64 protein-coding genes, 1 riboswitch and 2 other annotated features (2 of these 67 running past the window's edge) are annotated in these 56163 nt (G+C 30.7%); of the genes, 48 read left to right on the top strand and 16 right to left on the bottom strand.

Annotated features, from left to right (window positions below; translation table 11 throughout):
* Both HMPREF1253_RS07175 and HMPREF1253_RS07170 read right to left on the bottom strand, forming a co-directional pair.
* Positions 1-480 carry the 5' end (the start) of a sugar kinase gene (locus HMPREF1253_RS07175; protein ID WP_023056030.1) on the bottom strand. The gene continues 546 nt to the left of window position 1, outside the view, so the window shows 480 of its 1026 coding nt (coding positions 1-480); the start codon lies at positions 478-480; the stop codon falls past the left edge of the window.
* Positions 473-1102: a bifunctional 2-keto-4-hydroxyglutarate aldolase/2-keto-3-deoxy-6-phosphogluconate aldolase gene (locus HMPREF1253_RS07170; protein WP_023056034.1), complete on the bottom strand. Its 630-nt coding sequence runs from the start codon at positions 1100-1102 to the stop codon at positions 473-475. Before HMPREF1253_RS07170 ends, HMPREF1253_RS07175 begins: the two co-directional genes overlap by 8 nt.
* Before the next feature lie 162 nt (positions 1103-1264).
* On the opposite strand from HMPREF1253_RS07170, the gene HMPREF1253_RS07165 reads away from it, so the two are divergent.
* The 12 genes from HMPREF1253_RS07165 (at position 1265) to rlmH (ending at position 10504) form a co-directional block, all read left to right on the top strand.
* Positions 1265-2023 (top strand): IclR family transcriptional regulator, encoded by a 759-nt coding sequence (locus HMPREF1253_RS07165; RefSeq protein ID WP_023056114.1) that lies wholly within the window; start codon positions 1265-1267, stop codon positions 2021-2023.
* Between the two features lie 61 nt (positions 2024-2084).
* Positions 2085-2303, top strand: a binding site (T-box leader).
* Positions 2304-2348: 45 nt separating this feature from the next.
* A complete protein-coding gene (locus HMPREF1253_RS10515) occupies positions 2349-3191 on the top strand; it encodes a transporter substrate-binding domain-containing protein (protein ID WP_023056000.1) in 843 nt (280 codons plus the stop codon).
* A gap of 3 nt (positions 3192-3194) precedes the next feature.
* Entirely contained in the window at positions 3195-3920 is a 726-nt protein-coding gene (locus tag HMPREF1253_RS10510; protein ID WP_023056083.1) for an amino acid ABC transporter permease, read from the top strand.
* A 1-nt stretch (position 3921) separates the two neighbouring features.
* Positions 3922-4656, top strand: coding sequence for an amino acid ABC transporter ATP-binding protein (locus tag HMPREF1253_RS07150; protein ID WP_023055999.1), 735 nt, complete (start codon positions 3922-3924; stop codon positions 4654-4656).
* A gap of 171 nt (positions 4657-4827) precedes the next feature.
* A complete protein-coding gene (locus HMPREF1253_RS07145) occupies positions 4828-6282 on the top strand; it encodes a nicotinate phosphoribosyltransferase (protein ID WP_023056026.1) in 1455 nt (484 codons plus the stop codon).
* A 16-nt stretch (positions 6283-6298) separates the two neighbouring features.
* The gene (locus HMPREF1253_RS07140) at positions 6299-7036 is read left to right on the top strand and encodes a hypothetical protein (RefSeq protein ID WP_023056087.1); all 738 of its coding nucleotides are present in this window, start codon (positions 6299-6301) and stop codon (positions 7034-7036) included.
* A 116-nt stretch (positions 7037-7152) separates the two neighbouring features.
* Positions 7153-7773 carry an HAD-IA family hydrolase gene (locus HMPREF1253_RS07135; RefSeq protein WP_023056015.1) on the top strand — a complete coding sequence of 207 codons (621 nt, stop codon included), beginning with the start codon at positions 7153-7155 and terminating at the stop codon, positions 7771-7773.
* Entirely contained in the window at positions 7773-8129 is a 357-nt protein-coding gene (locus HMPREF1253_RS07130) for a hypothetical protein (RefSeq protein ID WP_023056096.1), read from the top strand. Before HMPREF1253_RS07135 ends, HMPREF1253_RS07130 begins: the two co-directional genes overlap by 1 nt.
* Entirely contained in the window at positions 8126-8773 is a 648-nt protein-coding gene (locus HMPREF1253_RS07125) for a trimeric intracellular cation channel family protein (RefSeq protein ID WP_023056007.1), read from the top strand. The genes HMPREF1253_RS07130 and HMPREF1253_RS07125 overlap by 4 nt, the downstream gene beginning before the upstream one ends.
* Before the next feature lie 156 nt (positions 8774-8929).
* Entirely contained in the window at positions 8930-9430 is a 501-nt protein-coding gene (gene tpx / locus HMPREF1253_RS07120; protein WP_023056122.1) for a thiol peroxidase, read from the top strand.
* 55 nt (positions 9431-9485) lie between these two features.
* Positions 9486-10028 carry an isochorismatase family protein gene (locus tag HMPREF1253_RS07115; protein WP_023056038.1) on the top strand — a complete coding sequence of 181 codons (543 nt, stop codon included), beginning with the start codon at positions 9486-9488 and terminating at the stop codon, positions 10026-10028.
* Positions 10025-10504: a 23S rRNA (pseudouridine(1915)-N(3))-methyltransferase RlmH gene (gene rlmH, locus HMPREF1253_RS07110; protein WP_023056117.1), complete on the top strand. Its 480-nt coding sequence runs from the start codon at positions 10025-10027 to the stop codon at positions 10502-10504. The genes HMPREF1253_RS07115 and rlmH overlap by 4 nt, the downstream gene beginning before the upstream one ends.
* Here the strand turns inward: rlmH and HMPREF1253_RS07105 are convergent, their stop codons facing one another.
* The 3 genes from HMPREF1253_RS07105 to HMPREF1253_RS07095 all read right to left on the bottom strand — a co-directional run bounded on the left by HMPREF1253_RS07105 (position 10505) and on the right by HMPREF1253_RS07095 (position 14823).
* Entirely contained in the window at positions 10505-11152 is a 648-nt protein-coding gene (locus tag HMPREF1253_RS07105; RefSeq protein WP_023056024.1) for a DUF1361 domain-containing protein, read from the bottom strand.
* Positions 11153-11222: 70 nt separating this feature from the next.
* Positions 11223-13100 (bottom strand): ABC transporter ATP-binding protein, encoded by a 1878-nt coding sequence (locus HMPREF1253_RS07100; RefSeq protein WP_023056014.1) that lies wholly within the window; start codon positions 13098-13100, stop codon positions 11223-11225.
* A complete protein-coding gene (locus tag HMPREF1253_RS07095) occupies positions 13087-14823 on the bottom strand; it encodes an ABC transporter ATP-binding protein (RefSeq protein WP_023056017.1) in 1737 nt (578 codons plus the stop codon). Before HMPREF1253_RS07095 ends, HMPREF1253_RS07100 begins: the two co-directional genes overlap by 14 nt.
* A 131-nt stretch (positions 14824-14954) precedes the next feature.
* Here HMPREF1253_RS07095 and HMPREF1253_RS07090 point away from each other — a divergent pair, with 131 nt between their 5' ends.
* Entirely contained in the window at positions 14955-15173 is a 219-nt protein-coding gene (locus HMPREF1253_RS07090; RefSeq protein WP_023056025.1) for a DUF3787 domain-containing protein, read from the top strand.
* Between the two features lie 48 nt (positions 15174-15221).
* On the opposite strand, the gene msrB is transcribed toward HMPREF1253_RS07090, so the two are convergent.
* Positions 15222-15680, bottom strand: coding sequence for a peptide-methionine (R)-S-oxide reductase MsrB (gene msrB, locus HMPREF1253_RS07085; protein WP_023056076.1), 459 nt, complete (start codon positions 15678-15680; stop codon positions 15222-15224).
* A 56-nt stretch (positions 15681-15736) separates the two neighbouring features.
* On the opposite strand from msrB, the gene HMPREF1253_RS07080 reads away from it, so the two are divergent.
* Positions 15737-16438 (top strand): hypothetical protein, encoded by a 702-nt coding sequence (locus HMPREF1253_RS07080; RefSeq protein ID WP_023055997.1) that lies wholly within the window; start codon positions 15737-15739, stop codon positions 16436-16438.
* Positions 16439-16547: 109 nt separating this feature from the next.
* On the opposite strand, the gene HMPREF1253_RS07075 is transcribed toward HMPREF1253_RS07080, so the two are convergent.
* The gene (locus HMPREF1253_RS07075) at positions 16548-18428 is read right to left on the bottom strand and encodes an ABC-F family ATP-binding cassette domain-containing protein (protein ID WP_023056073.1); all 1881 of its coding nucleotides are present in this window, start codon (positions 18426-18428) and stop codon (positions 16548-16550) included.
* A gap of 101 nt (positions 18429-18529) precedes the next feature.
* Here HMPREF1253_RS07075 and HMPREF1253_RS07070 point away from each other — a divergent pair, with 101 nt between their 5' ends.
* From HMPREF1253_RS07070 to HMPREF1253_RS07020, 12 genes are all read left to right on the top strand, one after another.
* Positions 18530-19165: a redox-sensing transcriptional repressor Rex gene (locus HMPREF1253_RS07070; protein WP_023056022.1), complete on the top strand. Its 636-nt coding sequence runs from the start codon at positions 18530-18532 to the stop codon at positions 19163-19165.
* Between the two features lie 65 nt (positions 19166-19230).
* Positions 19231-20112: a DNA-3-methyladenine glycosylase gene (locus HMPREF1253_RS07065; RefSeq protein WP_036739750.1), complete on the top strand. Its 882-nt coding sequence runs from the start codon at positions 19231-19233 to the stop codon at positions 20110-20112.
* The gene (locus HMPREF1253_RS07060) at positions 20109-20801 is read left to right on the top strand and encodes a DUF554 domain-containing protein (RefSeq protein WP_023056023.1); all 693 of its coding nucleotides are present in this window, start codon (positions 20109-20111) and stop codon (positions 20799-20801) included. Before HMPREF1253_RS07065 ends, HMPREF1253_RS07060 begins: the two co-directional genes overlap by 4 nt.
* A 98-nt stretch (positions 20802-20899) precedes the next feature.
* Positions 20900-21181, top strand: a complete 282-nt coding sequence (gene groES / locus HMPREF1253_RS07055) for a co-chaperone GroES (RefSeq protein WP_023056097.1) — start codon at positions 20900-20902, stop codon at positions 21179-21181.
* A gap of 14 nt (positions 21182-21195) precedes the next feature.
* Positions 21196-22821, top strand: coding sequence for a chaperonin GroEL (gene groL / locus HMPREF1253_RS07050; RefSeq protein WP_023056037.1), 1626 nt, complete (start codon positions 21196-21198; stop codon positions 22819-22821).
* 88 nt (positions 22822-22909) lie between these two features.
* Entirely contained in the window at positions 22910-23410 is a 501-nt protein-coding gene (locus HMPREF1253_RS07045; RefSeq protein WP_369758377.1) for a viroplasmin family protein, read from the top strand.
* The gene (locus HMPREF1253_RS10745) at positions 23355-23513 is read left to right on the top strand and encodes a hypothetical protein (protein ID WP_369758378.1); all 159 of its coding nucleotides are present in this window, start codon (positions 23355-23357) and stop codon (positions 23511-23513) included. Before HMPREF1253_RS07045 ends, HMPREF1253_RS10745 begins: the two co-directional genes overlap by 56 nt.
* Positions 23510-23947, top strand: coding sequence for a cytidine/deoxycytidylate deaminase family protein (locus HMPREF1253_RS07040; RefSeq protein WP_023056010.1), 438 nt, complete (start codon positions 23510-23512; stop codon positions 23945-23947). The genes HMPREF1253_RS10745 and HMPREF1253_RS07040 overlap by 4 nt, the downstream gene beginning before the upstream one ends.
* A 15-nt stretch (positions 23948-23962) precedes the next feature.
* Positions 23963-24412: a large conductance mechanosensitive channel protein MscL gene (gene mscL / locus HMPREF1253_RS07035; protein WP_023056090.1), complete on the top strand. Its 450-nt coding sequence runs from the start codon at positions 23963-23965 to the stop codon at positions 24410-24412.
* Positions 24405-25049, top strand: coding sequence for a CoA pyrophosphatase (locus HMPREF1253_RS07030; RefSeq protein ID WP_023056077.1), 645 nt, complete (start codon positions 24405-24407; stop codon positions 25047-25049). Before mscL ends, HMPREF1253_RS07030 begins: the two co-directional genes overlap by 8 nt.
* Before the next feature lie 231 nt (positions 25050-25280).
* The gene (locus HMPREF1253_RS07025; protein WP_023056018.1) at positions 25281-26273 is read left to right on the top strand and encodes a 3D domain-containing protein; all 993 of its coding nucleotides are present in this window, start codon (positions 25281-25283) and stop codon (positions 26271-26273) included.
* A gap of 133 nt (positions 26274-26406) precedes the next feature.
* Complete coding sequence (locus HMPREF1253_RS07020; RefSeq protein ID WP_023056116.1) at positions 26407-26760, top strand: class II SORL domain-containing protein; 354 nt, start codon at positions 26407-26409, stop codon at positions 26758-26760.
* A 575-nt stretch (positions 26761-27335) separates the two neighbouring features.
* Here the strand turns inward: HMPREF1253_RS07020 and HMPREF1253_RS07015 are convergent.
* Both HMPREF1253_RS07015 and HMPREF1253_RS07010 read right to left on the bottom strand, forming a co-directional pair.
* A complete protein-coding gene (locus HMPREF1253_RS07015) occupies positions 27336-27788 on the bottom strand; it encodes a nucleoside deaminase (protein WP_052648950.1) in 453 nt (150 codons plus the stop codon).
* A gap of 10 nt (positions 27789-27798) precedes the next feature.
* Positions 27799-28713: a restriction endonuclease gene (locus tag HMPREF1253_RS07010; RefSeq protein WP_023056051.1), complete on the bottom strand. Its 915-nt coding sequence runs from the start codon at positions 28711-28713 to the stop codon at positions 27799-27801.
* A gap of 84 nt (positions 28714-28797) precedes the next feature.
* Between HMPREF1253_RS07010 and HMPREF1253_RS07005 the strand changes: the two genes are divergently transcribed.
* The 4 genes from HMPREF1253_RS07005 to HMPREF1253_RS06990 all read left to right on the top strand — a co-directional run bounded on the left by HMPREF1253_RS07005 (position 28798) and on the right by HMPREF1253_RS06990 (position 32265).
* On the top strand, positions 28798-29355 hold the full coding sequence (locus tag HMPREF1253_RS07005) for a glycoside hydrolase family 73 protein (protein WP_023056005.1): 558 nt from the start codon (positions 28798-28800) through the stop codon (positions 29353-29355).
* A 98-nt stretch (positions 29356-29453) separates the two neighbouring features.
* A complete protein-coding gene (locus HMPREF1253_RS07000) occupies positions 29454-29759 on the top strand; it encodes an MTH1187 family thiamine-binding protein (protein WP_023056062.1) in 306 nt (101 codons plus the stop codon).
* Positions 29759-31087, top strand: coding sequence for a D-alanyl-D-alanine carboxypeptidase family protein (locus tag HMPREF1253_RS06995; RefSeq protein WP_023056040.1), 1329 nt, complete (start codon positions 29759-29761; stop codon positions 31085-31087). The genes HMPREF1253_RS07000 and HMPREF1253_RS06995 overlap by 1 nt, the downstream gene beginning before the upstream one ends.
* 431 nt (positions 31088-31518) lie before the next feature.
* The gene (locus HMPREF1253_RS06990) at positions 31519-32265 is read left to right on the top strand and encodes a stalk domain-containing protein (protein WP_023056113.1); all 747 of its coding nucleotides are present in this window, start codon (positions 31519-31521) and stop codon (positions 32263-32265) included.
* Positions 32266-32350: 85 nt separating this feature from the next.
* Here the strand turns inward: HMPREF1253_RS06990 and HMPREF1253_RS06985 are convergent, their stop codons facing one another.
* From HMPREF1253_RS06985 to HMPREF1253_RS06975, 4 genes are all read right to left on the bottom strand, one after another.
* A complete protein-coding gene (locus tag HMPREF1253_RS06985; RefSeq protein WP_023056052.1) occupies positions 32351-32977 on the bottom strand; it encodes a response regulator transcription factor in 627 nt (208 codons plus the stop codon).
* Entirely contained in the window at positions 32967-34235 is a 1269-nt protein-coding gene (locus tag HMPREF1253_RS06980) for a sensor histidine kinase (protein WP_023056055.1), read from the bottom strand. The genes HMPREF1253_RS06985 and HMPREF1253_RS06980 overlap by 11 nt, the downstream gene beginning before the upstream one ends.
* Entirely contained in the window at positions 34232-34384 is a 153-nt protein-coding gene (locus HMPREF1253_RS10145; RefSeq protein ID WP_023056121.1) for a hypothetical protein, read from the bottom strand. The genes HMPREF1253_RS06980 and HMPREF1253_RS10145 overlap by 4 nt, the downstream gene beginning before the upstream one ends.
* A gap of 167 nt (positions 34385-34551) precedes the next feature.
* Positions 34552-35880 carry a hypothetical protein gene (locus HMPREF1253_RS06975; protein ID WP_162146346.1) on the bottom strand — a complete coding sequence of 443 codons (1329 nt, stop codon included), beginning with the start codon at positions 35878-35880 and terminating at the stop codon, positions 34552-34554.
* A 249-nt stretch (positions 35881-36129) separates the two neighbouring features.
* On the opposite strand from HMPREF1253_RS06975, the gene HMPREF1253_RS06970 reads away from it, so the two are divergent.
* The 6 genes from HMPREF1253_RS06970 (at position 36130) to HMPREF1253_RS06945 (ending at position 42475) form a co-directional block, all read left to right on the top strand.
* Positions 36130-36786, top strand: a complete 657-nt coding sequence (locus HMPREF1253_RS06970) for an SIMPL domain-containing protein (protein ID WP_023055998.1) — start codon at positions 36130-36132, stop codon at positions 36784-36786.
* A gap of 327 nt (positions 36787-37113) precedes the next feature.
* Positions 37114-37770 (top strand): hypothetical protein, encoded by a 657-nt coding sequence (locus HMPREF1253_RS06965; protein ID WP_155803751.1) that lies wholly within the window; start codon positions 37114-37116, stop codon positions 37768-37770.
* 42 nt (positions 37771-37812) lie between these two features.
* Positions 37813-37882: riboswitch (Fluoride riboswitch) on the top strand.
* A gap of 38 nt (positions 37883-37920) precedes the next feature.
* A complete protein-coding gene (locus HMPREF1253_RS06960; protein ID WP_023056092.1) occupies positions 37921-39123 on the top strand; it encodes a sodium:proton antiporter in 1203 nt (400 codons plus the stop codon).
* 59 nt (positions 39124-39182) lie between these two features.
* Positions 39183-39412: a binding site (T-box leader), on the top strand.
* 64 nt (positions 39413-39476) lie between these two features.
* Positions 39477-40814 carry a branched-chain amino acid transport system II carrier protein gene (brnQ, locus tag HMPREF1253_RS06955; protein WP_023056072.1) on the top strand — a complete coding sequence of 446 codons (1338 nt, stop codon included), beginning with the start codon at positions 39477-39479 and terminating at the stop codon, positions 40812-40814.
* 64 nt (positions 40815-40878) lie between these two features.
* Positions 40879-42174, top strand: coding sequence for a ClC family H(+)/Cl(-) exchange transporter (locus HMPREF1253_RS06950; protein WP_023056027.1), 1296 nt, complete (start codon positions 40879-40881; stop codon positions 42172-42174).
* A 1-nt stretch (position 42175) separates the two neighbouring features.
* Positions 42176-42475, top strand: a complete 300-nt coding sequence (locus tag HMPREF1253_RS06945; RefSeq protein WP_023056111.1) for a cupin domain-containing protein — start codon at positions 42176-42178, stop codon at positions 42473-42475.
* Positions 42476-42505: 30 nt separating this feature from the next.
* Here the strand turns inward: HMPREF1253_RS06945 and HMPREF1253_RS06940 are convergent, their stop codons facing one another.
* The gene (locus tag HMPREF1253_RS06940; RefSeq protein ID WP_023056105.1) at positions 42506-44047 is read right to left on the bottom strand and encodes an NAD(P)/FAD-dependent oxidoreductase; all 1542 of its coding nucleotides are present in this window, start codon (positions 44045-44047) and stop codon (positions 42506-42508) included.
* 117 nt (positions 44048-44164) lie between these two features.
* Here HMPREF1253_RS06940 and HMPREF1253_RS09720 point away from each other — a divergent pair, with 117 nt between their 5' ends.
* From HMPREF1253_RS09720 to HMPREF1253_RS06900, 9 genes are all read left to right on the top strand, one after another.
* The gene (locus tag HMPREF1253_RS09720) at positions 44165-45091 is read left to right on the top strand and encodes a DUF4298 domain-containing protein (protein ID WP_023056071.1); all 927 of its coding nucleotides are present in this window, start codon (positions 44165-44167) and stop codon (positions 45089-45091) included.
* A gap of 1 nt (position 45092) precedes the next feature.
* The gene (locus HMPREF1253_RS06930; protein ID WP_023056115.1) at positions 45093-45440 is read left to right on the top strand and encodes a Spx/MgsR family RNA polymerase-binding regulatory protein; all 348 of its coding nucleotides are present in this window, start codon (positions 45093-45095) and stop codon (positions 45438-45440) included.
* Between the two features lie 27 nt (positions 45441-45467).
* Entirely contained in the window at positions 45468-46208 is a 741-nt protein-coding gene (locus tag HMPREF1253_RS06925; RefSeq protein ID WP_023056057.1) for a YoaK family protein, read from the top strand.
* A 74-nt stretch (positions 46209-46282) separates the two neighbouring features.
* Complete coding sequence (locus tag HMPREF1253_RS06920) at positions 46283-46516, top strand: DUF1538 family protein (RefSeq protein ID WP_023056011.1); 234 nt, start codon at positions 46283-46285, stop codon at positions 46514-46516.
* Positions 46506-46691 (top strand): hypothetical protein, encoded by a 186-nt coding sequence (locus HMPREF1253_RS06915; protein ID WP_023056049.1) that lies wholly within the window; start codon positions 46506-46508, stop codon positions 46689-46691. Before HMPREF1253_RS06920 ends, HMPREF1253_RS06915 begins: the two co-directional genes overlap by 11 nt.
* 5 nt (positions 46692-46696) lie before the next feature.
* Entirely contained in the window at positions 46697-46849 is a 153-nt protein-coding gene (locus HMPREF1253_RS10140) for a hypothetical protein (RefSeq protein ID WP_023056021.1), read from the top strand.
* 152 nt (positions 46850-47001) lie between these two features.
* Positions 47002-48699, top strand: coding sequence for an FAD-dependent oxidoreductase (locus HMPREF1253_RS06910; protein ID WP_023056061.1), 1698 nt, complete (start codon positions 47002-47004; stop codon positions 48697-48699).
* Positions 48700-48774: 75 nt separating this feature from the next.
* Complete coding sequence (locus tag HMPREF1253_RS06905) at positions 48775-50307, top strand: hypothetical protein (RefSeq protein WP_023056068.1); 1533 nt, start codon at positions 48775-48777, stop codon at positions 50305-50307.
* Entirely contained in the window at positions 50294-51418 is a 1125-nt protein-coding gene (locus HMPREF1253_RS06900; RefSeq protein WP_023056032.1) for a M20/M25/M40 family metallo-hydrolase, read from the top strand. The genes HMPREF1253_RS06905 and HMPREF1253_RS06900 overlap by 14 nt, the downstream gene beginning before the upstream one ends.
* Positions 51419-51454: 36 nt before the next feature.
* Here HMPREF1253_RS06900 and HMPREF1253_RS06895 read toward each other — a convergent pair whose 3' ends face one another.
* Positions 51455-52327, bottom strand: a complete 873-nt coding sequence (locus HMPREF1253_RS06895; protein WP_023056069.1) for an NAD(P)/FAD-dependent oxidoreductase — start codon at positions 52325-52327, stop codon at positions 51455-51457.
* Positions 52328-52420: 93 nt separating this feature from the next.
* Positions 52421-53440: a hypothetical protein gene (locus HMPREF1253_RS09715; RefSeq protein WP_023056086.1), complete on the bottom strand. Its 1020-nt coding sequence runs from the start codon at positions 53438-53440 to the stop codon at positions 52421-52423.
* Positions 53441-53690: 250 nt separating this feature from the next.
* On the opposite strand from HMPREF1253_RS09715, the gene whiA reads away from it, so the two are divergent.
* The 3 genes in view from whiA to HMPREF1253_RS06875 are tightly spaced (at most 45 nt apart) and all read left to right on the top strand, a layout consistent with a single transcriptional unit that may run on beyond the window.
* On the top strand, positions 53691-54647 hold the full coding sequence (gene whiA, locus HMPREF1253_RS06885; RefSeq protein ID WP_023056053.1) for a DNA-binding protein WhiA: 957 nt from the start codon (positions 53691-53693) through the stop codon (positions 54645-54647).
* Positions 54619-54885, top strand: coding sequence for an HPr family phosphocarrier protein (locus HMPREF1253_RS06880; RefSeq protein WP_023056002.1), 267 nt, complete (start codon positions 54619-54621; stop codon positions 54883-54885). Before whiA ends, HMPREF1253_RS06880 begins: the two co-directional genes overlap by 29 nt.
* A 45-nt stretch (positions 54886-54930) precedes the next feature.
* Positions 54931-56163, top strand: the 5' end (the start) of a protein-coding gene (locus tag HMPREF1253_RS06875) for a DNA polymerase III subunit alpha (protein ID WP_023056063.1). The gene runs 2187 nt beyond the window's last position; the window shows 1233 of its 3420 coding nt (coding positions 1-1233); its start codon is at positions 54931-54933; its stop codon lies off the right edge, out of view.

Here is a 56163-nt window from a genome sequence, read left to right as displayed (position 1 = left end):
TCCATGTTTTTTTGCAGCTTTTACAGCAGCTTTTGTAATTTCAGCACCTTTTTTACTTATTGCAGGAGTGATTCCTGAGAAGTGAAACCATTTTGCATCTTTAAAAATTTCATCAAAATCAAAATCACTTACATCAGCTTCTGCAATTGCAGAGTTTGCTCTATCATAGATTACCTTTGAAGGCCTCATGGAAGCACCTGTTTCAGAAAAATAAATTCCAACCCTGTCTCCGCCTCTTGCAATGTAATCTGTATGAACGCCGTATCTTCTTAAAGCATTTACAGCAGCTTGTCCAATTTCATGCTTTGGAAGTTTTGTAACATAATAAGCATCAAAACCGTAATTTGAAAGACTTACTGCAACATTAGCTTCTCCACCGCCATAGATAACGTCAAAACTATCAGCTTGAACAAATCTGTCAAAGCCCGGTGTGCAAAGTCTAAGCATTATTTCACCTAAAGTAACAACTTTTTTAGCCATTATTTTTAGCCTCCTTAATGTTATTTAAAAATTTTCTTGCTTTTTCTATAATTTCTTCTTTACTACCTTTAACAAGTTTGGAACCTACACCTACAGCATAAGCACCTTTTTTAATCCATTCTCCAACATTGTCAATGTCAACTCCACCTGTTGGCATAAGGTTAACATGAGGTAGGGGTCCGTGGATTGCTCCGAAGTATGAAGGACCAAAAGCTGAACCTGGGAAGACTTTAATAATGTCTACGCCATATTTTAAGGCTTCAGTCATTTCAGTTGGAGTCATACAACCTGGCATATAAGGAACTCCGTAAAGATTACACATTTTTGCAACATCCTTATCAAAGGAAGGAGACACTATGAAATTTGCTCCGTTCATTATTGCAAGTCTTGCAGTAACTGGATCAAGAACAGTACCTGCACCTAAAAGTGCATCCTTAACTTCTTCATTTAATTCCTTAAGTACATCAATTGCGCCGGGAACTGTAAAAGTAACTTCAAGAATATCAACTCCACCTTCAACACAGGCTTTTGCATAATTTAAAGCTTCTTCTTTATTCTTTCCACGAATTACAGCTACTATTCCTAGTTCGTGAACTCTTTTTAAAACTTCTAATTTATTCATTTTCCCTCCAAAAAGTTTCATAATATAAAACTAACTTTCGTAATTTAAAACCAATTAGAGTATATATGAAATCGATTTTTCAGTCAAGGGTAAAAGTTTAAAATATAGGAATTTATTTTTTTTTGTGTTAATATTAACTTTAGTAAGTTAAGAGGTGTAATTATGGAAGATAAAATACAATCCATTGTAAGAGTATTTGATATTCTTGAAAGTTTTGAAAAATTTCCTGCGGGAGCAGGTCTTACTGAACTAAGCAAGGAAGTTAATCTTCACAAGTCAACGGTTCACAGATTTTTAAATACCCTTATTTCCCTTGGATATGTAAAACAAGATGAAGATTCAAAATATTCTCTTACATATAAACTCTATTCTCTTGCAAACACAAAACTTGCGGGAATGGATTTTATTGGAATAAGCCATGAATTTATAAAAAATTTGTCTCAAGATATAAATGAAGTAGTCCATCTTGTCACTCGTGACGGAATTTATGTAGTATATGTTGATAAAATTGACGCACAAAATGCAATTACTTTAAATTCCAGAATAGGAAGAAGGGCTCCTTTAGTAAAAACTTCAGTAGGAAAGGCAATTTTGTCTTTTCTTGAAAATAGTGAAATAAAAGAAATTGTTAAAAAAACTATTGAAGAAGGCCTTATAAAAAAATCAGATATAAAATTAGAGGCTTTTTTAAAAGAAATTGAAGAAGTTAGAAAAAGTAAAATAGCCATAGATGATGAAGAAAATGAAAAGGGGATTTATTGTTTGGGAACGGCAATAATAAACGGACAAAATAAAATTGAAGGTGCTATTTCAATAACTGGACCTAAATTTAGAATTATTGACAAGGATGTTGAAGCTTTAAAGAAAAAATTGCTTCTTTGTTCTCAAAAAATATCAAAAAATTTAGGTTATTTAAAATAAAAACAAAAATAAATTGAAATTCCCTTGTTTTTAAAAATTACTTTGTGTATAATGGTTTAAAGTTTTAGCGATGAAGAGAAGAGTATTTGGAAAAAAGGTCTCTTAGAGAGTGCTGTAAGGTGAAAGAGCACAGATACTTTTTCAAAGAATAAGGACTCGGAGCTTCTTGAAGTAATATTTCAAGACGTAGTTGGCGTTAACAAATAAGTTTAAACTTAAAGAGGTACATTTTGCGAGAAATGTATAAAATTGGGTGGTACACGATGCTTTCGTCCCTTGGGGCGGAAGCTTTTTTTATTTTGATTTAAAAATTAGGAGGAAAAAAATGAAAAAATTAATAAGTATTTTACTTGTATCAATAATGATTTTAACATCATGTGGAAGTAAGGATTCTCAACAAGCAAAAGAAAAAAAGGATTCAGAAACATTTACAGTAGGAATGGAAGCTATGTATGCTCCCTACAACTGGACACAAACAGACGATAAAAACGGAGCAGTTCCCATAGCAGATACAAAAGAATTTGCAAATGGATATGACGTACAAATTGCAAAGAAAATAGCAGATTCTCTTGGTAAAAAACTTGTAATTCAAAAAATGGAATGGTCAGGACTTATACCAGCCCTTCAAGCAGGCTATATAGATGCAATTATAGGAGGAATGAGCCCAACAGACAAAAGAAGAGAAGAAATAGATTTTTCCGACTTATATTGGAAGAGCGATTTAATAGTTGTAGTAAAAAAAGATTCAAAATATAAAGATGCAAAATCAATAAATGACTTTGCAGGAGCAAAACTTACAGGTCAACTTAACACCTTCCACTATGATGTATTAGATCAAATGCCAGGCATAGATAAACAAGACCCCATAGGTGACTTTTCTCAAGAAAGAGTTGCCCTTAAAAGTGGTATAATTGATGGATATGTTGCAGAGCTTCCAGAAGGACTTTCCATAACAAAAGCAGTAGATGATTTTACCTATGTAAGCTTTGAAGAAGGAAAGGGATTTGACGTATCAGATTCAGACATAGGAATTGCAGTTGGACTTAAAAAAGATAATACAGAATTAAAAGATAAGATAAATGAATTTTTAAAGACATTAACCCAAGAAGATAGACAAAAATTAATGGAAGAAGCACTTTCAGTGCAACCAATTTCGGAGGCAAATTAATAAATGCTAAATAAAATTTCCAACATTTGGGCAACAAGCGGCCCCATGTTTATTAACGGAACAATAGTTACTCTTAAAATTTCTATATTCGGCACAATAGTAGGCTTAATAATAGGACTTTTAGTAGGAACAATAAGGACAATCCCAAAACAAAAAGGTTCAAAGGGAATTTTTCAAAAAATTATAAATGCTATTCTCTCCATATATATTTTAGTTTTCAGAGGAACACCCATGATGGTTCAATCCATGCTTATATTTTATGGAATGCCCATATTATTTAATATAACCCTTGATAAAATGCTTGCAGCTTATTTTATAGTAAGCATAAACACAGGAGCCTATATGTCTGAGGTAGTTCGTGGAGGAATAATAGGAGTGGATAAGGGACAATTTGAAGCGGCAACAAGTTCCGGCATGAGTCACCTTCAAACAATGCTCTATATAGTAATACCGCAGACAATGAGAAATATTTTGCCAGCAACAGGAAACGAATTTGTAATAAACATAAAAGATACATCGGTATTAAACGTAATAGCCATAAATGAACTTTTCTTTGCATCAAAATCCATAGGAGGAGCAAGTGGAGATTATTTTTCACCCATGCTTATAACAAGTATCATTTATCTACTATTGACAACAATAATAACAAACCTTTTAAGATGGATTGAAAGAAAAATGGAAGGACCGGAAACTTACGAACTTTCCATGGGAAATCAAATGCAGGTGTAAAATGGAAATTTTAGAAATAAAACACTTAGAAAAAAACTTTGGTAAAAATAAAGTATTAAAAGATATAAACTTTAAAGTAGAAAAAGGACAAGTAGTATCCATAATAGGTTCATCAGGATCAGGAAAAAGTACCCTTTTAAGATGTATAAATGGCCTTGAAGAAAAAACATCAGGAGATGTAATATTTGAAGGCAAAAACATATTTGAAGGCAGGGTAGATTTAAGAAAAATCCGTACAAAAATGGCAATGGTATTTCAATCCTTTAATCTTTATGAAAATTTAACAGTCCTTGAAAATTGCACAATAGGTCCCATAAAAGTGCTAAAGATGAAAAAAGAAGAAGCAGAAGAACTTGCCAAAAAAAACTTAGAAGACGTGGGAATGATAAAATATCAAAATGCAAGGCCAAGACAACTTTCAGGAGGACAAAAACAAAGAGTTGCCATAGCAAGATCTTTAACAATGAAACCTGATGTAATGCTTTTTGACGAACCAACATCAGCCCTTGATCCAGAAATGGTAGGAGAAGTTTTGGACATTATGAAAAAACTTGCAAAAAAAGGAATGACCATGATAGTAGTAACCCACGAAATGGAATTTGCCAGGGACGTATCAACAAAGGTATTATTTATGGATAAGGGAGTAATCCTTGAAGAAGACAGTCCAGAAAATATATTTAACAATCCAAAAAATCAAAGAACAAAAGAATTTTTGTCAAGAATATTAGAAAAATAAGAAGAAATCGAAAAATCACCTTAAAAATAAGGTGATTTTTTATTTTATAAAACAAGGATCCTTAACATGAAGCATTTTAAAAATTTTAAAACTTGATAAATTTTTCCTATTTCTTGAAAAGATTTTTTTTAATAATATAATTGACTAAAGATAAGGAAAGTGAGAGAAAAAATGAATTTTGAAAAAAAAGAAAACTTAACCCTCCTTTGCGATTTTTATGAATTTGCAATGGGCAACGGTTATTTTAAAGTTGGACTTAAGGAAAAAAATGTTATTTTCGATATGTTTTTCCGTTCTGTTCCCGACAATGCAAGCTATGCAATTATAGCAGGTCTTGAACAAGTTATAGATTATATGGAAAATCTCCACTTTGATGATTCGGACATTGACTTTTTAAGGACCAAGGGAATTTTTGATGAGGAATTTTTAAAATATTTAAAAAATTTTGAATTTAAATGCGATGTTTGGGCAATTCCAGAAGGAACAATTGCCTTTCCTCAAGAACCCCTTGTAATAGTAAGAGGACCTGTTATCCAAGCTCAAATGTTGGAAACTATGGTGCTTTTAACAATAAATCATCAATCTATGGTTGCAACAAAGGCAAATAGGATTGTAAATGCTGCTGAAGGTCGTCCTGTGGTTGAATTTGGCTCAAGAAGGGCTCAAGGATATTCTGGGGCAAATTTGGGAGCAAGGGCATCTTATATAGGAGGCTGTCTCGGAACGGCAGATACTCTTGCTGAAAAGATTTACGGGGTTCCCGCTCTTGGTACTATGGCTCATTCTTGGGTTCAACTTTTTGATTCTGAGCTTGAAGCTTTTAGACAATATGCAAGGGTTTATCCAGACAATTGTCTGCTTCTTGTAGATACTTTTGATGTTTTAAAAGAGGGAGTTCCAAATGCAATTAAAGTTTTTGATGAGGAAGTAGTTCCCAGAGGATTTAGGCCTAAGGGAATAAGAATAGATTCAGGAGATATTGCATATCTTTCTAAGGAAGCAAGAAAAATGCTGGACAAGGCTGGCTATAAAGATGCAAAGATAATGGCATCAAATTCTCTTGATGAGTGGACAATTCAAAACATTTTAATGCAGGGGGCTAAACTTGACAGTTTTGGAGTTGGAGAAAGGCTTATAACTTCAAAATCTTCTCCTGTTTTTGGTGGAGTTTATAAACTTGTGGGAATTGAGGAAGCTGACGGAAATATTCGTCCTTCTATTAAAATTTCAGAGAATGTAAGCAAGATTACAACTCCAGGTTTTAAAAATCTATATAGAATCTATGACAAGAAGACAGGAAAAGCTGAGGCAGATCTTATAACTTTACATGATGAAAAAATAGATGAAAGTAAGCCTATTGAACTTTTCCATCCTATTTACACTTGGAAGAGAAAGACTTTCAAAGATTATTATGTAAAGCCTCTTCTTGTGCAAATTTACAGGGAAGGAAAATTAATTTATAAAAAGCCAACTTTGGAAGAAATAAGAGAAAGAGCTAAAAATGAATTGGATTCTCTTTGGGATGAAGTTAAAAGGCTTGAAAATCCTCATGAATATATAGTGGATTTGTCTCAAAAATTGTGGGAAGTAAAGGATACACTTTTAAAAGAACATAGAGAAAAATAAAAAAGGAAGAAAAAATATGGTTTCAGTTTATAGACTTATTGCAGACCAAGGGGTATTTGAAGATTTTTTAAATTCCAAAAGTATATTTTTTAACTTAGAAGTTAAAGAAGCTTATAAAGATTTTATGGAATATAAAAAGTTAATTGGAAAAAAATTGGAAAATCAAAGAAAAGCATCCATTCTTTTAAACGGCATGAGCAAAATAAAAAAGGGCGATATAGTTTGGATATGTAGTGAAGAAATTGCAATAGGCTCTGCTTTAAAAGATTCGAAATTTAATAAGGGCTTCCAAATTCCCTTTGTCTTTAAAAAAATTAAAAAAGAAGATCTGAATGAAAAAATACTAGACCTTTCTTCGGGCATAATTTTTAAGGAAGTAAAAGATCAAGAGATAATAAAGTTAAGCAAAGAATATTTAAATCAAAAAAATGAGATAATTTTAAGACAGGGAAAAGTTCCCGCAAAAATAGAAATTAAAGCCGAAAAAAAGGAAACAAAGAAAATAAAAGTTCAAGAAGATAAAAATTTTGGAGAACTTATTATTGAAATGCATCCGCCCAAGGAAAAAAGGGTAGATTTAAGGAAAAATCCTGAGTTGCCGGCCAAGATTTCTGAAAAAAAAGGCCAGTTGATGAAACAAACTTATGCTGAAAGACAATTTGAATTATTTTTAAATTGGCAAAAATTAAATTTTGAAATGCTTTTAGAAACACAAAGAATATTTTTAGAAAAAATCCTTGAAATATTAGATTAATAAAAGACCCTATAATATGAAAATATTATGGGGTTTTTTATTAAAAAATAAAAACCCAACTTATTTAAACTGAATTTTATGTTAAGATTAAATAAAATTAAAAAATAGGAGAAGACATGATATATTTATTTGACTTAGATGGAACTCTAATAGATTCTCAAAAGGGAATTGTAGAAGGACTTAAAATAACCTTTGAAGAAATGGGCATAAAAAAAGAAAAATACGGAGATCTTTTAAAATATGTAGGGCCAACCTTTCATGAAAGCTTCAAAAAGCTGGGAATGAATGAAAGAGAAATAGAAGAAGCCACAGAAATATTCAGAGATTTTTATTTGAAAAAAGCCATTAATGAATGCAATTTATTTGAAGGAATAGAAGATTTAATAATAGAAACTTCAAAAAAACATAAAATTGCAGTGGCAACATCAAAACCTGAAGCTCACGCAAAAATGATCCTTAAAAGATTAAAGATAGATGGATATTTTGAGACAATAAAAGGCTCAACAACTGAAAAAAATACAAAGGCCATGGTCATAAGAGAAGCTCTTCAAATATTAAAAACAAAAGAAGCAATTATGATAGGAGACAGATTTTCAGATATAGTGGGAGCAAAAGAAAACGGGCTTAAAACTATAGGAGTCCTCTATGGATATGGAAGCAAGGAAGAATTGGAAAAATTCGGAGCAGATGAAATAGTTGAAAGAGTAAAAGATTTAAAGGAGCGTTTGTTAAAATAATGTTTGAACAAATAATAAAAAACTTATTAGCTGCAATAGCAGGCGCTCAGGCATATCTTGCCACTTATTCTTTAATAAAATATCAAATGAAAAGGCCCTGGGAAGTAATAATACTTCCCATAGTAGGTTTTATACAATATATACTTTTAAAATACTTAATGGACTTTGTAAAAAAAGATAAGAATAAATTAATAATTGTGGGATTAATCGGTCTTTTAATAGAAATAATTTTACTTGCCTTAAATTTTTATTTTATATATACAAAAGCGCCCCAAGTAAAAGACCTAGTATATAACCTTATTGGAAGCCTTGTAGCATTATTTTTAATTGTTATAATAGTTAGGAGAAAAAAATGAACTACGAAGCTATGGACATATTATTTGAACTTTTGGGAACCATATCCTTCGCCTTTGCAGGTTCTATGGTGGGCATAAGAAAAAGTATGGATCTTCTTGGAGTAGTCGTCCTTGGGCTTGTGACGGCCTTAGGAGGGGGATGTATAAGAGACTTGGTTCTTGGAAATATTCCTCCACAAATGTTTAGAGATTCAAAACTTGCCATATATTCTTTAATATCCAGTTTAATATTATTTGCAATTTTTTATGTAAAATTTGATTTTATAAATTCTCGTACAATGAAAAAAATAGAAAAAATAATGCTTTTATTTGATGCCATAGGTCTTGGAGCATTTACTGTAACAGGAATAAATACCGCAATAAGCATGGGTTATGAAAGTAAATTTTTATTGATATTTGTGGGCATGGTAACAGGAGTAGGAGGAGGAGTAATAAGAGATGTAATGGCAGGAAACATTCCCGTTATATTTAGAGAAGAAATATATGCAGTCGCATCTTTTTTAGGAGCCTTAGCATATATAATGTTTTTTAAAACAGATATAAACAAAAATTTTTTAATGATAATAACATTTTCCATTGTGGTAATAATAAGGCTTATATCCTTAAAATGTAACTTCCACCTTCCTAAAATTAAAAAAATATAAAAATAAAATCGAAGGAATTTTCTTCGGTTTTTTAATTACAAAAAGAAAAAATTATTTTGTAAAAGAATTTTAAAAGTATACTATAATGGTTTAATTTTTTTTGATTTGGATATAAATTATATGTAGATTGATTTTATTTTTTAGGAGGTTATTATAATGAATGTAACATTTGGCGGAACAAAGATGACTCTTTGTGGAAAGCAAGTTGAAGTTGGACAAAAGGCACCTGATTTTAAGGCAGTTAATAATGATTTAAGCGAATATAAATTAAGTGATGATTTAGGAAAAGTTGTAATTTTAAGTATAGTTCCTTCCATTGATACGGGAGTTTGCTCAATTCAAACAAGAACTTTTAATGAAAAGGCTACTGAAATGAGTAAAGATGTAAAGGTTGTAACTGTTTCCATGGACCTTCCCTTTGCTCAAGGAAGATTTTGTGCAGCTGAAGGAATTGACAGGGCTATTATAGTTAGTGATTATAAGGACAGAGATTTTGCAAAAAAATATGGCTTTATGATTGAAGAACTTGCACTTCTTACAAGAGGTGTTATCATTGTTGATAAGGAAGGCACTGTAAAATATGTTGAAATAGTTCCTGAAGTTACTCATGAAGTAAACTTTGATAGGGCTATTGAAGAAGCTGAAAAATTACTTTAATTTTAATAGGGAGCCTGGCTCCCTTTTTTTATACATAAAATTTGGGAGGTTTATTTTGAAAACTTTAGTTGTTGTTGATTGTCAAAATGATTTTATAAGTGGAAGTCTTGCCTGTTTAAAGGGTCAGGAAGCTATAGATAATATTGTAGAATATATTGAAAAAAATAAGGTAAATCCTGTTTATACAATGGATTGGCACAGTAAAAATAATAAGAGCTTTAAGGTTAACGGAGGCATTTGGCCTATTCACTGTCTTGAAAATACTTATGGAGCAGAATTATCTCAAAAGTTTTTAAAACTTTCTGAGGACAAAAGACCAAATTCTCAAAACACATATAAGAAAGGGCTTAATGATGATATTGAAGAATACAGTGCCTTTAATGGAGAAAATGCTGAGGGACAAAAGTTACATGAAATTCAAACGGAGGAATTTATTGTCTGCGGCATTGCATCGGAGTATTGTGTAAGGGAAACTGTTCTTGAACTTTTAAAGACTGGTAAAAAAGTAAGTTTATTAAAGAATTGCCTTGCTTATGTAAATGAAGAGGATCATAGGAAAAATTTAGAAGATTTAAAGGAAAAAGTGGAGATTAAGTGAAGATAAAAATAATTTGTCCTGGCCATTTAAAAGAAAAATATTTAAAAGAAGCTCAAAAGGAATATTTAAAAAGATTATCTGCCTTTTGCAAGTTTGAGATTATTGAAGTTGAAGATGAAAAAACTCCTGACAATCCAACTGACAGGGAAAGAGAATTGATTCTCCAAAAAGAAGGAGAGAGGATTTTATCAAAGATAAAAGATGGAGATTACTGCTTTAGTCTTGAAATTAAGGGCAAAGAAAGAACCAGCGAAGAGTTTGCAGAAAAATTAAATTCTTTAATGATTCATGGCAAGTCCAGCCTTGTTTTTATTATCGGAGGAAGTTTAGGGCTTGGTGAAAATGTATTAAAAATAAAAAATGAGTCATTTTCTTTTTCAAAAATGACTCTACCTCATCAACTTATAAGGATCAATCTTTTAGAGCAAATTTACAGGGCTTTTAAAATTATTAATAATGAACCCTATCACAAATAATTATCTTTTTAAATTTGCAAAAAGCAAGATAACAAGGAAATGAACTCCTGCAAAAACACATAGAAGATAGTAGTCGTTAAGGTTCATTTTTGAAATTATATCTGTTATTTGCATTTTTAGTGATAGAGGATTTAAAATATCCCAGGAATTTAATCTTATAAATCTGCCTAAATATACGCCTAAAGAAGCAAGACCGCTGAAAAAAATTAAAAGGATAAATTCCGCAAGGATATGGCCTCTGCATTTAAAAATTGTAACTAAATTTACAAAGCTTTCATAGCCCAAGATAAGGGACAGTAAAATCATAATTAAATCTGTGCCCAGGCGAAGCCAATTTAAGTAATTGAAAACATAAATTACTTGATTTATGTTTGTATAGTAGTCGCTTCTTTTTATGTGAATAAAGTCCGTAAACATATAAATACAGTTGGGATAAAAAATTATTGCAACTAAGACTGCTAAAATTAAAAATATGCCCCTTGTCTTTTCTCTTTTTCCATAAGAAGTTAAAATAAAGGGAATAAAGGCAAGGCCTGTATTAAATAATAAATACAATCTTCTTATGTTAAAAAAATAAATTACGGCAGAAGTCAAAAGATATATTAAAAAATAAATTAAAAATTTTGTAAAAGTGTTTTTATTTTCCATAAGTTAAGTTTACCATAATTTTATTAAATAAATTCATTAAAAAACGGCTAAATATTTTAGCCGTTTATTTTTATTCTTCAAGACCACTGTTGTAAAGTTTGTAGTAAAGACCCTTTTGTTCTATTAAATCCTTATGGTCTCCTCTTTCAATTATATTTCCTTTTTCAAGAACCATAATCGCATCTGAATTTTGAACTGTTGAAAGTCTGTGAGCTATTACAAAAGTTGTCCTTCCTTTCATAACTTGATCCATGGATTTTTGCACTAGCATTTCAGTTCTCGAGTCTATAGAAGATGTTGCTTCATCAAGTATTAAAACTGGAGGACTTAATATTTCCGCTCTGGCTATGGATAAAAGTTGGGCTTGTCCTTGAGATATTTCACTGCCGTTTCCTGAGATTATAGTTTCATATCCCTTAGGCAAAAGCTCTATAAAATAGTGGGCTCTTGCTTTTTTTGCCCCTTCTATTATTTCTTCATCAGTGGCATCTAATTTACCGAAACGAAGATTTTCTTTTACTGTTCCTGTAAATAAATGAGTGTCCTGCAAAACCATGCCTAAAGATTTTCTTAGGTCTTTTTTATTTATTTTTCTTATGTCTATTCCGTCAAAGCTTATGGAGCCTGACCATATATCATAAAATCTGTTAATAAGATTTGTAATTGTAGTTTTGCCAGCTCCTGTGGAACCGACAAAGGCAATTTTTTCTTCAGGTTTTGCAAAAAGAGAAATGTTTTTTAAAACAGCTTCCCCTTCCTTGTAGCCAAAAGTAACATTATTAAATCTTATATCACCCTTTAGAGGGGTGTAGGGATTTTGTAAATCTTCCGGATTTTTCCAAGCCCAAAGTCCGGTATTTTCTTTGCATTCTATAATTTTATCCCCTTGGTATTTTATTCTTACTAGTTCTATTTTTCCTAAGTTTTCTTCCGACTCTTGATCTAAAAGATTAAAAACCCTATAGGCTCCAGCAAGGGCAAGTAAAACTTGATTAAGCATAGAGGAGATGTTTCTCATAGGTCCTGATAAATTTCTTGAAAGTTGCAAGAAAGTTGCAATAAGTCCTACACTTATATTAAATTTTCCACTAAGGGCCATGAGGCCTCCAGCTAGGGCTATAAAAGCGTATTGAAGATTAAAAACTGAAAAGACTATAGGTATTAAGAATAGAGAGTATCTGTTGGCAAGCATAGTGTTTTCAAAAAGTCTTTCGTTTATTTTTCTAAATTCTTCCATTGTTTTATCTTCGTAAGAAAAAACTTTTATAATTTTTTGTCCCTCTATTCTCTCTTCTATAAAACCATTTTCTTCTCCCAAAGTTTCCTGTTGTTTTATAAAGTAGGATGAGGATTTCTTGCCCATAAATTTCATTATAATGTACAAAAGCACAAGGCAAAGACCTACAACTAAAGTTAAACTTAAAGATTCAAAAAGCATAACCAAAATTATTAAAATTATAGACATTATTGAAGAAAAAAGTATGGGTAAATTTGCTATAACTTGTTCTACAGCTTGAATATCATTGGTAAAGACACTCATAATATCTCCGTGAGAATTTTCATCAAAATAACTTATGGGAAGAGTTTGTAAATGTTTAAAAACATCCTCTCTTAAATCATAGGAGGTTTGTTCAGTTACATACACCATAATCATTTGATAGATAAAATTTGAAATAGTTCCACCTAAAAAAATTAAAGCCATAGTTAAAATTGCCTTTAATAAGGGAGAAAAATCAGGATTTTTTACTCCAATTAATGGACTGATATAAGAATCTATTAAAGTTTTTAAGAATACAGAAAAAGATATTCCTGATATTGTAGAAAAAATTACCAAGAAGAAAACGAAAATTAATTTAAATTTGTGTTTTTTAATAATATAATTTAAAAGTCTTTTTCCGACTTTTAAATTATCATTTTTAGATAACTTTCTAATATTATTTTTTTTCATCAAAATCCCCCTCTCTTTCTTGAGATTGAGAAATTTCTCTATATATTTTTGAATTCTTTAAAAGATACTCATGATCTCCTATGGATTCAATTTCTCCTTCATCCATAACTATAATTGTGTCTGCATATTTTAAAGAGTTTATTCTTTGAGATATGGTAAGCCTTGTTAAATTCGGTAAATATTTATTTAAGTTTTCTACGATTTTTCTTTCAGTAGTGTTGTCAAGAGCGGAAGTGGAGTCATCTAAAATTAAGATCTTTGGATCTTTAAGAAGGGCTCTTGCAATGGTAAGCCTTTGTTTTTGCCCTCCGGAAAAATTATTTCCTCCTCTTTCAACTTTTGCATCAAGACCTCCAGCTTCTTTTACAAAGTCGTACGCTCCTGCAACCTTTAAAATTTCAATCATTTTTTCGTCAGATAAATTTTCATCTGCAAATTTTAAATTGCTTCTTATACTTCCTGAAAATAATTGATTTTTTTGTAAAACCATGGCAACACTATCTCTAAGAGCCTTTAGATTATAATCTCTCACATCGAGGCCGCCAACTTTTACACAACCCTTTGTAACATCATAAAGCCTTGGTATAAGTTGAACCAAAGTGGATTTTGAAGAACCTGTTGAACCTATTATCCCTACATTAGCTCCTGCTTTAATGTTTAAATTTATATTTTTAAGGGCAAGTTTATTAAGATCATCAGTGTAGGAAAAGCATACATCTTCAAAACTTATGCTTCCGTCTTTTACGATATTTACATTTTTTTCGCCATTTTTTAAACTGGAATCCTTATTTATTATTTGACTTATTCTTTCAGCTGCATTTCTTGAATTTACAATTTGAGTAAAGACCATGGCGAATATAACAAGAGATATTTGAATTTGAAAGGAGTAGGTAATTAAACTTATAAGTTGGCCGGTTTTCATGGAACCCAAGATAATAAATTTTGCTCCCAGCCAGGCTATGAGTAAAGATATACTATAAACGCAAAGATTCATAAAGGGCATAAGCATCATAAAATTTTTTTGAATATAAATATATTTATGGTATAAATCTTTTGAGATTTCATTAAATTTAGAAATTTGTTGGTCTTCACGAGTGAAGGCTTTTACTTCTCTTATACCTATTAAGTTTTCAGAAACATGAGTGTTTAATTTATCGAGGAGTTGAAAAACTTTTTTAAAATAGGGATAAACTTTCTTTATTACAAGAATTAAGACAAAGGCCATAATTGGAATCATAATTAAAAAATACATTGCAAGTTTTGAATTTATTTTAAAACTCATAAAAAATGCAAAGATTAATAAGAGAGGAGACCTTATGGCTATTCTCGTGGACATTTGAAAGGAAAGCTGAACACTTTGCACATCAGTTGTCATCCTCGTTAATAAGGAACCCTTTGAAAAAGAATCTATATCTTCAAAGGAAAAGCCTTGAATATTTTTAAACATGGAGTCCCGCAAATTTTTCGCAAGTCCTGCTGAAGCTTTGGTTGCAAAATATCCTGATGCAATTCCTGATATGAATAATAATAAAACTGAAATTACCAAAAAAATTCCCATTCTTATTATCAGGTCCTCATCTCCAAGGTTTATTCCCTTGTCAACGATAACACTCATAAAATAGGGAATTAAAATATCAAAAAGCACTTCAAAAGTTACAAATAGGGGACTTAATAGAGCATATTTTTTGTATTCTCTTACTTGTGATAATATTGTTTTAAGCATTTTCCACCTCATTCCTATTATTAACAGTATGAACTGTAAAATTATTTATTGCAAGAATACCTAAAGTTTTTGCTTTTAGTGTTATAATAAATAGAGAATTAAAATTTTTTAAATTAATTAGGAGGATTATTATGTCAGAAAAAGAAGCAAGAGAAAATTTAACAAATAAGAGATTAAAACAAGTTAAAGCTGATATTGAACAAGATAGTGAAATTAAAGAAGCTCACAAACCAGCAAGTGATATTTATTCAAAAACTGCAGGAAAAGATCCTGAAACAGGAGTTGAAATTCCTACTGAAGATGCAGTTGAAGAAGCTAAAGAATGGGTTGACAACCAAAATAGAAGATAAAAACAAAATAAAAAGCACCTTTAAAAGGTGCTTTTTTAATACATAGAATTAATCTTTATTTTTATCCTTATCAAACAATTTTAAATATTCTTCATAACCTTCTTCTTTTAGCCTGTCTTTGGGGATAAATTTTAAACTTGCACTGTTTATGCAGTATCTCAATCCTCCAAGATCTTTAGGGCCATCATTAAAAAGATGACCTAAGTGGGCGTCTGCATTGGAACGAACTTCTATTCTGTGCATACCGAACCTTTCATCTCTAAGCTCTATTAATTTTGTATTTTCAATAACCTTTGAGAAAGCTGGCCAACCGCAACCAGAGTTAAATTTATCTTTTGAAGAAAAAAGAGGTTGACCGCTGGTTATATCTACATAAATTCCATCTTCAAAAAAATTGTCGTACTCACCAGAAAAAGGTCTTTCCGTTCCGCTATTTTGAGTTACATCATATTGAATCTTACTTAAAGTTTTTCTTAATTCATCGTCACTTTTTTTATAATATTTCATATTGCCTCCTCTTTATTTATACCCCTTATGTTACAATATTAAAGGAGGTTTTTGTTTTGAAAAAAAGTACAATTTTTATAGGTCTTATATCATTAATAATAGCTTTTGGAAGCGAAAAATATTTTGGCCCCAGTCCTTATGTGGAAGATACCACAGTTTTAAATATTTTGTGGGCTATTGTAAATATTATGTTTTTAACTACGACTATTGCCATGCTTAAAGAATATAACCAGATTTTATCTTTAAAGGGACTTACTATGCGAAAGACCAGATTATATTTAAATGTCTTTGTCTATGTAGCCTTTGTAATTTTTCTAAATGCCTTTTTCTTGGGACAACTTTATTTAAGAGATAATTTACTTATTAATAAACTCTCCAACCCCCTTATTATGATTCTCGTTCTTTTTACTTTTACAATGAATCTTTATAGCGGAATTTTTCCCACTGTGGAAGAAAAAGACAATATAAAGATTTTCACTATTAAGGAAAAGGGACCCTTTAGAAACGGAAGAGAAAAATACGATGTTCAAGCGGGAATTTATGAGGATGGTTTGGTTTTTGGAATTTACAATTTTCCCTATGAAGGCATTAAAAATATCTATGAGGAAAAAAGCGGAACTTTAATTATAAAAGGAAAAGACCAAAGAGGAAGCTATAGAATAAATGTTGAAGCTCCTAAAACTCGATTTGTTGTTAAAAAATTGTTGGAAGGAGAAAGAGAAAAAAATAAACTTGAGGGCATAAAAATAAACTTATAAATGTCAACAAATATTTGTTCTAACCCTTGTGGATAATGTTAATAACTTTGGGGATAAAGTAATTATAACATTTTGCCCTGTGAATAAAAAAAGTGGATGAAGATTATTTTTAATTAATCTCCATCCACTTTTCATATAGGTCATTTATAGTATTTTCAAGGCTTTCACGTTTTTCTGTAAGTTCTAAGATTTTTTCGTAATCTCCAGATTTACTGTAGGTTTCAAGCTTTGCATCTATTGTGGATAAGTTTTTTTCAGATTTGGAAATTTTTTCTTCCAATTCTTTTTTTTGCCTTTCAATAAGTTTTTTTTCTTGCCGTTTTTCTCTTTCTAATTTTTTAATTTCATCCCTTTTGGTTTTTGAAATATATTCTTCTTCCTCTTCTTCAGAAACTCTTGTCTTTTCAAGATAATAATCATAATTTCCAAGATATTCTTTAATTTCTGAATTTTCCATAAAAAATATTTTATTTACAACGTGATTTAAAAAATATCTGTCGTGGGAAATTGCAAGGATAGTTCCCTCATAATTTATAAGGGCATCTTCAAGACCCTCTTTTGAATCAATATCCAGGTGGTTAGTAGGTTCGTCAAGAAGCAAAAAATTTGCCCCCTTAAGCATGATTTTCAAAATACTTACTCTGGCTTTCTCGCCGCCGGAAAGTTCTGAAATATTTTTAAAAATATCGTCTCCTATAAATAAAAATTGAGCTAGATATTTTCTAATATCATAGTAGGATAATTTAGGATACTCGTCCCAAATTTCATCAATTACAGTTTTTTCCAAGGATAAATTTTCCATTTCCTGATCAAAATACCCGATTTTTACATTGGCTCCCAGGGAAAAATCTCCCTTATAGTCTTTAATTTTCCCAGTAATAATTTTAAAAATCGTACTTTTTCCAATTCCGTTGGGACCGGTCAAGCCGATCTTGTCATTTTTGTAGACCTCAAAAGAAATATTTTCAAAGATTTTTTTCTTGTAAGACTTTTCTAAATTTTCAACTTTTAAGATGTCCTTTCCCGGTTCCACATCAACTTTAAATTTTACAAGAGTTTGATTTTTTTCTTTTGGAGCTTCAAGTCTTTTCATTTTGTCCAAAAGTTTTTGCCTGCTCTTTCCAGCTCTTATAAACCTATCTCTACCGAGGCTTAAATATCTTGCAATTATTTCTTCTTGACGTTTTATTTCTTTTTCCTGATTTTCATATTGTTTCTTTTTAAGCTCAATTTGTTTTTTACGCTCTTTTACATAATAATCATAATTTCCTTTAAAAAGAGTAAGATTTTTATCCTCAAGAAGGACTATTTTATTTACTATGTTGTTTAAAAAATATCTGTCGTGAGAAATTATTATAAGGGCCTTATTATAATCTTTTAAAAATTTTTCCAGCCAAGTTATAGCATCAATATCCAAGTGGTTTGTAGGCTCATCAAGAAGGAGAAGATCATGGTTTTCCAATAAAAGACTTAAAAGAGAAAGCCTTGATTTTTGACCGCCGGAAAGATTTTTTACAGGCTTATTAAATTCATCTTCAGAAAAGCCCATGCCCCTTAAAGTTCCACGGATTTTTGACTTGTAGCTGTATCCGTCAAGAGCCTGAAATTTTTCTTGAAGAATGGAATATTCCTCCATAGTATTTTCTAAATCATCGTGATTTTTGCTCATTTTCTCTTCTAAATAAGAAAGTCTTTTTTCAATTTTTATAATATCTTTAAAAGCTCTGAGACAAACATCATATAGGCTTAAATTATCCGCCCAAATATGGTCTTGTTTTAAGTAGCCAATACTCAGGTCCTTTGTCTTAAAAAAATCGCCCCTGTCGAAGGATATAGCTTCTGAGATAATGTTTAAGAGGGTAGTCTTACCAGTTCCGTTATTTCCTATTAAACCGATTTTATCTTTTTCCTCCACAATGAGAGAAGCATTTGAAAAAATTTCTCTATCTATAAAATTTTTATATAAATTTTGAATATTTATTATTGCCATTTTTTACCTCACAAAAATTTTATCACAGCAGGGGGCTTATATTAAAGTTTTACAAAGAAGTTTTTTATTGTTATAATAATAACATACTTTCGGAGGTGGATATGGAAAAGAAAATTTCTGATACGGTCATAAGACGCCTTCCAATTTATCACAGATATTTAACAGAATTAATTGACGGAGGAATTGAGAGAATTTCTTCTGGTGAACTTTCAAAGCTTACTGGTTTTACAGCCTCACAAATAAGACAGGATTTAAACAATTTTGGAGGATTCGGGCAACAAGGCTACGGTTATAATGCGGCAGATCTTAGAAGTCAAATCGACAAAATTTTAGGAATAGATCGAGATTATAAAGCAGTTGTTGTGGGAGTTGGACATCTTGGACGTGCAATTGCAAGATATCCAGGCTTTAAAAAAAGTGGCTTTTCAATTGATATGCTCTTTGATATTGATGAAGTTGCAGGGACTCTTGTCGGCGGTATAAAAGTTAAAAGTATAAGTGAGCTAAGTAAATTTTTAAAAGAAAATAAAATAGATGTCGGTATTATAAGTGCTCCCAAAGTTGTAGCTCAAGAGATTGCTGACATCCTTATAAGAGGAAATGTAAAGGGCATTTGGAATTTTGCTCCTGTTGATATTCAGGCACCAGAAAGCGTAGTTGTTGAAAATGTAAGACTTAACGACTCACTACTTACCCTGTCTTATTATTTAAAAGAAAACACTAAAAAAAACAAGTAGCAATGCTGCTTGTTTTTTATATTATTAAAAGTTTAAAATTAAAAAAATGTGTTAAAATTTTAAGTATGAATGAGATCTATAAAAACAATGAAAAAGAAATAATTTTAAAAAACATGGACGCCTTTAATCCGGAACACATTTTTTTGTGCGGACAGGCCTTTAGATGGGAATTGGAAGAAGACGGTTCTTTTACCAATGTTGCCCACGATAGAGTTATAAATATAAGTAAAAAAGAAAAGGACATTATAATTAAAAACTCTGATGAAGATGACTTTAATAAAATTTGGAGAAATTATTTTGATTTAAATAGGGATTATTTAAAAATTATAAATGATTTAAGTGAGGATCAAGTTTTAAAAAGGGCAATTGAATATGGAAGAGGAATAAGGATTTTAAATCAAGATCCCTTTGAAACAATTATAAGCTTTATAATAAGTGCCAATAACAACATAAAAAGAATCAAAAAGAGTATAAAAATCATAAGTCAAATGTACGGAGAAAAAATAGAAAATCCCTTTGGAACTTACTATTCTTTTCCCAAGGCGGAAGTTTTAAAAAATGCAGATCCTAAAGATTTAAGAGAATTTGCAAAAGTTGGCTTTCGTGATGAGAGAATAGTAAAAGCCGCGAATATGATTTATGATGAGGAAATAGATATAAATTCTTTTTATACAAAAGATTTAAAACTTGCTTCAGAAGAGCTACAAAAACTTCCAGGAGTTGGACCTAAGGTTTCAGATTGTATCCTTCTTTTTGCTTACGGCAGAAGCGAATCTTTTCCTGTTGATGTTTGGATAAAAAGAGTAATGGAAGAATTGTATTTTAAGGAAACAGTTAAAAAAACAGAAGTTGCAGATAGGGGAAGAGAATTATTTAAAGATTTTGCAGGCTTTGCACAACAATACCTCTTTTTCTATGGCAGAGAAAATAAGTTGGGAAAAATATGATAGCTATTTTAATAAATTCTTTTGGAATAATATTTGCTTCTTTTATAGGTTCAATTATAGGGGATAAAATTTCTAAAAAATATCAAGATGCAATTATTGATGCCCTTCAGTTGAGCGTTCTTATTATTGGAATAAACACAGCCCTAAAGGGAGATAATTTACTCTCTGTAATAATAGCCCTTGTTCTTGGAACAATTGTGGGAACAAAAATTGACATTGAAGGAAAAATTAACGGCTTAGGTTTAAAAATTCAAAAAATTTTTTTGAAAAAACAAAAAAATGACCTTGGACAAAATAAATTTGTAGAAGCCTTTGTAACAGGCTCTCTCTTATTTTGCGTTGGGTCTATGGCGATAATAGGTCCTTTAAATTCCAGCCTTTTAGGAGATAACTCCATTTTAATTTCAAAGGCGATTTTAGATACGGTTTCGGCTTTTATGATGAGTGCAAGTCTTGGAAGGGGCATGATTTTTTCAGGATTTAGCGTTTTTTTATATCAAGGCCTTATTTATTTAGCTGCAAACATTTTGAAGAATTTTTTTACCCCTGCAGTTATAAACAATATTTGCGGAGTGGGTGGACTTTTAATAATAGCCCTTGCCTTTAATATGCTTAAGATGAAAGACTTTAAAACTGCCAATATGCTTCCTTCAATTTTGTTTGCAATAATATTTGGACTTATTTTTTAATAAGCTTGAAAAAATAAAATATATGTATTACAATACAATTAGCACTTAAGATAAATGAGTGCTAATAATTTTGTAAAAAATTTTTATAGGAGGATAAAATGGAACTTAAACCTTTAGGAGAAAAAGTTGTAATTAAAAAAATAGAAATAGAAGAGAAGACAGCATCAGGAATAGTATTGCCATCATCAGCAAAGGAAGAAACAAACATTGCTGAAATTATTGCAATAGGTAAAGATGTTGAAGAAGACGAAAAGACAAAGGGACAAATTTCTGTAGGAGATAAAGTTTTATTTTCCAAATATGCAGGAACTGAAGTTGAACTTGAAAAAGAAAAATATATAGTAATCAAATACCAAGACTTACTTGCAGTTATAAAATAAGGAGGTAAATTTTTATGGCAAAAGAAATTAAATTTGCAGAAGACGCAAGAAATGGATTAATTTCAGGAATTAATAAACTTGCAGATACAGTTAAAGTTACTCTTGGACCCAAGGGAAGAAATGTAATTTTAGGAAAAGAATTCGGCTCTCCTTTAATTACAAATGATGGTGTAAGTATAGCAAGAGAAATTGATCTTGAAGATAACTTTGAAAACATGGGAGCACAACTTTTAAAAGAAGTTGCAACAAAGACAAATGACGTTGCAGGAGACGGAACAACTACAGCAACTCTTCTTGCTCAAGGAATAATAAGAGAAGGAATGAGAAACCTTGCAGCAGGAGCAAATCCGATGATTCTTCAAAAGGGAATTAAGGATGCAGTAGATGCAACTGTAGAAACAATAAAGGGTTTTTCAAAACCTATTGAAACAAAAGAAAGCATAGCTCAAGTAGCATCTGTTTCAGCAGCAGATAAAAATATAGGCGACTTAATAGCAGAAGCTATGGAAAAAGTAGGACGTGACGGAGTTATAACAGTAGAAGAATCAAAATCTATGGGAACTGACTTAGCAGTAGTAGAAGGTATGCAATTTGACAGAGGATACCTTTCACCTTACATGGTAACTGATTCTGAAAAAATGGTAGCAGCCCTTGACGAACCCTACATCTTAATAACAGATAAAAAAATTACAAACATTCAAGACCTACTTCCTTTACTTGAACAAGTTCTTCAATCAGGAAAGAGTCTTCTTGTAATAGCAGATGATATTGAAGGAGAAGCCTTAGCAACTCTTGTATTAAATAAATTAAGAGGAACTTTAAACATAGTAGGAGTAAAAGCTCCAGGCTATGGGGACAGAAGAAAAGCAATGCTTGAAGATATAGCAGTTCTTACAAAAGGAACAGTAATTTCTTCAGATCTTGCAATGGACTTAAAAGATGCAACAATAGATATGTTGGGAACAGCTTCAAAAGTAAGAGTTGAAAAAGAACTTACAGTTATTGTAAACGGTGCAGGAGATAAAAAAGACATTGACGAAAGAATAAACCAAATAAAATCTCAAATAGAAAGCACAGACTCTGAATTTGATAAGGAAAAATTACAAGAAAGACTTGCAAAATTATCAGGTGGAGTTGCAGTAATCCACGTAGGTGCAGCAACAGAAGTTGAACTAAAAGAAAAGAAACTTAGAATAGAAGATGCCCTTTCAGCAACAAGAGCAGCAGTAGAAGAAGGAATTGTGCCAGGAGGCGGAACAGTTCTTATAGACTGTATTGAAACTCTTGAAAAATTACTTGAAGAAAAAGAAGGGGACGAAAAAACAGGAGTAAATATTATTTTAAGAGCCCTTGAAGAACCTCTAAGACAAATAGCAGAAAACGCAGGACTTGAAGGCTCAGTAATAGTAGAAAAAGTAAAATCTCTTGAAAAAGGATTCGGCTATGATGCCCTTAAAGGTCAATATGTTGACATGATAAAAGCAGGAATAGTAGATCCTACAAAAGTTACCCGTTCAGCTCTTCAAAATGCAGCAAGCGTATCATCAATGATCCTAACAACAGAAGCAGCAGTAGGCATAATAAAAGAAGACACACCACAAATGCCTATGGGTGGAGCAGGAATGCCAGGTATGATGTAAAAATCAAAATAAAATTAAAATCAAGGACGAGAAAAAGCTCGTCCTTTTTTATTTCTTGTCTTTTGGTATAATATTTTTGAGGTGGAAAATGTATTACGCTGTAAAAGTGGGAAGAGAAAGAGGGATTTATAAAACTTGGGACCAGTGCAAGGAACAGGTCATGGGATTTAAAAATGCAGTTTATAAAAAGTTTAAAACTTTAGAAGAAGCTCAGGCTTTTATAAATAGTTCCAATGAAAATTTAAAAGAAGATGTTTCCTTAAAATCTTTTGAAGATTTAAAGGAAAATGAAATGGTTGCCTATGTTGATGGTTCTTATAGAGATGAGGATAAGTCTTATTCCTACGGAGTTTATTTAAGAGATAGAAAAATTAAGGAAGAATATTCAAAAAGATTTTTCGATGAAGATGCTTCTTTTAGAAATGTAGCAGGAGAATTAAAGGGAGCCATTCTTGCAATGAAAAGAGCGGTAGAACTTAAAAAAGATAAAATTTATATCCACTATGACTATAGGGGAATAGAAGACTGGGCCCTTGGAAATTGGCAGACAAATAAAAGCCTTACAAAGGACTATAAGGTCTTTTTATGATAATATAAAAGAAAGTTTGGAAGTTGTTTTTATTAAAGTTAAATCCCATAAGGGAGTTGAGCTTAATGAATATGTTGACAAACTTGCAAAGGAGGCAATATGAGAAAATCTTGGGATCAATATTTTATGGACATAACAAAACTTGTGGCAAAAAGATCAACTTGCGACAGGGCCTTTGTAGGATGTGTCCTTGTAAATTCAGACAACAGAATTGTATCCACAGGCTATAATGGTTCTTTAGCCGGCAATCCCTCTTGTGATGAAATAGGACATACTATGCGTGATGGTCACTGTATAGCTACAATTCATGCGGAGATGAACGCCCTTTTATATTGTGCCAAGGAAGGTATATCAGTTAAAAATTGTAAGTGTTATGTGACTCATTTTCCATGTTTAAATTGTACCAAGGCACTTTTACAGGCGGGTATAAAAGAAATATATTATTTAAATGCCTATAGGATGGACCAATATGCCCTTGAACTTATAGAAAAAAATAATATAAAACTCGTAAAAATGGAAGAAGGATTGAAAGATTAAAAAGGAAGGATAAAGATGAAAAAATTTGTAAATGATTTTAAAGATTTCATTTCAAGGGGAAATGTAGTTGACATGGCTATTGGTGTTATAATAGGTGGCGCTTTCGGAAGTATAGTAACATCTCTTGTAAATGATATAATGATGCCTATTATTGGAAAATTAACAGGAGGAAATGACTTCAGCCAAATGTTTTATGCCCTTGATGGAAAGGACTATCCAACTTTAGCAGCAGCAAAAGAAGCAACTGCAACCTTTGCTTATGGAAGTTTCATTCAAAATGTGGTCAACTTTTTAATAATTTCTCTTGTAATATTTACAATAATAAGAGAAATGACAAAGCTTACAAATAAATTTAAAAAACCGGAAGAAGAAAAAGTAACAAGTAAAATCTGCCCTTATTGTAAGAGTCAGATAAATGTTGAGGCAACAAGATGCCCTCACTGCACATCAGAATTAAATGGATAAATTAGATAATATAAACTTAGAAAAAATAGAAGAGCTTATAAAAGGTCACAAACCTTTGCCCGTTGATATAAAAAGTAGATATTCAGTTTTAATTCCTCTTATATTGGTGGATGGAGAAATCCACGTTCTTTTTGAAAGAAGAGCGGATTCTTTAAGAACACAACCGGGTGAAGTTTCTTTTCCCGGAGGAAAGATTGAAGCCTTTGAAGAAGAAAAAGAGGCGGCAATAAGAGAAACCTGCGAAGAACTTTTAATAGAAAAAAATAAAATAAAAATTTTTGCCCAGGGAAATTTTTTAGTAAATCCCAATAGGGAAATAATTTACACTTTTATAGGTCTAATTGATGAAGAATTTTATAAGATAAAAGCAAATAAAGATGAAGTGTCTTATATTTTTACAGTTCCTCTAAGTTTTTTCTTGGAAAATTCTCCCGATGCTTATAAAACCAGTATAAAAATTACAAAAGAACCGGACTTTCCCTACGATTTAATTCCCAATGGAGAAAATTATAAATTTAAAAGATATGGGGAAATAGTGGAATTGTACCACTATAAAGAAGAAATAATCTGGGGTTTTACTGCAAAAATGATTAGAAACTTCACGGACATAATTTCCCAAAAGTTTACAAAAATTTAATCAACTTGTAATATAAAAAAATAAATCGCTATTTAACAGGCTTAGATAAGATAAAAAAAATAAATTTCAAAAAATTATTTTTTTAAAACTTATTTAAGCCTGTATTTTATTGAATTTTTAAAGTGTAACAAAAAAGTTACAAAAAATTTGACAATTAAACTTTTATAAATTATACTCAAAACTATGAAAAGTTACAAAATAGTAACATTTCATGAGAATTGGAGGTTTTTTATGAAAGAACGAAATATTAACGGGAGAATTAGAAAAATTATCCTTTTGTCCCTATTTGTAATAGCAATTGTGACAATGGGTTTTTCAACAGCTCTCGGAAAAAATGTCGTGCTTAACATTAATGGACAAGAAAAAAATATAGTAACATATTCAAAAACAGTAGAAGAATTTTTAAAAACTGAAAAAATTGAATTAAAAAATAGAGAATTAGTTGATCCGGACTTGGATACAGAAATAGTAGACAAGATGGAAATAAAAATTATTTCTCCCAAGTCATATATAATAAAAGACGGAAACAAAACTCTTATAACTGAAGCTCAAGGAGAGAGCGTAGGCGATGTACTTAGAGATTTAGGAATAGACCTAAATGAATTTGATAGAGTAAATCCCTCAGTTACTGAAAAAGCAACTCAAGGAATGACAATTAAAGTTGACAGAATAGAAAAGAGAAGCACAGAAGAAGAAGTTGAAATAAACTTTGAAAGCAAAGAACAAAAAAATGATCAAAAATACGAATCAGAAGTAAACATCATACAAATTGGTGTAAAAGGACTTCAAAGAAACACCATTGAAACAACATACGTTAATGGAGTTCCTTCAAAAGTTGAAGTTGTAAAAAGTCAAATAATTCAAGAGCCCGTTGACGAAATAAAAGAAGTGGGAACAAAAAAACCACAAGCAAAGGGCCTTGAAGGCAAAAAAGTAAAAGCAGTTTATGTAATGCAGGCAACAGCCTATGACCCAACAGCAGGATCAAGAACCGCCATGGGTACTCGTGCAAGAGTAGGTGCCGTAGCAGTAGACCCAAGAGTAATACCCCTAGGATCAAAACTTTACATTGAATCAATGGACGGATTTCCAACCTATGGATATGCAGTAGCAGAAGATACAGGCGGTGCAATAAAAGGTAAAAGAATAGACTTATTCTACAACACCAACGCACAAGCAAACAGATTCGGAAGAAGAAATGTAAAAGTATATGTAATTGAATAATTTAAAAATAAAGCCGCAAAACAACTTGCGGTTTTTTTAATTTAAGAATAAAAAATAAAATTTACCAAGAAAGTGAATAATAAAAAAACATAAGGGTAAATATATAATGGTTAAAAATTTGGGAGGTAAATATATGAAATTAACACAAACAGTACAATCAGGAGATTGGAAAAACGAAAAACACGTACCTGCACTTCATGCAGAAAAATCAGAAGGATGCTTAAAAATTCATGCACTTGTAGGAGAAGAAGTAGAACATCCTAATACTCTTGAACATCATATAGCTTGGATAAAAGTATTTTTCCAACCGGAAGGAGCAAAATTTCCAACAGAAGTAGGCTCATATACATTTAGCGCTCACGGAGAAGAAGAAATTTGTTCTAAACCAGAAGTAAATGTATGCATAAAAACTGAAAAATCAGGTCTAGTTTATGCACTAAGCTATTGCAACATTCACGGACTTTGGGAAAATTCATTAGAAATCTAAAACTTAAAATAAAAAGACCTTATATGGCAATAAAACCTATAAGGTATTTTTTAATTTGCATAAAAAAAATAAAAATAAAAATGTAGATTTAAAAATAAATTTTAAATCAAATGTGGATTTTGTTTTCTCACCCGACACACGCGGACCGGTAAACCGGTCCCTACAAATCACAAAAATAAATCTTCGCAAATAAATGTAGGGACCAATTTATTGGTCCGACGGCGTCAGCCGAATCAATAGAAATAAAATAAAAAAATGAAAAAAGGTATGTTGAAAATTTTAAAATAAATGCTTCACGTAGAGCGTAAAAATAATTTATAAAAAATGTTAAGCTTTTTCTCTCACATTATACACGCGGACCGGTAAACCGGTCCCTACAAGATTTTCAAGGGTTATGGTGAAAATAAATTTGTTTAAAATGAAAGGATTTCTTAAATAATGTAAAATAAATTTTAATTCAAATATTTATTTTTTCTCCCACGCGACATAAACGGACCGACAGCAAATATCTGAAATTGGTCCGACGGCAAATCCAATTAAATAAAAAGGAATGGAATAAAAATTCTCACGAAAAATTATCTTCCATTCCTTTCTTTATAAAATCTCATTTCTTCAAAAAAATTTGAAATTAATCTGTTGGACTCGTCCTTTAAAACACCTCTTACAACTTCGACTTTATGATTTAAGCCTTCTCTATTTAAGATATTAAGATTAGACCCAGCAGCACCCATTCTGAGGCTGTCACAGCCTATTACAAGAGTTTTAATACGAAATAGGACCATAGCACCAGCGCACATGGAACAGGGCTCTAAATTGACGTACATGCGTCCACCTTCAAGGTGGTAAGTTTTTAAATTTTTCGCCGCCATTTTTAAGGCCCGTATTTCCGCATGCTCTGTGGCATCTTTTAAAGTTTCCTTTAAATTGTAACCGTAACCTACAATTTTATTATCAAGGGTTACTATAGCTCCAACAGGGACTTCACCAAGGCTATAAGCTTTTTTTGCCAGCCTTAAAGTAAGTTTCATAAAATATATATCATTCATGTTTTTCAATTTCTTTTAAAATATCTATTCCTCTAAGCATTTTCTTAATATTTTTAACGTCTAACAAAATTACTTTTTCTCTTCTTAACTTTGTCTTTTCATTATCCGTCATAAGGGATGTGTTTATAAATAAAACGGGCTTTGCATTTTTTGCATAGGTTCCAGAAAATTCTTTGATTAATTTGTCTATGGCATCTTGAGGCAAAGTTTTATGTTCCGGATATTTTTTAACTTCAACGGCATATCTTTTATTGCCTTTTTTAGCCCAAAAATCAAAGCCTAATTTGATATTTTCATCTTCAAAACCTTCAACTTCGTAACCAGTTTTTTTAAGAGCAATGGAAGCAAGTTTTTCTTCTGTAACCTCAAGATCTAAAATTTTTAAAGCTTTAAGTAAATTTTCAGGTCTGATTTTAAAAATTCCCGTGCAGTCGTCAATTTTATAATTTTCATTTTTAAAATCAAAACCTATTAAGATTCCATCTACAACATTAAAATATCCGTGAGCAATGGCATTTCTAATGTGCCTTAAAAGACTTTTGGTCTTGGATTCATTTTCATAGCGAGTTAAAATTATTTTTTGACAATTGGTGCAAATCTCATCTCTATAAAAATTTACAATTAAAGGATTTATATAGTCTAAAAAAGCCACATCTTCTTTTTTAAGATTCATATTTTCCATTACAATATCAAAGGAAAAATCATCAAAATCTATGGACTCCACCATATCATTTTTTGAAGATTGAATGGAGTTTATATTGGGAACATACCAAAGAAGATATTCTATTGCCATAAGCATATCTCGAGAAAGAATTAAAGGATATTCTTTGTGGAAAATTGAATATTTCTTTTTATTTTTGCAATTATCAAACTCAAAACCAGTAAAAGATAAGTCAACAGGCTTCAAAAAATCACCTCTAATTCATTATACTATAAAGCTTATATATATTTTATGACCTATTTTTGATAAAATAAAGGGCAGGGAGGACCTATGGCGAAAAAAAAGAAGAAAAAAATCGGTTGTTTGAGTTTTTTGTTAATTCCCATATTTTTATTTCTTTTAATTGTACAAAATGCTCAAAAAAATCAGATAGATATAAAAAAAGAATACATAGAAAGTACAAAAGATTTAGCAATAGAAGTTTCCAACCAATATGGACTTTTTCCATCAGTAACCCTTGCCCAATCCGCTCTTGAAAGTAATTACGGAAGAAGTAAGCTTTCTTCTGAATATAATAATTATTTTGGCATAAAGGGTAAAAAAGATACAGTAGCCTTGGAAACAGAAGAATATATAAATGGCAAGTCTGTTAAGCAAAAGGAAAATTTCAGAAAATATAAATCCAAAAAAGATTCTTTTTACGATTATGGAAATTTAATAGGAAGTAAAAAGAGATATAAAAAAGTCCTGCAAGCCAAAACTTATAAGGAGGCCATAGGAGAAATAAAAGCTGCAGGCTACGCAACTGACCCTAAATATGCAGAAAAAGTCATAAGAATCATTGAAAAATATAAATTAAATGACTTAGATATAAGCTTTAAAAAGTAAAAATTTTAAATTTAAGAATTACTTAACTTGAGTCTTAAAAAAATCAGTTATACAATAGAAAAAGAATTTTATATTATTTAAAAATTTAAGGAGGAAATATGAAAGTTTGTGAACTTACCCTTGTACCCCTAGGACAAGGAACAAGTTGTTCTAAATATGTAGCAGGAGCTCTTGACAGCATTAAAGACATGGAAGGAATACAATATGAATTAAACCCCATGGGAACAGTAATAGCAGCAGAAGAACTTTCTACACTATATAAAGCTATAGAAATTATGCAAGAATCTGTATTTAAAAAAGGAGCGAACAGAGTTTATTCCGTAATAAAAATCGACGACCGAAGAGACAAAGAAAGAGATTTTCACGAAAAAATCAAATCCGTAGAAGAAAAATTGGAGAAATAATGAAGAAAACTTCCCTTATTTTTTTCCTTGCAGGGCTTTTACTTTTTACTAACCTAACCCTTGTAGAAGGAGCTCAGACTAAGGAAAAAGAAAACAATCAAACCGCAATAGAAGAAAATCAAGGACCAGTAAGAGATCAACCAATACTCGTTCCCACAAAAGAAGGACCCTTAAACGCCACCTTTGAAGAATATAACAAAATAATGGAGCTGGAAAAACTTCCATCTTCAGATCTGGGAAAGTCCTTTTTACTTGGAGACTACAAGAGCGGAAAAATCTTGGAATATAACAACATAGACGAAGTAAGACCCATGGCATCCACATCGAAACTTGTAAGCGTATATGTAATTTTAGATAAAATAAAAGAAGGAAACCTAAGCTTAGATGACCTAGTAACCGTAGATCATGAAAGCTCAGTCCTTATAGGTTCAACCTACAAATTAAAAGAAAACGATCAAAAAACCGTAAGAGAACTTTTAGATGCAACCATGGTAGTTTCGGGAAATGATGCAATAACAGCCCTAAGCAAAAAAGTAGCGGGCTCAGTTGAAAACTTTGCAGTCCTTATGAATGATAAATGTAAAAAACTTGGGCTTACAAACGCCCACATGGTAAACCCAACAGGGCTTACAGACTATACCATAGAAGACTATAACAAGATGACAACAAGAGAAATGTTTATCCTTGCAAGAAGTTTAATCCACGACTATCCTGAAATTTTAAACTACTCGAGCATAAAAGTCTTGGAAGATCCCCAAAGAAATTATAAAGAATACAACACCAATCCCCTTCTCGGAATACTTCCTCAAATAGACGGACTAAAAACAGGAAACACCAACGCCGCCGGCAGAGTATTAATAGCAACAGGTCTTAGCAAGGGAAAAGAAAAAGAAAGTGAAGACACAAGGCTTATAGGAATTGTAACAGGCTCAACAAACGACTTTAAAAGATTTGTCCTGGCAAAGAGAATAATGGAAAATGGCTTTAAGAAATATTCATGGACAATATTAGGAGCAGAAGAAAACTCAAAAGGAAAAATCCAAATAGAAAACGCCCTGAAAAAAGAATATGACGTATATATAGAAAAGCCCATGAGCTTGCTTTTAGATAAAGAAGAAAAAGTTCAAGAAAAAATCCAACTTGACACCATGAAAGCCCCCTTAAAAGAAGGAACAAAAGTTGGAACAATAATTTATTCCATAGACGGAAAAGAAATAGGAAACAATAATTTAGTAGTAAAAGAAGAAGTGCGAGAAAAGGGAATTTTAAACAAGATTATGCAAATATACAGAGACATCTTTTACAATATGGAAAAATCTGCAGCATAAATAAAAAAATTACCAAAGAGACTTAAGAGGTCTCTTTTTTATTTGCAAAAAAAATATAAAACAAAGTCAATGTAGTCAATGTAGGGACCAATTTTGAAGCTCTAACCCGATTTTTTAAAAAAAATCGTGGTAGGTCTCATGCAACTATTTGCCCAAATCTTTGATTTGGTTGCAAATATCCGCTATTGGTCTGGCGGCGAAGGCGAATTAAATAAAAAAATATATAAAAAGATCAAAAAAATTGAAAAAAACATGTAAATGTCATCCTTTCGGGTGATGTGCAAAAAATAAAAACAATCTATTACAAGGATATGAAGGATTAATTACATATTTTTAAAAGGAAAATTAAAAAAGCAGGTTTATAAAAATATAAAAGCATTGAGACTTTCATTTGCAAAAAATTTTTGGGAAAAATTTAAAGAGGTGCTATTATGAAAAATTTAAAGAAAAAAAACATGATTTTAAAATTTATGGCCTTATCTATAATCTTTTCAGCTTTTATTTTAAGCGGATTTAAAGCTTATAAATCTGTAAAAATTTATGTAAATGATGAGCTTATAAAATCAAATCAAGAGCCCTTTATCTTAGATTCCAGAGTTTTTCTTCCCCTTAGGGCAGTGGCTGAAAATCTTGGGGCAAAAGTAACTTACAAAAAGGAAAATAAAAGCATAAATATAGAGAGGGATGACAGTAATATTTATCTTGCAATTGGTGATGATATGGCTTGGATTTCAAATAAAAAAATGGCAGGGCCGGCTTTACTTGATTGTCCCCCCATTATTAAAAACAACAGAACTTTTCTTTCTTTAAGGTCTGTGGCTGAACTTTTGGGAATGATTGTAGAATGGGATGGAAATATAAGGGCAGTCTATATTAACGAAAAGTCAAATTTGCCTAAATACATTAATGAAAATAATGCAGCTAGTGAAGTTTTACTAAGGTTAAAAGAACTTCAAATTATTGATGACAAGGCTTATGTTACTGATGTTAAGAAATATTCAGTAAAGTTTTTAGATGAAAGTGACCAAGGTTATTTTGTAAGCGTGAGAAAGGACAATCCTATAGATAAGGACTTGTCAGAGCTTGTTGGACAATATTTTATTAATGACGTTGGAACTTTGCTTTTAGAGTACGATCCACTTAAGGACGATTTTAAATTATTAATTGGAGTTAATTAAAACAAAAAGGGCTTTAGTGGAATATATTTTCCAATAGCCCTTTTTAAGTTATTCAAATTATTTCAATTTTTAAAAAATTATAAAATCAATCATCCTCTATTACAAAACCTGTAATGCGAGCTTGTATTGCAAGTTGTGTTCGAGTTTTAAAGCCTGTTTTATTTAAAAGGTGTCCTATGTGAGTTTTCACTGTATTTTCTGAAATTTTTAGTCTTTTCGCAATTTCTTCATTACCAACTCCTGTTGTAAGAAGACGAAGGACTTGAATTTCTCTTGGGGTTAGGTTAGCTGAGTCTACAAGTCCAAGTTTAACTTTTGGTGTTTCTTCAGGATAAATGGATTCTCCACATAGAGTTCTTTCAATAATTTCCAAGATTGTTTTTTCGGAGACTTCTTTATACCAAAAACTTTCAATTCCTATTTTTTTTGCTCTTTCCATCCAAGAAACTTCAGGCATACTTGTTACGGCTATTATTTTTAAGTCTGGTTTCAGTCTTTTTATTTTTTCCGCTGCATCAAGACCGTTAGATCCGTCTTGCATGAGTATGTCCATAATTACCAGGTCTATGTCTCCATTTAAGGCATAGGTGTCTGCAAACATAGCACTGTCTATAGAGTGTACGACTTGATAGTTGGGAGATTTGTCAATATAAAGTTTAAACAGTTCTCTTGATACAAATTGATCGTCTACAATCATTATTTTATAAGTCATAATTTTCTCCTTTAAGCCAAGATAAATCCAGTTTAAAATTTGAGTCTGTATAGATTTTCATTTCTCCATTGTAAATTTTTAAGCGTTGGCGAATATTTTTAAGTCCGCCTTTTTCTTCAAGAGGCAGTTGGGGAGCTTTGCCGTCATTTATTATTTGACAATAAACTTTTGAGTCGTCTTCTTCCAAATTTATCCAAACATTTTTTGCTTCTCCATGTCTTATGGCATTGTTTAAGGCTTCATGGACTATGCCAACCAGGATATTTAAGTCTCCTTTTGATTTTGGAAGTTGCCCTTTAAGATGGATTTCAACATCTATGGCTTTGGCTGTAGAGATTAGCTTTTCCCATGAAGATTTAGTTGAGGTGGAATCTTTTTTTTCTTTTAAAATCAAAAGACTTTCTTGCCAAAGTTGGATTAATTTATTTCTATCTTCTTTATTTTTATTGGGTTTTTCCAAGTAGTGTTTAAAATAAATTAAAGATTGACCAATTTTGTCATGGATATTAATTTTTGCCTGCAAAATTTCTTTTTGCCTTGTGTACTGGCTAACATTTTTTTGATAATCTTTAAGGCGAAGATTGGAGGCTTTAATCTCCATGTTTTTATTTTTGATCTTTTCTAACAAGTCCCATTCAAGGCTTATATCATAGGCTAAGGTTTCTCTAACTAAGCTATGATAAACAATTTCTATGAGCCAAATTTTATTGTCGCTTTCAATAATTAGGGGATTGTCTTGTAAAACACTTGCTTGGGATTTAATTTTTTTCTCTCTTACGGCTTTTTCACAGGCAAGATCATTGACAAGTCTTTTGCCGAAAACTTGGTAGCTTATTTCTTGCATTTTTCTGTTGACCAAAAGAGGTGTTCCATCTAATTTAGAAAAGCATATTCCGTCAGGAAGATTATCCATACTTTCTTTTATGGAGTTTTTTCCTATTTGTTTCTTTCTATCGTTTAAAATTTTTTTAATAAAGAAAATTTCCAGAAAAAAAACACATAAAATATAAAAAATAAAGCCATATATACTGGAGTTTAAAAAAATCTTAGCTATAAAGATTTTTCCACTACCGATTTCTGCTAAGGTTTGTGCAGGTAAAAGACTTGCCAAGGAAAGCAGAAGACTGTATAAAAAGCTATAGGATTTTATTTTAATGTCAGACCTTTCTACGGCAACTTCTATGCTAACGGTTAGAAGCAAAAGACTTATGATAAAGATAACTGAAAGATAAAAGTTGTTTAAACTAAGTAAAGTCATTCAATCACCCCTTTAATTTTAATAATCCAGTAGGGATTTTCCTTTTCCAAATTTTCAAAGACTGAAATTTTAGATTCTGATTCTATTTTTTTAATAAGTTTTTCTATAGAGAACAATTTAGAAGAATTTATACGAATTATAAGCTCCAAATCAGTCTCATTTTTTTCAAACAGTAAAGATATGGAATAGAGAAAATTAAGATGAAGTTCTAAAATATTTTGAAAGATTTCGTAAATATAAAGACAGCTTTGTGCATCTAAGCTATCTTCTACCTGCCAATCAAAAAAAACTTCAACACCTTTTAACTTTAAATAATCTAAAGATTCCCAGAAAGCAAGGCGAACTTCAGAGAGGGGAAGATTTTTTTATTTTTTGAAAGCAAAAACAAATTTGAATATCTTTTGATATAAACGTTAAAGATAGAGGCATTCTTTAGAGCTTTTTCAAATTCAAATTCATTTTCTGGCAGATGTTCTATTATTTTTTTAAGATGGTTAAATTGAGGATTTAGTTTTTTGTCAATGTAAGACCTTATTTCATTTTGCTCTTCAAGTTTCGCCATATTTTCTTTAAGTTTATTGTCTGCAATAAGAAGGTCATTTTCATTCATTAAATTCTCGTTTAAAGCAAAAAGTTTTCTTTTAAGAGAATTAAGTTCTTTTAAGTTGATAAACCAAAATGCTATGCCACCATTAATTGTGGCACTTTCAAGAAGAGTATCCTTATTAATAAGGCTGGGGTTTCCCAAGGCTTTTTTTATTAGGGATGGGCTAACCTTGGGACCTTCCTTGGGAGAAAAAACAATTTTTTCATCCAAGTTCATTATGCCTATATTTAGAGAGGACAGCTTTAAAAAACGGTCATAGCCCCTGTTTGAAGGCAATAGTCTTGTAAACACTAAAGATTCAATAAATAAAATGACAATTAATATATTAAACTCTGCACTTTTAAAAGAGATTTTAATAAAGTAAAAGTATTTCCAATCACTGATGTATAGAAAAGTATAAATTGCCCAAATAATTAAAATTAAATTAGGAATCAATATACTTTTTAAGCTTGTTGTGCTTAAAGCTGGTCTAAACGTAAGAATTACAGAGCCGACTCCTAAGATGCTTATATAAATAAGTATTATGTAAAAAAGGGGGCCATATTGACTTATGCCGTTTTGAGTTGATGTGAAAGCTAAGTTATGAAAATCATTGGTCAAAATAAGTAAAATAAATGTTTCTGTGGGGATCCATAAAAGATTCCACCACTTATTTATAGGCTCTCTTTCAGATTTTGCAATTAAAAGACATGTAAAAAATACAAGGTGAACTATATTTAGAGAGAAAAAATAGTAAAAGTTTCTAACATGATTCATAGCCACAGGATTGTTAATTAATATTTCGTACTTTAAAGTTCTCGTGGCCAGGTAGCCAATAAGCAGAAAACTGATACTCCTAATGCGGGTTATAGAAGAAGTTCTCAAAATTCTGTTTTCCATGTTACGTTTCCAAAAGAGAATTACGTAAGTATATAAAGCGAAGACCGGAACATTGACAGAAAAGTTAAGCAAATGAAAGTATTCCAAAATATGTAATAGAGCTGCCATAAGGACAAAAACTATGGACAGGCAATAGGTGAAAATTTCTTTGCGGTACATATTAATCTCCTTTCATTTAATCTAAAATTTATTAGGGTAAAAAATTACCCTTTTAAAACAATTCTATTTTTATTTATTATATCAAAATAAGTTAAAAAATAATGAATTAAAATAAAAGTCTTAAGGGAAATTTACCAATAAGAATTAAAAAAATGTAAATTAAATATATAAGGTATTTTTACAAAAAATCTTTATTATTATAAAATAAAAATAGAAAATATATAAATTATAAAAAGGGGGACTTAATTTATGGAAAGAACAATTAGAGTTAAAGGAATTGGAAAATTATCTGTTAAGCCGGATACTATTAGAATTAATATGGAAGCTACATACTTAAGCCCAAATTATGAAGGAGCCCTAACACAATCTGCAAGTGATATGCAAGATTTAAGAAATACAGTTGAAAGCGCAGGCCTTGATTCCAAGAATCTTAAAACCACGAGCTTTTCAATTGATTCAGAATATGAGGGCTATCATGATAAGGAAAATAATTACAGAAGAAGATTTTTAGGTTATAAATACACTCACTTCTTATATATTCAATTTCCTAGTGACAATAAAAAATTGTCTAAAGTATTGACTGCACTTGCGAAAAGCCATGTAAATGTTGAATTTTCTATAAAATATACTGTAAAAGATACGGAAGCGGCAAAAAATCAATTACTTGCTAAGGCTGTAGAAGATTCTAAGAGAAAAGCTGAAATATTAGTTGAAGCTAGTGGGCTTTTTTTAGGAAATTTAATTTCTATTGATTATTCTTGGGGAGAAATAAAGATGTTTTCAGAGCCTATGAACAAGTCCCTTATGTCTAAAAATTTAATTTATGAAGCATCATATAACTTTGAAATTGAACCTGACGACATTGATATGGAAGATACAGTTACTTTAATTTGGGAAATAAAATGATAGGCAATATGTTTAAAGGGAAAAGATATTTTAATAAATACTATAATTAAAAAGAGATGTAAGATGAGCTTAAAAAATAAAAAATTTATTTTATCTTTAATAATTTACTTTTTTTCTTTTGTTTTCACATATTTTTTATTTTTCTTTATTGAAAAAATTTATTTTATCCCAATTTTAAACAACTCTATAATAATTTTTAATTTTATAAGTTTTATCTCTTGCCAAATATTTTTTGTAATAAATTTATTTAAGCTTAAAAATAAAGAGTTTTTAAAAATATTATTTTTTATTTTAATTGTAATTTTAGCCTTCCTCTGGCTGTATATTATGGCAATATTAAGTATTTTTGCCGTCAAGGATAATAATCCTTTTTTATTTGAGAATCAAAAATACTATTATGTAAATGAAGGTTGGCTTGATCCTTATTATGAGATATATAAGAAAAAATTTTTTACTATGGATAAGTTAAATGAAAAGGAAATTGAAAAGATTTTTTCTGATTTAAATGATATAAAAGATGAAGGGGCAAGGGATATTTTAAAAATTATTAAAGAAAAAGGTAAACCAGATATTAAAAATAAAACACCAAAAGAAAAGGTTGATACAGGCAAAGAAAAAGAAGCAGAACCAGAAATAGCTGATGACGATGTAGCAGAAGAACCTTTAAAAGAAAATGAGGAAGAGGATTATAAAAACAAGCAAAAAATTGTGGATAAATTTTCTTTTAAAGATTCTAAGAAAATTGAAAATTCTGATTTTGCCCTATTGGAAGTTGACCATGCAGGGCCGAGGACTCATTGGTTTTTTGTAAAAATTAAGGATGAAAAACTTATTTTTATTTCAGAATTAGAGGACACAAGTCCAAGTTTTGAAGGTAAGGTTGACCATAAGGGAAATATATATTTAACTTTTAAAGATATTAATGGAAATATTAATAGATATAAGTCCCAGGACGGGGGAAGGACTTGGGAAACTTATAAATAAAATTTTAAAAATTTTCTTGTTTTTATTTTTATTTTTAATATAATATTTTTTGGGAATGAAGTTCTCCCAAGATTTTTCTGAACTGCTATAAGCTGATGACTTCTGTATTTTAACGGAAGAGTCAGCTTTTTTTATTTTATAGGAGGTTTTATGTTAATATCCCTGGGTTTAATATTATTAATTGGAATGGGCCTTGCACAAGTGTGCAAAAAGTTAAAAATACCTAATATTATAGGAATGCTCTTTACGGGCATAGTTTTGGGACCCCATTTTTTAAATTTATTGGACAATAAAATTCTTTTAATTTCTCCGGAGCTTAGAAAGATGGCTTTAATTGTAATTTTAATAAAGGCTGGTCTTTCTCTTGATATAAAAAGATTTAAAAAAAAGTTGGACTTTCTGCTGTTTTATTATCTTTTTTGTCCGGCAAGTTTTGAAATTTTAGCCTATGTAATTTTTGCAAGGATTTTTTTATCTATGACTTTAGTTGAAGGGGCCATGCTTGGAGCGGTTATGGCTGCTGTTTCTCCCGCAATTGTAGTGCCAAGAATGGTAAGACTTATGGAGGAGGGCTATGGGGTTAAAAAATCCATTCCTCAGATGATTTTAGCAGGGGCTTCCTGTGATGATATTTTTGTTTTGGTTTTATTTTCCTCATTTTTTTCTATGGCAAAGGGTCAAGATCCTAATTTAATGAGCCTATTTAAAGTCCCTCTTTCTATTATCATTGGGATTTTATTAGGGGCATTAGTCGGTTATATTTTATATTTATTTTTTGAGAGTTTATATGAAAAAGATGAATATATTAGAAATACTGTAAAGGTTATTATTATTCTGGCAATTTCTTTTATCCTGTGTTCAGGAGAAGATTTACTTAAGGATATAATTCCTTTTTCAGGTCTTTTAGCTGTGGTTTCCATGGCTTCTCTTATAAGAATTAAGTCCAATGATTTTGTAGTGGAAAGGTTGGGTCAAAAATTCGGAAAGCTTTGGATTTTTGCGGAAATTTTATTATTTGTCCTTGTGGGAGCTGAAGTTGATATAAGCTACATGACAAAGATAGGTCCATTGGGACTTATATTAATTTTTGCAGGTCTTATTTTTAGAAGTCTTGGGGTATTTATTTCAGTAAACCCAGGAAAATTAAAAAATAAAGAAAAATTGTTTTGCATTTTTTCATACCTACCCAAGGCTACAGTTCAGGCTGCTATAGGCTCTGTAGCCTTAGGAGCGGGTCTTAAAAGTGGTATGGCAATATTATCTATGGCTGTTCTTGGAATAATAATTACAGCGCCTTTAGGAGCCTTTTTAATTGATTTGTCTTATAAAAAGTTTTTACAAAAAAATTTTTAAATTCTATTTGACAGGAGAGAAAAATTATATTATTATTCTCACAATAGTTTAAATTTTATAATAAAAATTTGAAAAAACGAGTAGGTCTATGGAAACTTACAGAGAGTGAGCGGTTGGTGAAAGCTCACAGTTAAAGTGGATTCGAAAATCATTTTTCTTTTGCAAGTCTGAAAATAGTAAGATTTGACGCTTTGGTAGGCGTTATCTATACCCGGCATTGATTGATGCTTGAGAGCTTATTATTTTAATAAGAATAAAAGGTGGTAACGCGGAAAATTTCGTCCTTTGTCTATAAGACAAAGGATTTTTTTATTGCATAAAATTTAAATTAATCAAAAAAAAGGAGATTTAAAATGAAAAAATTAACAAGAAGTGAGTTTTTACAATTAAGCATTATGTTGTTTGGTCTGTTTTTCGGAGCCGGCAATTTAATTTTTCCGCCCCTTTTAGGAAATCAAGCGGGTTCTTACACTTTCACTGCTCTTTTAAGTTTTGCTGTAACGGCGGTTGTTTTTCCCGTTATAGGAGCTATAGTAGTTGGTAAAACGGACGGCCTTTCAAACTTGGCAAATAGAGTGGGACCTGTTTTTTCTATTGTTTTTACAACAGCAATTTATATATCCATAGGGCCCGGCTTAGGTATACCAAGAGCGGGAAGTGTTCCTTTTGAAATGGCAATAGCTCCTTATATTCCTCAAGGTTTTAATATAAATCTTGCAAGGCTTATTTATACCTTTGTATTTTTCTTAGTTGCCCTTTTAATTTGCCTTAAGCCTAATGAACTTGTAAAAAGAGTTGGAAAATATTTAACTCCTGCCCTTTTAATTATGATTTTTTTAATGTTTGTGAAAATTGTTTTTGTAGGCAAGAATATAAGCGGTCCTGTTGGAGATTATGAATCATCACCCTTAGTTAAGGGATTTCTTTCAGGCTATGACACAATGGATGCCGTTGCTGCTTTAAATTTTGGATATGTAATAGCTCTTGCTATTAGGAGATTTGGAGTTGAAGATAAAAATCAAGTTACAAAATATACAATAAAAGCTGGAGTTTTAGCTGGCCTTGTATTATTTATAGTTTATGCAATGTTAAGCTCAATAGGTATGTTAACATCAGGAATGTTTGCAGGATCTGAAAATGGAGCAGTGGTTCTTACTAAGGCAATTAAACTTGCTTATGGAGATTTTGGTTTATTTTTACTTGCAGGAATATTTACTCTTGCTTGTTTAACAACTTGTGTAGGACTTATTACCAGTGGAGGAGAATATTTCCACCATTTATTTAAGGAAAAATTGTCTTATAGGGCTTGGGTTTTAATTTGGACCTTTTTCTCCTTTGTTGTGGCAAATTTCGGATTAAATAACTTACTTGCATTTTCAGTGCCTATTTTAATCTTAATTTATCCTGTTGCCCTTGTTTTAATTGTTATGGGTATAAGCCACGACTATGCAAATTACACGAGAGCAAGTTATTTAGTAGCTGCATTTTTTTCCGTAAGTCTTCCTTTTATACAAATGCTTGATAAGACTTTTAAAGTAAGTCTTCCCCTATTTACAGATTTGGAAAAATCCCTTCCCTTAGCAGCAGAAGGTCTTTCATGGCTTCTTCCAACTTTTGTAGCACTTGTTTCAGTAAGTCTTTTAAGGAAGTTTTACGATTTGATATTTTATAATGGAAAGGAAACTGCATAAAAATTTTCTCCAATAAAAATTATTTGTTATAATAGAAACGATATATTTAAAGGAGATGTAAATTTTGAAACAATTAAAGAACGAAGAACTAAGATGGGTGCAGATTAATTTTAATTCTTTATTTTTGTTTTTTCTTACAGGTATTTGTACAGGCCTCGTTATAACTTTTTATAAGATGGGCATTGATAAGTTTGCAAAACTTGTTACAGGGTTTTTAAAAAATTATGGATCTAGTCCCATGGGAAAAATAATTTTTATTTCAGCCTTTTTCATAATGGCAAGTATAATTTATTTTTTTACAAAAGTTGATCCCAATATAAAAGGATCGGGAATACCTATAATATTCGGTGTACTTGATAAGAAATTCAATGTAGACTGGAAAAAAACTTTACCTATGAAATTTTTTACCAGCATAGTTACAGTTGGTTCTGGTTTAACTTTAGGAAGAGAAGGCCCTTCAGTGCAAATGGGAGGTCTTGTGGGTCAAGCTGTTCACCAAATAGGTAAGTCAGTTGAGGAGAGAAGAGTTTTTGTTGGGGCTTCATCAGGAGCGGGTTTTGCCGTTGCCTTTAACGCTCCACTTTCAGGTATTATGTTTGCCGTTGAAGAAATTTATAAAAAAACAAATAGAAAGATTTTTTTAAGTTCTTCAGTTACAGTTTTTTCTGCAATAATAATTTCAAATATGTTACTTGGAAATCATCCTACTCTTGAAAATATTCCAAAGATAAAAGCTCTTGGACTTTCAGCTTACAGCCATATATTTTTTCTTGGACTTTTAACTGGTCTTTCGGGAGTTTTGTATAATAAGGTAATTATAGGCAGTAAAAAATATGGTGAAAAAATCAAAATTAATCCCTTTGTAAAATTTGTGATTCCTTTTTTAGTAACTGCAATTTTTTTACTTATGGATATAAATTTATTTGGATCGGGAGAACATTTTATTTTTTATCCCCTAAGTCAAAATGCTGAGCCTTTAAGATTAATTTATTACTATTTTATGAAATTATTCTTACTTGCCATCATCTTTGCCGTAGGTTGTCCTGGAGGAAGTTTGGTTCCTCTTCTTGCTATGGGTTCTTTAGTTGGAAATATTTATGGCTCAATCCTTGCAGGTGCGGGAATAATCACACCGGATTTAATTCTTACTTTTTCAATCTTAGGTATGTGCGGACAATTTTCATCTATAGTAAGAGCTCCTTTAACAGGAATAGTTTTAATTCTTGAAATGACAGGAGGCTCTTTTGACTATCTTTTAGCAGTAGCAATAGTTGCCATGCTTTCCTATACTCTTGCGGAAAGTCTACATTCAAAACCATTCTACAGTCACCTTTATGAGATGATGGTGGGAAAAAATTAAGATGAATATTTTTGATTTTAAAGAAGAAAAAAGAGAAAATGAACTTATAGATATTTTATGTAGAGAGAAAAATTTAAGAATAGAAAGAATTTTATCCTACGGACAAACAAGTGACTGGATGATACAAGATGAAGATGAATGGGTCCTTGTTATTAAGGGAAAGGGAATATTAGAGTTTGAAGATTTTTCCCTTGAACTTAATCCGGGAGAGAGTTTTTTCATAAAAAAAGGACAAAAGCATAGAGTTTCTTATACATCGAAAGAAGAAACAACTCTTTGGCTATGTGTATTTGTAAAATAAAAAGCTTAACTTTTAAAGTTAAGCTTTTTTTTAATCTTCAAGGATTTGTATTGCACATTTAAGTCCGTCTAAAGCAGAAGAAATAATTCCTCCCGAATATCCAGACCCTTCTCCAATAGGTCTTAAATTTTTAAATTTTAAAGTTGAATAATTTTCTCTGTCAATTCTTATGGGACAAGAAGTTCTTGTTTCAATTCCTGTTAAAATTACATCTCCGTCAGCAAAACCGGGTATTTTTTTATCAAATTCTCTAAGGGCTATTTTTATTGAATCATTTATTATTTGGGGATAAATTTCATTTAAGTTTGCAAATTTATATCCAGGCTCATAAGAGGGTTTAATCTTGCCTAAATTTTCGCTTACCCTATTTTCAAAAAAATCTGAAAGTTTTTGAACAGGAGCAAAAAAATTTTCGCCACCTAATTTAAAAGCTTTTTCTTCCATTTCCCTTTGAAATTTAATTCCTGAAAGATTATCTTTTCCTAAGACATTTTCCCCTATTGCCATTACAATAGCTGAGTTTGCATTTTGACCATCTCTTTTGTGAAAACTCATTCCATTTACACAAAGTCTATTTTTTTCACTGGAAGCTGCAATTACATATCCACCAGGGCACATGCAAAAAGTGTAGACAGAAATATTTTTTTCTTTGTTAAAATAATTTAACTGATAGCTTGCCTGGGGAAGTCTTTCATCTGCAATTTTATACTGACATAAATTTATATCTTTTTGTAAATGTTCAATTCTAAAGCCGACAGCAAAGGGTTTTTGACTAAGATCAATATATTTATTAAGCATAAAAAAAGTATCTCTTGCGGAATTGCCCAAAGCAAGGATATATTCATCAGCAGAGTAAGAATTTTTGTCTGTAATAAGAGAAATTATTTTTCCATCTTTTATGTTAAGGTCCACAAATTTTTCCTTAAAAACAAATTCTCCACCAAAACTTTCTATTTTTTTTCTTATGTTTATTATTACCTTTCTTAAAAGGTCTGTTCCTACGTGGGGCATTTGCTCATATAAAATTTCTTCAGGAGCCCCATTTTCAACTAAGATTTTAAAAATTTCACGAGATCTCTTATCCTTAGACCGGCTGGTAAGTTTTCCGTCTGAAAAAGTTCCGGCACCGCCTTCACCAAATTGAATGTTGGACTCTTCATTTAAAGTTTGAGTTTTTAAAAATTTTTCAATACTTTTAAGTCTGTCTTCAATTTTTTCTCCTCTTTCAATAATTGTTACCTTTACATTTGTTTTAGCTAGAGCATAGGCACAAAAAAGACCTGCTGGACCTGCTCCTACTATTATGGCTTTTTTAATATTATTTTTATTTTTTAGTATAAGTTCTTCTTCTGAAAAGTCGCAAATATTATTTTTTAATTTTTTTCTGATTTTTTCGTCCACTTTTTCATCAATTAAAACTTGATATACATAATAAATTCCCTTTCTTGCATCAAGGGATTTTTTGTAAATTTTAAAAGAATTTATTTTTTTATGAATTGTTTTTTCTATAGCCTCTTTGATGGCAGAGGTATCTCTGTCAAAGGGGACTTTTATATTTTTTATAAGAAGCATATAAAACCTCCCTTAAAATAATTTTATCAGAAAAAAAACTTTATTAAAGTTTTATGGATTAGATTTTAACAATAAATGATATAATTTATAAAGAATAAAAAGTAGGAGGAGATAATTATGAGAAAAAACATAGGAATTAAACCTTATCTTTTGCCAATGCCGGTACTTGTTATAGGCACCTACAACGAAGATAAAAGTCCAAATGCCATGAACGTTGCCTATGGTTCTATGAGAGATGACAAAAGCATTTCCCTCTATATAAACCCTGTTAGAAAGACTATAAAAAATGTTTTAAGAACAAAAGCTTTTACGGTAAATCTTGCAGATATGGAACATTTACTTGATGCAGATTACATTGGAATTGTTTCTGGAAATGAAAATAAAGATAAACTTAAAAGAACCAGCTTTGAAGCTATAAAAAGTGAATTTGTAGATGCTCCTATAATTTCTTTCAGTCCTCTTTCCATAGAATGTAAATTTGTAAGTTATGATGAAAAAGACCACAGACTTGTGGGCGAAATTGTAAATGTCTGTGTAGAAGAAGAATTTATTGATCAAGAGGGAAAAATTAAAACTGAGTCTATGGATCTTATAACCTATAATCCAGTAGAAAACACTTATAATCTTCTTGGGGGTTTTGTTGGAAATGCTTTTGCAAGCAAAGAGATTATGGAAGATGAAAACTTGGATATGGAAGCTGAAGAATACAGCGAAGAATATTTGAAAAAAGATCTTGATAAGAGAATTAAAAGAATAACAAAGATGGAAAAGATTATGGAAGAGCTTTCTAAAGTTCAAGAAAAGTTAAACGAAGCCTTAGATGAATTTGAAAATTTTAAAGAAAAAGCCAAGGCCTTTGACGACTATTATTCATCTGAAAAGTGGATGGAAGATTATAGTGCAGATGATATGGGACTTTTACCAGAAGATATGGAAAGGGGAGTTTTAAATGAAGATATTCCCTATGACGTTCTTGGAGAAAATTATAATCTTGCCATGAGAATGAAAGATTTATCAAGAAATATTTTTAACGAAAGGAATTAAAATGATTTTTATTTGTTATAAAAAATGTACAACCTGTAAGGGTGTTGAAAAATTAATGCAAGAAAAAAATTTAAAGTATGATTTAAGAGAAATTGATAAAGAAAATCCGAATCAAGAAGAAATTAAAAAGTGGCATGAAAAATCCGGCCTTGATATTAAAAGATTTTTTAATACAAGTGGAAAAATTTATCGTGAAAATAATTTAAAGGAAAAACTTGAAAAGATGACTCTTGAAGAAAAATATAAACTTTTGTCCACAGACGGTATGCTGGTTAAAAGACCTATTCTTCTTGTGAAAGATAAGGTTTTTGTTGGCCCGGATGTAAAAAAATATATTGAGAGTTTATAAAATTTTATTTTGAGGTTTATTTTTTAAATGGATTTAAAAATAAATTACAAAAGTAAAAATGAAATGTCTGAATCTTTTTTAACTGCCGCTTTCTTATCAATTTCAGGTGGTTTACAGGATATGTATACCTATATTGCAAGGGGACATGTTTTTGCCAATGCTCAAACGGGTAATATTGTCCTTATGAGTGGCAGTTTATATGAGGGAAATTTTTCTAAAGTTTTTGCCTATTTTATTCCAATCTTATTTTTTTCTTTTGGAGTTATTGTTGCTGAATTTATCAGGAATAAATTTAAAAGTTCAAGAAAAGTTCATTGGAGACAAAGGGTTTTAATTATTGAAATTTTTCTTTTGTTTATAGTGGGCTTTTTACCTGAAAAATTAAATTTAATTGCAAATTCTCTTGTATCTTTTTCCTGTGCCATGCAAGTTCAGACTTTTAGAAAAGTTAATGGCCATTTATTTGCAAGCACTATGTGTATAGGTAATATTAGAAGCGGAACGGAAGCACTTTTTGCATATTTTAAAACAAAAAATAAAAGTATTTTGGAAAAATCTATCCAATATTTCGGCATAATTTTTTTATTTGCCGGCGGAGCTGTCATAGGTGGAAGACTTATTGGTTTTTTGGGCTTAAAAACAATTTGGATTTCTTGTTTTCTCTTATTTTTAAGTTTTATGCTTATGTTTATTAAAAGTGAAATTGAAGAACATCCTGATATTAAAGAAGAAATTAATGTCATAGAAGAGGAAATTAAAAAGTTTTAAAGCTTTAGACTTGCAAAAGGTCATGTTTTTACAATAGGATAGATCTAGGTTTTATGTTTTTAGGAGGCGATTCTTTGATATTTGAAAAATTTAAAGAAGTTTTTGCAACAGTTCTTCCTATTTCCATTTTAGTTTTATTTTTACATTTAACTATAACTCCTTTGGAAGGGAATATGTTTATTCGCTTTTACTTAGGAGCTTTTTTTATAATTATAGGTCTTACGGTTTTTTTACTGGGAGTTGATATAGGAATTACTCCCAGAGGAGATTCTTTCGGCACAAATATTGTTAAGAGAAATGGGCTTTGAAGGAGGAACAATTTTTCTTGGAAGAGGAACTGCAAATAAAAATATTTTCGACTATTTGGGTTTAAATGATAAAAAGAAAGAAATAGTTTTAATTATAGGCTATTCTTCAACAATAAAAAAAGCTGGTCAATATATTTGCCAAAAACTTGAGTTTGAAAAGCCCATAGGGGGATAGCCTATGTGGAAAATGTTTTGGGAGTATGGGGATCGGAAACCTGTGAAAACCAAGGAGAAATTTCAAAGGAGGGAGATTTTATGTTTAATGCAATTTATACAATTGTAGATAGAGGGCTTGCAGATAATGTTATTCAAACCTATGGCCTGGTAAAATAAAGAAAAAATATAAAAAATAATGAATTTTAATTAATTATAGTTAAAGTTCATTTATTTTTATGATATAGTTAAGTAGCTTAACTATATATTTTATATTTAAGAGAATAAAAATTTTAAGAAAGTTAGGTTAGTTAAATAAAAGAGGTGAAAAAATGAGCAAAAAGATTTTAATTATAGGAGCTGTTGCTGGAGGTGCATCAACGGCTGCAAGACTTAGAAGACTTGATGAGTCGGCAGAAATAATTTTAATAGAAAGAGGACCCTATCCATCTTTTTCCAATTGTTGTTTGCCATATTTTTTAGGTGGCGAAATTGAAGATAGCAAAGCTTTGCTTTTAATGAGTCCTGAAAAATTTAAAAAACAATATAATATTGAAGTTAGAGTAGAAAATGAGGCTCTTGAAATAAACGCAGAAGAAAAGAAGGTAAAAATAAAAGATTTAAAGAATAATAAAGAATATTTTGAATCCTATGATAAACTTGTCCTTGCAACAGGAGCAGATGCAGTTCTTCCAAGATCAATTAAGGGGATAGAAGGAGAAAATGTATTTCCTGTAAAAACTGTTCCCCATGTGGAAAAAATCGATCAATTTATAAGAGAAAAAAATGTAAAAGATGCCCTGGTAATAGGGGGAGGCTTTATAGGCCTTGAAGTTATGGAAAACTTAAAAAATAGAGGTCTTAATGTAAGTCTTGTTGAAGGACAAAAGCAAGTTATGATGCCCCTTGATTATGAAATGGCACAAATTTTACAAAAATATATCTTAGATGAAAATATAAATTTAATTGTAAATGATCAGGTAAAAGAAATTGAAGAAGATAAGGTTATTTTACAGTCCGGTAGACAAGTAAAGGCTCAACTAGTAATTGCAGCTTTAGGAGTTAAACCTAACACAAAACTTGCAGAAGGCTGTGGGATTGAACTTACTGAAAGAGGATCAATAAAAGTAAATCATAATTACCAAACCTCAAAAGAAGATATTTATGCCCTTGGAGATGTAATAGAAAGTCATAATTTTATAACAGGAAAAAATGAAAGACTTGCCTTGGCAGGACCGGCACAAAGACAAGCAAGAGCAGTGGCAGATCACATATATAACAGAAACCATAACAACAAAGGGGTTGTAAGAGCATCAGCTGTAAAAATTTTTGATTTAAATGTTGCAAGTGTCGGCTTAAATGAAAGAGAGTGCTTGGAAAATAAAATTAATTATAAATATTCTTTTGTGATTCCTTCAGACAGGGTAGGTTTAATGAAAAAGGCAAGCCCAATATTTTTTAAACTTATATTTGAATATCCGTCAGGAAAAATTTTAGGAGCTCAAGCAATATCAAAGGGCATGGCAGTAAAGAGGATAGATGTAATTTCAACCTTAATACAAAAAAACGGAAGCCTTGAAGATTTAAAAGAACTTGAGTTATGTTATGCACCACCCTATGGAAGTGCAAAAGATGTAGTAAACCAAGCTGCCCTTGTAGGACTTAATCTTCTATATGAAGAATTTAAGCAAGTTCCCCTTACAAAAGTAAGAGAACTTGTAGAAAACCATGAGTGCATAATTGATGTAAGAGAAAAAGTTGAGTTTGAAGCATCTCACCTTATAGGTGCAAAAAATATACCCCTCTCTGAGCTCAGAGAAAGGCTTGAGGAGATTCCAAAAGACAAAAAGGTATATTTACACTGCAGATCATCTCAAAGGTCTTACAATGCCCTTAAATGTCTTCAGGGACATGGCTATAAAGAAGTTTATAATATAGCAGGATCCTTCTTAGGCATATCTCTTTACGAATACTATCAAGATAAAGTTTTAGGAAGAGAAAAAATTTTAACAGATTATAATTTTAACTAAATTTAAGGCAGCCTTATAAGATTTAAGGCTGTCTTTTTTATAGGTTTTAATATAGACTGAAAACTGAGGTGGAAAATGATCTATACAAATCTTAATGAATATGGGAATTTTTTATTAAATAAATTTTTAGACCCCCTATTTGCCTTTCAAGACTTAAATTATAAAAAAATTTTTGAAAATTTGGAAAAATTAGGAGCAGATATTTACTTAGGCAATAGATTTTTTGCAAAAAATCCTCAAGTTTTTAAAGATTCAAACTTAATAGAAAGCTCATTTTTAAGTTCTGAAGATATATTTATTTTAATTTCTGCTATTTACGCAAAACTTTATAATATATCCCAAAACATAAGCGAGGATAAAGAAAATTTAATTTGGATGATAAATGCAAGTTTTCGTCTTTGTAACTTGACCTATGCAAAAGAAGAAAAAGAATTTGGAAAAATAAAAAAAATAAAATTAATTTCAAATAAACTTTTTTCCGATAAAAACATGAAAAAAGGCCAAGAAATTGAGCAGAGGATTTTTATTGATTTTAATGGAAATGTGGAATTAATAAGATATAAATTTGTGGACTTAAAAGAACTTTACCATGAAACTTATAAGGCAAATTTTCAAATAAGTGAAGAAGACAAAGACCTTTTATTTGATGTAACAAAAGAATTTTTAAAAGGAAAAAACTTTAATAAATTTAGCCCCGGTATAGGCAATTGGTATTTGGAGCTGACAGACGAAAATAATAAAATAATAAAACTTAACGGACCACTAATAGGCATATATATGTCCTATAATAAATCTGAAATAAACCTTACAGAAGTTTTTAGAAATATTCTTAATAATAAAGAAATATGGGCTTTTGGAAATTATGAAAGCTCTCATATTATAGAAAATATAAAAATAAACTTCAGAAGAATAAAAGCGGTGGAAGCTGAAAAAGTTGACGGAGAAATATTTTGTTCCTCTGTCTATGATAATGAAGAATTTCTACTAATAAACAGAAAAAATGAAAGCATATACGTTGCACGAGCTTTAGGAGATAATGTAGAAATAAACAAAGAATATAAAATTAAAAATAGGATTGGAATTCTTTTAGATTATGTATCAAGTTTAAAACTGACTCAAAAAAAAGATAAGAAAAGTGGGAAAAAGAAAAAGGTAATTCCATCAGAAATTGACAATATAAAATGTAAAATCACAATTGATTATAGAAATCTTGAAAGCGAAAGTTTAGAGGGAGATTTTAACATAGAAAATCTGCCTAAATCATGGCTTACTTTTATAAAATTAATAAAAAGTATTTTGTCCTATTATGACGAATTTGATATTTTTAACATAAAACTCGCAAAAAAAGCACCAAGACATGAAGGAGATTTAATTTATTTAAGCGTAGTCTTTAAAGACTCATATAAAAAGTATAATTATATTACAGAAGATGATACAATTTTAGAAGATGATTATGTACTTGTTCCTACGGGAAAAGAAAATATTCCTACAAAGGCCCTGGTCATAGATAAAAATTATTACAATTTAAAAAATGCTCCCTATCCACCAGAAAAAACAAAGAAAATAATTAAAAAACTTAAAAAAGAGGAAAAAAATGAAAAATTTTAATGAAGAAGAATTAAAAAAAATATTCAAAGAACTTGTAGAAATTCATTCACCATCTCTAAAGGAAAAAGAAGTGGCAAAACATATAATAAAATTTTTAGAAAACATAGGCGCAGAAATCTATCTTGATGAGTCTCAAGATACCTATGGAGGAAACTGTCCCACAATTTTCGCCCATATAAAAGGTGAGGGACAAGGAGTCACTTTTTCAGCCCACATGGATGTAGTTGAGCCTAATAAAAATGTAAAAATTGTAGAAGAAGAAAAAATAATAAGAACAGACGGCAGTACCACCTTAGGTGGAGATGACAAAGCAGGACTTGCCACTGTCTTATATGCAATTAAATATTTAAAAGAAAATAAAATTGCCCACAGAGATATTTATTGTATTTTCACACCAGGAGAAGAAGCAGGAATGCTTGGAGCACAAAATATAAATTGGAAGGAAGTTTATAAAAATATAAACCCTGCAAAAAATATGATTGTAGTTGATAACGCTGGCCCTTCCTGCCATGTAGCCTATCAGGCACCCTGTGCATCAAACTACTTCTTAAAAGCCTATGGAAAAACATCTCACGCCGGAATAAATCCTGAAGCAGGAATAAATGCAATAAAAATATTAGCTGAAACTATAAGCAAAATTAAACTTGGAAGAATTGACGAAATTACAACGGCAAATATTTCAGAGATACATTGCGACTTTCCAACAAATGTAGTGCCTGATTATGCTTATTGCCATGGAGAAATGAGATCCCACAAAAAAGAAAAATTGGAACAATATTTATCTGAGTTTGAAAAAATCGGCAAAGAAAGTGCTAAAAAATATGGGGGAAAATTTGAAATAGAAAAAGAATTTGTATATCCGCCCCTAACCTCAAAAGACGATTTAAAATTTGCAAAAGAATTTCAAAAAATATATGCAGACATGGGAATTGATGCAGACTTACAAATAATAGGGGGAGGTTCTGACGCAAACTTTTTTGCAGAAGAAGGCTTTAACTCTATAATAATAGGAGCCGGCATGGAAAAAGTCCACACAAAAGAAGAATATGTGGTAATTGAAGAATTTATAAAAGCTGCAAAAGCTATAATAAAATATCTTACTGAATTTTAAAAGAAAAAAGCTATGGGAAATTTCCCATAGCTTTTTTTATTTACAAGCATTAATTCCTGCAAGGCAACCGTCACAAACAGCTGTTGCAATTTGTTTAACAGGCTTTACACGAATATCTCCTGCAAAGAAAAGTCCTGAAGTTTTTGAAATTATATCTTCATCTAAGAAAGTATTATTAACATTTGCAAAATCCTTTAGAATTTCACTGTTGCCATTTTGACCGATTTGAGCATAAATTTCAATGCCCTTATCATCTTTTATTTCAGAATTTGTCAATTTTGCACTTAAACACTTTCCATTTACAACATTAATTTCAAGTAATTTTGATGAAGTGTGAACCTTAATATTTTCAGAATTTTCAATTTGTCTTTTAAATTCATCAATACACATAAGTTTATCTTGGTCTTGAACTATATGAACTTCCTTTGCAAACTTAGAAATGTAAAGAGCTTCTTTACTTGCACCATCAGATCCACCGTTAATAATGACGGTTTTGCCCTTTAACTCTTCTTCATTTCCTAAAGGCCAATGTTTAACAGAAAAATCTTCCGGAACATTTAAAGGTAATTCTTTTAGACTTGAACCGCAAGCACAAATAACTTTTTGAGATGCATATTGGTCTTTATTTGTTGTAACTTTAAAAGAATCTCCGATTTTTTCGATTTTTTTAACTTCTTCAAATTTTACAGGAATTTGAGAATAATTTAATTGGTCTTCCAATCTTTTTGCAAATTCAGGACCGGTTTCATCCTTTTCAACGGAAGCATAATGGCTAACCTTTGAAACATTTGAAATTAAACCACCGATTTTTTCTTTTTCAAAAACTAAAATATTTTTACCCCTTGCTTTTGCATATAGGGCGGCACTAACCCCACTGGGACCTGCGCCTATAATTATAATATCAATCATTTCTACCTCCAATAAGCTATTATGAAACAAAAATAAAAATTATTCAAAAAAAATAAAAACCGGGCTTATTTCAGCCCGGTAATATATATTTTATTATTTTAAAGTTATATCTTGTGCCATGCCCTTAAGATCAGTATAGGAGAAAATATTCTTGTCTATTTTATATCCCTTACTTAAGTCTATGTCTTGAGCTGTGTATATATTTTTTTGGTTTTTATCATAAATGACAGTTTGCATACTTCCATCTTTATTGCTTGAGAAATTAGCTATAAAGTATGGGGAAGATTTTTCAATACTTTCAACGCTATAACCGTAATTTAAGTCATTTCCGTTTCCATTCATAAGAGAATTATCTCTTCCGTCTATATAATAAATATTTCCGTCAAGAACGTATAGGTCAACTCCGTTATTTCTAACATTTACATTTCTTGAAACTATTTTTTGAGAAAAATCTTTTTCATCTACTTTTATAATATTTCCTTCTCTAAAATAATAAATATATTTTCCGTCATTTTCCAATTTTCCCATTCCAATTGGAGGAAGTTCTTTTTTAACTGTTGGACTTTGAGGATTCGGTTGAGCTTTTTCTGGAGCCTTATTTATAGATTTTATTTCAAGACCGTTTTCATTTGTAAATCTATAAGCCCAGCCAAATTCATCTACACAAAACCTCCAAGTCATTGGGAAATAAGTAACATCTCTAAAAATTAAAAGAGGATATTTTTCATCTTGATTATAAATTGATTTGCCGTTAACTTTAATTTTAAAAGTCGGGATTTCTACAGGATAAGAATTTGCATTTTTAAAACCTTGTCCGTAAAAATGATATTCTCCTCTTATACCTGTTTGATTTATGCCAAGGCCGTCATAAGAATTCCAACTTGTTTCAACTCCTAAAAATCTTGTTGTATAGTAAGTCATTGGAAAATAAGTTATGTCTTTATAAACCAAAAGAGGATATTGACTGTAAGTACCTTCAAAAATTCTATCGTTCAAGGTAACTTTAAAAGTTGGTATGGTTGCATATTGAGCAGCTTGAGTTTTAACTGAAAAAAGTCCCGATAAAATTACTCCACTTAGGGCAAATAAAGATATTTTTTTCATTAATTTCATATAATCATCTCCTTAAGATTATTTTACTATAAAAGTTTTGAAAACATTATTACAATAATAATACAAAATCTCAAAGTTATCAAAAATTTACAAAAGACAAGGGGAAAATAGAAATTTCAATTAAAAAACTTTTAAAAAATTTTTTGAAAATGTTTTCAAAACTTTGTTTAATTTTTATTAAAAGTCTTTTATTTTTAAATAAGTACCTGTATAATAGTTATAGTTAAGTCCAATGACTGGAGGAGGACCTATGAGTTTTTCTTCTTCTGTTAAAGATGAAGTTGCAAAAATTAAAGTAAAGGATAAAAATTTAATCACTAGTGAAATATCGGGACTTTTGGCAACTTGCGGTGCAATTATGCTAAAGGGAGAAAATTTAATTTTATCTTTTAACACTGAAAACCCCTCCGTTGCAAGAAGGATTTTTACTTTTTTAAAAACTTATTCTAAAGATGTTGAAGCTTCTATAAGAAAAAATTATAAGCTTAGAAAAAATAAATATTCAATTAGTTTGTTTGACACTTATGCAGTTAAATCTTTACTTGACAAGGTGTACATAGGACAGGATAAAAGAGTCTTCACCCTTTCAAAGAAAAAACCAAGGCTTACTGAAGAAGAAAAAAGAGCTTTTGTAAGAGGTTGTTTTTTAGGTAGCGGTTCTGTTACCAATCCTGAAAAAACTTACCATTTTGAAATTATTTTTGAAAATAGGGGACCGGCAAATTATTTAATGGAAATTTTATCTGATTATGATATTAAACCGGGTCTTACTCTTAGAAAAGACAAATACCTTATATATTTAAAAGAAGCTGAAAAAATATCGGATTTTTTATCTTTAATAGGGGCATCTAAATCCGTTTTGGAATTTGAAAACATTAGAGTTATTAAAGAAATGAGAAACAATGTTAACAGGCTTGTGAATATGGAAACTGCCAATTTAAATAAAATTGTCAATTCTTCTTTAGATCAGGTTAATGACATTTTATACATTGATAAAGAAATCGGTCTTAATAGTTTAGATGAAAACTTAAGAGAGGTTGCTCTTTTGAGGCTAAAAAATAGAGAATCCTCTTTAAGAGATATAGGTAATCTGTTAAATCCTAAGATTGGGAAAAGTGCAGTAAATTACAGAATGAAAAAATTAAGAGAGATAGCAAAGTTGTTAAGGAGTGGTGACTATGGTAACAAAAGAAATAAAACTTTCTAACGAAGACGGACTTCACGCAAGAGCGGCGGCACTTTTCGTGAGAACTGCAAATAAATATGAATCTGAAATCAGTCTTTCATGTCATGAAGATGAAGTTAACGGAAAAAGCATAATAGGGATTATGTCTTTGGGAGCTTTTGAAGGAGAAAACGTAAAAATAAAATGCGATGGTCCTGATGAAGAAGAGGCTTTAAAAAGTTTAACTTCCCTTATTGAAAATAATTTTATAAATGTTTGATTAGAGCTTTCAGTGTAAAGCTCTTTTATATTTAAAGGTGATTTTATGTTTACACATCTCCACGTCCACAGTGAGTATTCTCTTCTTGACGGATCCATTAGAATAAAGGATTTGCCAAAAAAAGTTAAAGAATTGGGAATGGATTCTTTAGCCCTTACTGACCATGGAAATATGTTTGGAATTATACAATTTTATAAGGAATGCTTGAAAGAAAATGTAAAACCTATTTTAGGCTGTGAAGTTTATGTGGCGGAAAAGGGACTTTCAGATAAGACAAGGGACAATAAAAGATTTCATTTAATTTTGCTGGCAGAAAATGACGAGGGCTATGCAAACTTAATGAAAATTGTATCCATAGGCTGGGTGGATGGCTTTTATTACAAGCCAAGGATTGACTATGAAGTTTTAAAAAAATATTCTAAGGGCCTTATTGCCCTTTCAGCCTGTCTTGCAGGTGAGGTTCAAAGAAATATTTTAAATAGGGACTTTGAAGGAGCCATTGAAGCAGCTGAAAAATATAGGGATATTTTTGGAGAAGGCAATTTTTTTCTTGAACTGCAAAATCATGGCATAAAAGAACAACTTGAAGTTAATAAATATCTTTTGGAAATTCATAAAAAAACTGGAATCGGGCTTGTTGCAACAAATGACGTCCACTACCTAACAAAGGATGATGCTGAGGCTCACGATGTTCTTCTTTGCATCCAAATAGGAAAAACTCTTGATGACAAGGATAGGATGAAATTTCAAACCCAGGAATTTTATTTAAAAAGCCCAGAAGAAATGGAGGAGCTTTTTTCATCTTATCCAGGCGCTATTGAAAATACTGAAAAAATTGCAAAAAGGTGCAATGTAAATATAGAATTTCACAATTATAAATTACCGAAATTTACAGCTCCTGATGGAATGAAAAATGAAGATTATTTAAAAAAATTAAGCATAGAGGGCTTAAAAGAAAGATATAAAGAAATAGACGACAAAATTCAAAAGAGATTTGAGTTTGAATTTAACACAATTCTTTCCATGGGCTATGTAGATTATTTTTTAATTGTAAGAGACTTCATAAATTATGCCAAAAAAAATAATATTCAAGTAGGACCTGGAAGAGGATCTGCAGCAGGCTCTATAATTTCCTATGCCTTAGGAATTGTAGATGTTGACCCCTTAAAATTTAATTTGCTCTTTGAAAGATTTTTAAATCCTCAAAGAGTGTCCATGCCTGATATAGACATAGACTTTTGCTATGAAAGACGAGAAGAAGTTATTGAATATGTAAGA

It is taken from the genome of Peptoniphilus sp. BV3C26 (genome assembly GCF_000478985.1).
Taxonomy (GTDB): Bacteria; Bacillota; Clostridia; order Tissierellales; family Peptoniphilaceae; genus Peptoniphilus_B; species Peptoniphilus_B koenoeneniae.
This window is presented reverse-complemented; position numbering and strand designations above follow the sequence as displayed.

Bases quoted from the DNA above. Each gene is read 5' to 3' on its own strand.
- HMPREF1253_RS07170 (WP_023056034.1), bottom strand. From the start codon at position 1,102: ATGAATAAATTAGAAGTTTTAAAAAGAGTTCACGAACTAGGAATAGTA.
- HMPREF1253_RS07165 (WP_023056114.1), top strand. From the start codon at position 1,265: ATGGAAGATAAAATACAATCCATTGTAAGAGTATTTGATATTCTTGAA.
- HMPREF1253_RS10515 (WP_023056000.1), top strand. From the start codon at position 2,349: ATGAAAAAATTAATAAGTATTTTACTTGTATCAATAATGATTTTAACA.
- HMPREF1253_RS10510 (WP_023056083.1), top strand. From the start codon at position 3,195: ATGCTAAATAAAATTTCCAACATTTGGGCAACAAGCGGCCCCATGTTT.
- HMPREF1253_RS07150 (WP_023055999.1), top strand. From the start codon at position 3,922: ATGGAAATTTTAGAAATAAAACACTTAGAAAAAAACTTTGGTAAAAAT.
- HMPREF1253_RS07145 (WP_023056026.1), top strand. From the start codon at position 4,828: ATGAATTTTGAAAAAAAAGAAAACTTAACCCTCCTTTGCGATTTTTAT.
- HMPREF1253_RS07140 (WP_023056087.1), top strand. From the start codon at position 6,299: ATGGTTTCAGTTTATAGACTTATTGCAGACCAAGGGGTATTTGAAGAT.
- HMPREF1253_RS07135 (WP_023056015.1), top strand. From the start codon at position 7,153: ATGATATATTTATTTGACTTAGATGGAACTCTAATAGATTCTCAAAAG.
- HMPREF1253_RS07130 (WP_023056096.1), top strand. From the start codon at position 7,773: ATGTTTGAACAAATAATAAAAAACTTATTAGCTGCAATAGCAGGCGCT.
- HMPREF1253_RS07125 (WP_023056007.1), top strand. From the start codon at position 8,126: ATGAACTACGAAGCTATGGACATATTATTTGAACTTTTGGGAACCATA.
- tpx (WP_023056122.1), top strand. From the start codon at position 8,930: ATGAATGTAACATTTGGCGGAACAAAGATGACTCTTTGTGGAAAGCAA.
- HMPREF1253_RS07105 (WP_023056024.1), bottom strand. From the start codon at position 11,152: ATGGAAAATAAAAACACTTTTACAAAATTTTTAATTTATTTTTTAATA.
- HMPREF1253_RS07100 (WP_023056014.1), bottom strand. From the start codon at position 13,100: ATGAAAAAAAATAATATTAGAAAGTTATCTAAAAATGATAATTTAAAA.
- HMPREF1253_RS07095 (WP_023056017.1), bottom strand. From the start codon at position 14,823: ATGCTTAAAACAATATTATCACAAGTAAGAGAATACAAAAAATATGCT.
- HMPREF1253_RS07090 (WP_023056025.1), top strand. From the start codon at position 14,955: ATGTCAGAAAAAGAAGCAAGAGAAAATTTAACAAATAAGAGATTAAAA.
- msrB (WP_023056076.1), bottom strand. From the start codon at position 15,680: ATGAAATATTATAAAAAAAGTGACGATGAATTAAGAAAAACTTTAAGT.
- HMPREF1253_RS07075 (WP_023056073.1), bottom strand. From the start codon at position 18,428: ATGGCAATAATAAATATTCAAAATTTATATAAAAATTTTATAGATAGA.
- HMPREF1253_RS07070 (WP_023056022.1), top strand. From the start codon at position 18,530: ATGGAAAAGAAAATTTCTGATACGGTCATAAGACGCCTTCCAATTTAT.
- HMPREF1253_RS07065 (WP_036739750.1), top strand. From the start codon at position 19,231: ATGAATGAGATCTATAAAAACAATGAAAAAGAAATAATTTTAAAAAAC.
- HMPREF1253_RS07060 (WP_023056023.1), top strand. From the start codon at position 20,109: ATGATAGCTATTTTAATAAATTCTTTTGGAATAATATTTGCTTCTTTT.
- groES (WP_023056097.1), top strand. From the start codon at position 20,900: ATGGAACTTAAACCTTTAGGAGAAAAAGTTGTAATTAAAAAAATAGAA.
- groL (WP_023056037.1), top strand. From the start codon at position 21,196: ATGGCAAAAGAAATTAAATTTGCAGAAGACGCAAGAAATGGATTAATT.
- HMPREF1253_RS07045 (WP_369758377.1), top strand. From the start codon at position 22,910: ATGTATTACGCTGTAAAAGTGGGAAGAGAAAGAGGGATTTATAAAACT.
- HMPREF1253_RS07040 (WP_023056010.1), top strand. From the start codon at position 23,510: ATGAGAAAATCTTGGGATCAATATTTTATGGACATAACAAAACTTGTG.
- mscL (WP_023056090.1), top strand. From the start codon at position 23,963: ATGAAAAAATTTGTAAATGATTTTAAAGATTTCATTTCAAGGGGAAAT.
- HMPREF1253_RS07030 (WP_023056077.1), top strand. From the start codon at position 24,405: ATGGATAAATTAGATAATATAAACTTAGAAAAAATAGAAGAGCTTATA.
- HMPREF1253_RS07025 (WP_023056018.1), top strand. From the start codon at position 25,281: ATGAAAGAACGAAATATTAACGGGAGAATTAGAAAAATTATCCTTTTG.
- HMPREF1253_RS07020 (WP_023056116.1), top strand. From the start codon at position 26,407: ATGAAATTAACACAAACAGTACAATCAGGAGATTGGAAAAACGAAAAA.
- HMPREF1253_RS07015 (WP_052648950.1), bottom strand. From the start codon at position 27,788: ATGAAACTTACTTTAAGGCTGGCAAAAAAAGCTTATAGCCTTGGTGAA.
- HMPREF1253_RS07005 (WP_023056005.1), top strand. From the start codon at position 28,798: ATGGCGAAAAAAAAGAAGAAAAAAATCGGTTGTTTGAGTTTTTTGTTA.
- HMPREF1253_RS07000 (WP_023056062.1), top strand. From the start codon at position 29,454: ATGAAAGTTTGTGAACTTACCCTTGTACCCCTAGGACAAGGAACAAGT.
- HMPREF1253_RS06995 (WP_023056040.1), top strand. From the start codon at position 29,759: ATGAAGAAAACTTCCCTTATTTTTTTCCTTGCAGGGCTTTTACTTTTT.
- HMPREF1253_RS06990 (WP_023056113.1), top strand. From the start codon at position 31,519: ATGAAAAATTTAAAGAAAAAAAACATGATTTTAAAATTTATGGCCTTA.
- HMPREF1253_RS06985 (WP_023056052.1), bottom strand. From the start codon at position 32,977: ATGACTTATAAAATAATGATTGTAGACGATCAATTTGTATCAAGAGAA.
- HMPREF1253_RS06980 (WP_023056055.1), bottom strand. From the start codon at position 34,235: ATGACTTTACTTAGTTTAAACAACTTTTATCTTTCAGTTATCTTTATC.
- HMPREF1253_RS06975 (WP_162146346.1), bottom strand. From the start codon at position 35,880: ATGTACCGCAAAGAAATTTTCACCTATTGCCTGTCCATAGTTTTTGTC.
- HMPREF1253_RS06970 (WP_023055998.1), top strand. From the start codon at position 36,130: ATGGAAAGAACAATTAGAGTTAAAGGAATTGGAAAATTATCTGTTAAG.
- HMPREF1253_RS06965 (WP_155803751.1), top strand. From the start codon at position 37,114: ATGGCAATATTAAGTATTTTTGCCGTCAAGGATAATAATCCTTTTTTA.
- HMPREF1253_RS06960 (WP_023056092.1), top strand. From the start codon at position 37,921: ATGTTAATATCCCTGGGTTTAATATTATTAATTGGAATGGGCCTTGCA.
- brnQ (WP_023056072.1), top strand. From the start codon at position 39,477: ATGAAAAAATTAACAAGAAGTGAGTTTTTACAATTAAGCATTATGTTG.
- HMPREF1253_RS06945 (WP_023056111.1), top strand. From the start codon at position 42,176: ATGAATATTTTTGATTTTAAAGAAGAAAAAAGAGAAAATGAACTTATA.
- HMPREF1253_RS06940 (WP_023056105.1), bottom strand. From the start codon at position 44,047: ATGCTTCTTATAAAAAATATAAAAGTCCCCTTTGACAGAGATACCTCT.
- HMPREF1253_RS09720 (WP_023056071.1), top strand. From the start codon at position 44,165: ATGAGAAAAAACATAGGAATTAAACCTTATCTTTTGCCAATGCCGGTA.
- HMPREF1253_RS06930 (WP_023056115.1), top strand. From the start codon at position 45,093: ATGATTTTTATTTGTTATAAAAAATGTACAACCTGTAAGGGTGTTGAA.
- HMPREF1253_RS06925 (WP_023056057.1), top strand. From the start codon at position 45,468: ATGGATTTAAAAATAAATTACAAAAGTAAAAATGAAATGTCTGAATCT.
- HMPREF1253_RS06915 (WP_023056049.1), top strand. From the start codon at position 46,506: ATGGGCTTTGAAGGAGGAACAATTTTTCTTGGAAGAGGAACTGCAAAT.
- HMPREF1253_RS06910 (WP_023056061.1), top strand. From the start codon at position 47,002: ATGAGCAAAAAGATTTTAATTATAGGAGCTGTTGCTGGAGGTGCATCA.
- HMPREF1253_RS06905 (WP_023056068.1), top strand. From the start codon at position 48,775: ATGATCTATACAAATCTTAATGAATATGGGAATTTTTTATTAAATAAA.
- HMPREF1253_RS06900 (WP_023056032.1), top strand. From the start codon at position 50,294: ATGAAAAATTTTAATGAAGAAGAATTAAAAAAAATATTCAAAGAACTT.
- HMPREF1253_RS06895 (WP_023056069.1), bottom strand. From the start codon at position 52,327: ATGATTGATATTATAATTATAGGCGCAGGTCCCAGTGGGGTTAGTGCC.
- HMPREF1253_RS09715 (WP_023056086.1), bottom strand. From the start codon at position 53,440: ATGAAATTAATGAAAAAAATATCTTTATTTGCCCTAAGTGGAGTAATT.
- whiA (WP_023056053.1), top strand. From the start codon at position 53,691: ATGAGTTTTTCTTCTTCTGTTAAAGATGAAGTTGCAAAAATTAAAGTA.
- HMPREF1253_RS06880 (WP_023056002.1), top strand. From the start codon at position 54,619: ATGGTAACAAAAGAAATAAAACTTTCTAACGAAGACGGACTTCACGCA.